Below are 56849 nucleotides of genomic sequence, written 5' to 3'. Positions count from 1 at the left end.
TGCGAGTTGGCGGAGCGGCCCTCCCCCTACTGATCGATTGGACCCCATGAACGACTTCCGCCCCACCGACGCCGCCCTGGCCGGCCTGCGCCTGGACCCGCACGCCCGTCATGTGCCCGCCTGGATGTACGTCCAGCGGGCCGGGGACGGGACGGTCTCCTTCGTCGGCTCCAGCCGCGTCAGCGAGCCGGGCGGCCATGCCAGAGACGCGGACCACCCGCTCCACTACGGCAGTGCCCGCACTCATCAGCTCATCGTGGGGGAGTTGGTGGTCCGGCCTCATTTCATCGTCGGCACCGACGTCCTGCGCGGTCAGGGCCTGGGCGGCATCGCGGCGCTGGGCGGCCACGACCTCGCCCGGTATCTCGGCTGCGGGGACGTGGTCCTCGACCCGTACGGCAAGCTACCGCTCTAGTTGCTTAATTGGATTTATCGCTGTAGGGTAAGGTTCATCGGGTCGGCCACTTCGGGCCCGCCCTACTTCTCCGGAGGTTCAGACATGCAGCAGCGCATCAGGCATCTCCTGTCCACGGCGACCGCCAGCTTCCACGTGTCTCATCGCGCGGGCGACCCGTTGCCCCGCGACCGGTTATGACCGCGCGGCACGCGCCGCCTCCGCCCCCGCCCCATTCCGCCCCGGGCGGGCTTCCCCCGCCCGGGCCCCAGTACCGGGCGCGGCCCGCGCCCCTTCGGCGCGGGCCGCGCCGTTTCCAAGGAAGCCGACATGCCGCTCGACCTGACCTTCCCCGGCAGCCTCAACCGCGAGCCCCACTACCGCCGATACCTCCGGCCGGAGGGGACGATTCACGTCGTGTGCGTGCAGGACTTCGACTACAGGGACTACGACGCCTCCCGGTTCGTCGACGAGGACACCTTCCCCACCAGCGTGGAAGCCGAGACCGCGCCGATCTCCACCTGGCGGCTGGTCCACGCCGTCGAGCGCGGTGAGGACCAGGAGACGCGGGCGCAGGCCGCACGGAACCTCGAAGCGGTCCGCTGCCACGTCACCACGCCCGGACACCGCCCGCAGTGCCGTCCGCACGACTGCCTGTGCGGCTGTCCTCGAACCCAGGACTGCCAGGACTGCCACCGTTGCGTGTGCTGGCGCTCCGCGTGCTGCGCCGAGCAGCCACAGAACCACTGACAGCCGAAGGACATGGGAGCGGGGCGGGAGGCAGTGCCTCCCGCCCCGCTCCCATGTCCTTCGGCCGGCCTGCACCTCGAGCGCGGGACCGCTCAGGCGCCGAGGCCCACATAGGAGACGTACGTGTAGGCACCCCAGTCGCTGTCCAGGTCGGCGATGACGTCGTCCCAGATCTCCTCGAGCTTCTCGCTGTCACCCTCCCGCATGGCGTCTACCGCGTCGTCCCAGATGTAGCGGACGTTCGGCAGGAATCGGTGCGCCTGTTCGCCCATGAGGTTCCGGCGCCGTGCGGGCTCGTCGACGAGATCCTGGTTGATGGGGTGGATCTCGATGGACGTGCCCCGGCCGCGGTTGTTCAGGTGCTGCTTGAAGGCCCCCAGGTTGTTCAGGAACCGCTCGGTGCGCAGGTTCCAGTACGCGGTGTCGATCTTCTCCTTGTTCGCGGGCAGTGGCTGTTGCGTGCCGTCGAACCACTTCTTCATCGTGCGCGGTGTCACGTCGATGCCGGCGTCGGCCATGGCCTGCCGGCCGGCGTCGCTGTCGAGGTAGTTCAGCCGCGCGTTCAACCCGCGGTTCGTGGTGACCGGGGAGCGGATGCCACCCTCGCGGATCTGCCGGGACAGGGCTTCCTCCATGGCCGCGCCGAGCGCTTGGCCGCCGCGGACGTTCTCCGGGGAGCGGTTCGCGCCGAGGCGGCCGAAATTCCTCCAGCCGCTGTCGTCGTACGGCATGGGTTAGTTCTCCCCGAGGGTGTAGAGGCGCTTCTTCTTCATCTCGCCGGGCATCCGGCCTTCTTTCCAAATCTTCTGCCAGTCGCCGACGAGGTGGATCTCGTCTACGCCGGCGACCTGCACCAGCGTAAGGCCTTCCTGATAGGCCCGGTGGGCTTTCAGCCAGAGGCTCGCGAAAGCCTGCGACCGGATGATGTGGACCCAGTCGGCTCGCCGGAGTTCCTGGTTCTTTCCTGATTCACCGATGGTTGAGGTAAATCGGGAGTACATCGCCTTGACGTACTCCTCGGTGGGCTTGTCGGATTCCTTGATTGCCTTGGTGCGTGCCTCGTTCAGGATTCGGCGGAACTTCTCCAGCAGGGCTTCCGTTCCGCCCGAGGTCCATGATTCCAGAATCCTCGGCGGGGCGGATAGGCCGAGTTCGTTGCAGCGGATCAGGAGCCGGACGGTGGCTTCGTCCAGCAGGTACGGGCCCGGCTCGACCCGTCCGCCCAGCGGGTTCGGGAGGTCCTCGTGAGGCCATTCGAAGTGGTCAACGCGGTGGATGCCGGACTCCTTGGGGAGGAACCCGCGGGTGTGGTGGCGCAGTGCGCCGATCGGCAGGTGAGTCTTGAAGGCTGACAGGTAGGCGCAGTTGGTGTCGAGGGCCGTCACGTCCAGCGGCTTTTGCATGCCCTTCTTCACCGCGGTTCGCAGGGCTTCATTGCGCCACTTGTGGCGCCCTTCCCAGATCTGGTCGGATTCCTTCTGTGACGGCTTGGAGAGGAATTCCAAGGGCTCCGGGTACACGGAATGCTCGTATGTGGCGCCGACCCTGGAGAGCTTGAACAGGGCCATAGCGTCCGGCACGGCCTTGCGCTTGAGTAGCTTGATCGCCTCGTCGACGTCGCCGTTGGTCTCCTGGAGCGCCTGGTCCACGGCGGCCGCGATCTTGTTGGTGAAGAAGGTGTAGGTGCGACCGCGCCGGACGTTGCCGGTGTCCTCCGGCGGCACCGTGGTGTCCTGGAACGTCGCCGATGTCTCCTCGTCCGGGTCGTACGGAGCATCGGCGGGGATCTGGTGCTCTTCGGTGTCCCGGGCCGGCTCCTGGACCGTCAGGGAGGCGGCGGGTGCAGGTACGACCGCCGGCGTGATGCCGGCGGCGGCCGCAGCGCGGGCGTAGGCCTCCAGTGCAGCCCGGAGCTCTTGTGTCTCCTCGGTGTGCGGAAGTCGCAGGCGCTGGCCGGCCAGGGACGCTGTCCGCGCCCTCGCCTCCTTGATGGCCTGGTCGTCGCCCGTGCGGAGCGCGTCTCGCAGCTGGGACAGAGCGGATCGGGCAGTGAGGGACAAGGGCCCGGCCTCGGTGAGCAGAGGAAGGGCCGCAGCGACCAGTTCGGCCTCCGCCGGCCCGAGCTCCTTGGTGGCCGCCGGTGTGTCCTGCGGGTCCGGCGCCAGGGTTGTGGGGCGTTCCGGGCGGGGCGCGGAAACGGCGGGCGGCATCGGCGGGCGGGCGGCGGCGTATGCGGTCAGTGCCGCTGCCAGGCGTCGGCCCTCGTTGGTGTCCGGGACTGTCGGGTGGCGGGCGGCAAGGTCGGCCACCGACGTCCGCAGGTCGCCCAGGTCGCCATGGTCCCCGGTGCGGGCCGCTTGCCCGAGCGCGGACAGCGTGCCACGCAGTCGCGCGCCGATACCTTCTGCTGCCCCGGAGATGAACGGGTGCGCCGCCTGAAGGAGTTCGTGCTCGATCTCGTCCGTGATGCTGGCGCTGGGCGTCGTGGTCGGGGTGGGCGGGTTGGGGTCGACGGCCTGCGGTGCCGTGGGCTCCGCGGTCTCGAGCGGATCGGTGAAGCGGGCACACGCCAGGTCCGCCCGCAGCTCGGTGCTCGCCAGGATTCCGAAGTCGCGTTCGGCGTAGGTGACTTCTGCCCGCTCGTCGGTCCGTGTCACTGTCAGGGTGACGTCGGCGTCCAGCGCCTCGACGAGGGGCGTCTCGTCTGTGTCGACCGCGGCCACGACGGGGATCTTCAGGCGACGCGCCACGTGGGTCAGCGCCTGTGCTGCGGCCGGCAGGGCCCGCCCGGACAGGGGCACCGATGGGTCGTGGACACGCTGCAGTCGGTCCACTACGACCAGGGCGAGCCCGTCGACGTCCTGCGCGGCCTCGGCAATGTCCGATGCGGTCAGCCCGGCCCCGTCGTCGATGTGCCAGACGTTTCCGCCCAGACGCGACAGCAGTTCACCCACGCCGTTCGCCTTGTCCTGCTCGTTTTCGGTGAGCTGGCCGGTGCGCAGGGCGCGGTAGTTCACCCCGGCCTCCGCCGCGATGACGCGCATCGCCACATCGGTGCGGGTCAGACCGGATGCCGCGTAGAGCACCGGGAGCTGTCGGCGCAGCGCCGTGTCCCGCGCTGCGGCTGCCACCAGCAGTGAGGGACCCGCGCCCGGGGCGCCCGCCACCAGCGTCAGCTTCCCGGGCTGCAGGCCGGCCACGACGCGGTCCAGGGCGGGGATTCCGAACCAGGCTGCCTCCGTCGGCGGCGTGTCGGATCCCTGAGGGGCCAGCACCTCCTGGAGGACGGCCTCCAGGGCCGCCACCGGCCGACGGCTCACCGCTCCGGTTCCGGCCTCGAAGTTGGCTGTCGGCTGGTCTGCAGGCGGTGCGTCGGCCCCGGGCGGAGGTTCGGCCGCGACAGCGACCGAAGCGACTGAAGACCCGGTGTCGGCAGGCGCGGCCGACAGCTCCTCCGGGGCCGCGGCATCGGTCCGGAGGTGATCGGCCGACGGTGTCACGCCGGGCTGGTGTGCGGTGGCTCTGGCCGCCTCGTTGCGAGCCATGAGGACCGCGAGCGGCTTCCCGTTCCGCGCCACCACCACGCCGCGCGCAGCGTCCTGTGCTGTCGGCTTGGCCACCTCCTCGACCAGGGCGTCGAGTTCGCCGAGGACGTCGTCCGCGTCGTGCACGGGCCACGTCTTGAGCAGGCCTGCATGTTCGGGGTTCAGCGCCACGACGGGGATCAGCACCGCGCGGGGCGCCGTCGTGGACCGCGACCGGTACACCTCCACCCACACCTCGCCTGCTTCGGCTTCGTCCAGCAGCGACGTCCAGTCCCGGGTCACCTCTCGTACCGACAGCGTGATCTGTCGGCGCCCGGGCGCGGGAATCCGGATCGGGCCGCCGTCGTCAGGGAGCAGCGCGGCATTCACCAGTACGGCAACCGGCGTCTTGTAGTCCAGCAGGACCTGCGGCGTCCCCGGGGTGCCTTGGCCCCCGCTCCCCGCGGCCGCGGCCACCAGGTCCCCCAGCTTGGGCCGGGCAGCCGTTTTGGACAGCGACGGCCATCCTCCGACCTGCGCCCGCGCCGCCGCATCGAGCGACTTCAGCGACACCAGGGCGGCCCGGACCTCCGTTCGCCCCGTCCCCTTGGTCACGACCGTCACGACACCGTCTCGTGCCTTGTCTACGAGGGGATACAGCTGCGTCCGCGCCACCGAGACGCGCAGCACCTTGGGCGCGCCGTCGGGGCCGGCGCCTGCCCACACGGGCCCTGGCTCCGCCTTCGTCGCGTCGGGCGGTACAGAACGATCAGACATAAAGCACTCCAGGAGACGAGGCATCCCGATGCGGCGTGGCCGCCGCAGCAACACAAGAACCCGTAACAGACTGTCGGGTCGACACCGTAACAATAGCCCCGCAGCCACCACGACACCCGCAGAATACGTAACAAATCCCGGAACGCGGGAGGGTGGCGCGCCGCAGAGTCCGTAACACCCGGATGGCTAAGTTGCTTAATTGGAAATATTGCCGTAGGGTTTCCCGTATGGATCGCACCGCACTCGCCCGCCGCTCAGCCACTGCGCTCGCCGCCCACGCCCCACACGTCACCGGAGCGGTAGCGCTCGCCGCCCTCGCGCTGCTCGTACTCCCCTTCGACGGCCCGATGGCCAAGTTCATCATCGGGTTCCTCAGCGGAATCGTCGGCGGCAGGCTCGGCCCCCGAGTCGCCGCGCACCTGTCCAGCAGCAAGAGCTGACCGCCCCCGCGCGCGGGGGCGTGTGCTCGGCCCCCGCCGTCTGATCACCCTCACCCGGGACCTGCGACCGCAGGTCCCGGCCGGAAGAGAGAAGCGACAAGCATGCAGATCACGATGCCGTGCGGACTGGGAATCGGCCCCGGCGGACAGTGCTCCGCCGCCATGTGCTTCAACGCCGCGACCCACGTCCTGGAGCACCACACCGACTCCGGCGTCTGGCGCGCGGGGGCGTATTGCACGCCCTGCCTGAACCGGAAGGTCCGGCCGGCCGCGCAGGTCGCGACGGCCGACGAGCTCGACATCATGTACGGGCGCACCGGGCGCATGAACGGCCTTCCCGATGACACGTGGAAGATCCGCGCCTTCGCGCCCGACGAGCTCGCCGAGCTGGAGGCGATCCGCAGCGGCGCCCTCCTCAGCCTGTACGTGGGACCCGGCAACTTCATCTGGGCGACCCAGGCCGACATCGAGGCCGATCGTGAACGGCGCACCGCGGAGGAGGAGGCCGCCAAGCAGGTCAGGCGGAGCCGCTCTCGCCTGTGACGCACCGGGCACACGGGTGCGCGCGGACACCGGACACGGCTGCCGGTCCACACCCGAGGCCCTCAGGCGGGGCCTGCGCACGAGGGCGCTGCGTGGACACCGCCCCGATGTATTGCATAACTGGATTTACTGCTGTAGTATTTGAGTTGTTGGCGCGGCAACCACTGCGAGCGCCAAGCGCCCACCCAACTCCCGGAGGTTTCCAGTGGCCAGCAAGCGCAGCATCCGACAGCTTCTCTCCTCCGCAACCGCTGCCACGTTCGGCGCCAGCCTGACGCGCCGCCCCGCCCCGGAAGTAGGCGCAGAGAACGAAGGCCGCCGCAGCGAAGCCGTCGAGATCGCGTCGCCCCTCGACCCTCGCACCTACGGCAACCACCGCTTCCACGGACAGGACGGCGTGGTCGAGTGCTGACGGGTCGTGGGGCGGGGGGTCATGCGAGACGCCTCGATTCCCCGCCCCACGACCGTCACCTTCACTGGATCACCCGCAGGCGCCTTTCCCGCCCGACACACCTCAGGAGGCTTCGATCATGCGCAAGTGCAGAGCGTGCGACACCGTCAACAACCCTACGGAAAGGGTCTGCATGGTCTGCGACACGCCCTTCCCCCTCTCCCGCGTGCGCATCAACCTGACCGGCCGCAGGCGGCCGCGCCGGGCGCTGAAGGCGGGTTGACCGCGCCCGGCGGGGGAGGTGATCTCGCCCCTCCAGCAGGTGAAGGCGAGATCACCTCCCCCGCCCCGTGCTGCTCAGGCATCCTGTCGGGGCGGTGAATCCACCGCCCCCGAAACCGAAACCCCGGAGGTTCACACCGTGAAGAAGTTCGGAACCATCCCCCGCGCCCCGTGGCCTCGCTGGGCCCTCCTGTGGGGCGCGCCGTGCGTCGCCGTCGCCTTGGGCTCGATCGGCACCGGCCTCATGGTCGGCGCGCGCTCCGCCACCGGCACCGCCCTCGTGATCGTCGGCGCCGTCGGCGCCCTGTTCGCCTTCGTGCTCACCATGCCCCGGCGCACCGACAGCCACGAACCGGGGTGATTTCACCCCGCACCGTCGCCCCCCCTGGCCGCTCACCCCGAGCGGCCATCAGTATTTCCAATTGCACAATCGCCGCTCGCGGGCCTCCGCCCGCACCCCGGCCGCCCCGGCCGCCCGCACCGCCCCCGGCCGCCGTGGCAAGCCCCGTGGGCCCGGCAGCCGTCAAGCCACCCGCCACAACCCAACGCACCGCCGCAGCCAGTCGCACCCCCTCCAGCCTCACCCTGTCCGATGCCGCACCTGTCGTCTCCACCGCTCGCTGGTCTCTGTGTCCGTCCTTCATTCGTCGTCCGTTCTCCGTGTGTGCTCTCCTCCGCTGCTCTGCTCTCCTCCGTTCTGCTCCTCTGCTCCTATTCCTCCTCAACCGCCGGCCTCTGGTACCCCTTCGCACGTGCTGATGCTTGGCCAACTAGCCCTGTAGGGAAGTAGTCGGCGTGCGTGGCGGCTCGGAATTCACGCCCTGAGCTGGAGTTTTGCACCTGTCGACTCATGTCTGCGGCGGAACCCAGGATGACACCTAGGGCGCGACCCGGGGCATGACCTAGGACGCGACCCAGGATGTGACTCAGGGCGCGACCCGGCGATACCGGCCAGAACGATGCGCCGCGCCTCCCGGGCAACGAGCCGCGAGGCGCGGCCCGATTGGGCTGCCGCCTCGGTGGAGCCCTCTCCCGATCACCACGGAAGCCGGGGCAGGGGCAGGGGCGGAAGGGTGCCTGCCGGCAGCCGCCGTTCGCGTCGCCCGGCCCGGGCCGCGGCTTCCACGCAGACCTGCGTACGGCGCCGGGAACGTCGCAGAGTCCAGCCAGGGCGAATTCTCCCCACCGGTCGGCGTGAGGCGGGAGGTGAGATCACCCCTCGTCAGAGGTGAGCCGGGGTGATCTCACCTCCCCGCCCGTACGTAGGGGTGTTCTCTCCCCCGTCAGAAGCCGAGGCGGAATCACCCCCCCAGGCGCGCCGGTGCCCTGGCCGTCCTCCGGCAGAAGGGGGAGACGGAGGGAGGTGATTCCGCCCCCGGGACTCGTGACCGTGCTCAGGCCGGCAGGTCCACGGGCGCCAGACACCCGCAGAGGTGGCGCTCCCCCCGGCTGTACGTGAAGCCATGGCCGTGGCAGTCGGAACAGTCCGGGTCGTGCGCCTGGGGTGCGCCCGCGGTGCAGTCGATGGGTTCGGCCCAGACAGGCACGAAGATGCCGTCGCCCTGGTCGTCCCAGGTAAGGGTGACCATGACAACTGCCGTCCCGCCGCAGCCGCCGGGGCAGTCCGGCTCGTGGGACTGTTCGATCTCGTCGGGGTGCTCGTCGAGGTAGGTCTCCAGCAGGTACTGGCGCGCCTTCTCGTCGCTCGTGCGTGGGCGGCCGTCGCTTTCGCGCACGAGGTGGCCGGCGCGCGCGGCGGCCTGCGCGGCGGCGCGGTCGGCAGGCGCAAGCGCCGCGGCACACCAAAGCAGCAGGCCCCGTGCGATGTGGTGCGCGCGCACCTGGGTGGCCGTCTGGAGGGAGTCGCCCCGCCGTCGGCACTCCCTGGCCACGGTGTCCGTCCAGAGCATGGTGCGGACGAGCCGCGACTCCGTCGGGCAGTACAAGGGCATGTCCGCCCGCTCGGGGGCCGGGTTGTGCACTGCCGTCAGTCCGGCCGCCGGCTGCGGCATGACGTCGGTGCGGCCGTGCAGGGCTGCGTAGTTGGTGCGCAGGTAGTCGATTCCGGACCGGGGAGTGGTGGGCAGGTGGAAGCCGTCGTGGGCGAGGAGGTTGGTCCCGAGCCCGCGTGCCGCCTCGTGAACGTCCAAGTCGTGGGCGCCGCGCAGTGCGAGGACGTCGTACAGTGCGCCGAGGTGGATGAGGTGGGCGCGCTGGATCCGGTGGACCTGGTCGTCGCGGAAGGTTCCCGGGTGCTCGAAGATGGTGTCGCGCTGTGCATGGGCCCAGCAGGCCTCGAGGATCATGCGTTGGACGGAGGCCTGCTCCTGGGCGTACGCAGCGACGGTGTGCTCAGGCAGTGGTGGCAGGGAGGCGGGCACGGGTGTTCTTCCTGGTCGGTGGGTGGGGGTGGTGTGCGGGGATGAGCGCGGTGCAGTCCGTGATCGTGACGCCGTCGAGGTGTCCGAGGTCGTCGTAGGTCAGCTCGACTTCGAGTTGCCCGTGTTCCGTGAGCGGCTTTCGGCACAGGCCGCAGGGCACGCGGGCGAATGCGCCGGCCGGGTGTGCGGCGAGCTGGCGGACGTGCCTGCGCTCCAGGACGAGTTGGGCGGGCCGGCCGTGCGGGGCGGAGCGATTCCCGTGCGCGAGGTGAAGAAGGGCCTCGGCGGGGTTGAACGTGGCTGGTCGTTGCGGGCGGGTCATCATGAGCTCCTGTGCCGTCGGAAACGCCCGGGGCCCGGCATTGCCGGGCCCCGGGCGGTCGAAGTTCAGAAGTGGTCGCCGATGTCGACGCTGTTGTACTCCTCGCGCGAGACGGTCTCCCAGTCGGTCTCCTTGCCGTCCTGCAGCTTCAGCTCCCACTTCGCGGGCTTCTTGTATCCCTTGAAGACGCGCACGGTGGTGGTGCCGCACGGTGCGGAGGGGACGCCCTTGTCGGGCGTGCGGACGCCCGGCGTCGAGCGCGGCGGGTTCTTCGAGGTGTCGGTGCGCGGCGGCTGCGGTGCGTCCGGCTGGTCATCGCTCGTGTCGGCGGGCGGCTTGGGCTTGGGCTTGGGACCCGGCTTGGCGAGCGTGGTCCGGAGCGTCTGGGTGCGGGTGGACCGGCAGGGGGCCGGCCGCTCGACCTGCTCGTAGACGGGGTCCTGGGCGGCCCGGCTGCGCTTGTCGATAACCTTGCCGTGGTCGAGGTCGGTGTCGGAATCCTCGCATCCGACGAGGGTGAGAGCTGCGGTGGTGACGATGGTCGCGGTCGCGATGACCGACCGCACAGCGGCGGAGCGCACGATGTGTCCTTGGGTGTGGTGGCGTTGGGTACGGGAGGGGCGAGCGGGCGGTCGAACGACGGTCGAGCGACCGCCCGTCGCGTGTCAGGCCCGGGGAAGGCCCGAGACCAGGCGGTTGTAGAGCTCGGCGTTCGACAGGGCCAGCGGGTCGGAGCCGACGGCGCTGACGCCGGTGTTGCCCGGGAGGCCGGAGAGGACGCCGAACGCTTCCGCTTCGCCGAACGGGACGAACTGCCAGCGCACGTTCTCGCCCTGCGTGGACCGGAGGAAGTCCCTGGTCGCGGGCGCGTCCTGCGGGGCGCCGTCGGTCTGGAACACGACGAAGGCCGGCGTGCCCCTCTTGTAGGCACGGGAGGAGCGGTAGTGGGCGAGCACGGCCTCCATGGCCGGGCGGTAGCGCGTTCCCCCCATGGTTCCCAGGGAGTTGTGCAGCTGCCCGATGCGGCCCTGGTGGGCGCCGAGCTTGACGTCGACGAGAGCCTGCGGACGCCGGAGCAGGCCGCCTCGCGCGATGGTGTGCATCTCGGTGGAGAAGAAGCCGACCGGGACCTTGCCGTCGTCGTCCAGGTGCGCGGACAGGCTGAGGATCTGGTCGCTCAGCCGCTGGACCGAGCCGTCGTTGAAGAAGTCCGTCATCGAGAGGGAGCGGTCGATCACGAGATAGACGGCGGCACGGCCGCCGAGGCGGTCGCTCTCGCGGAGACTGGTCTCGGCGTCCTTGTACATGTCGATGAGGTCGGGCGCGGTGCCGGCGACCTTGTCGAGGCTGATAGCCGAGGTCTTCTGAAGGGAGTGGGTGGCCACGAGTTTGCTCCTTGGCGGGGTGGTACCGGCGAGTGGGTCATGCATAGAGGTGTGCTGCGCGCGGGCCGTGTGACAGGAGGCGTGGGATTTCTTGCGCCGGGCCCGGGGCTGTGTGCCCCGGGCCGTGCTCGGCTTCCGCTGTCAGTGGGGCAGAAGTTCGTCGAGGAGGCGGTCGATGTCGACGGCCTTGGACTCCTGGCCTGCGGCGACAACCGCGTAGGTCTTGGCGAGCCACTCCTTGATGGGGGCTGCCATCCCTTCGAGGCGTGCGTATCCGTCGGGGGTTTCCAGTTCGATGCTGATGCTGCGGTCCTGAAGCGGGCCGACCGGGGTGATCTTCACATCGCCGAGCCCGGCGGGTGCCGTGATGCCCTGGGCGAGCAGCTCCCGGGCGAACGTCCATCGCACGACCTCGTCGGGCGTGACGTCGAAGGAGAACTGCACCGCGTAGGGGTCGGTGTCCTTGTAGTAGAGCCGCACGGGGACCGGCACACGTGTGTCCGGGTCAGCCACGAGCGTCATGTGAGTCTTCAGTTCCAGGCCGGGAAAGCCCATGGGTGATTCCTGTTCTTCGGCGGGAGGCGCACGGCGAGGCGGGCGGCGGAAGGCAACGCCCAACCGATACCCAAACAGTACAGCTATATTTCCAATTAAGCAACACTCTTAATGTGGGTCCGCTGATCGACGACCTCTGCCCCGGCAGTCGAGGAGCGCAGCAGGCCCGAGGGGCGGATCTTGATCGACTGAACGGTCTGCGCAGGTCGCCATCGGCTTCCGATCGCCACAGCGACCGATCGGATCGGCTGCCCTGAGCCGATCGCGACCGGTCGGGATCCGATGCCGGCCGATCAGCGGGCCATTCATGACAGGGCCTCGATCGCCTCCTTGAGGGCGGACAAGTAGAGGCCGCGGGGCGAGCCGTCCAGCTCCCGGATCCGCTCGGAGGACAGGTCGACCTGCGAGGCGTCCAGCTCGCGACGCAGGGCCTTGCCGAGTTCGCGGAGCCGGTCGATGTCGCTCTTGTCGTCCCAGCGCCCCCAGCGGTCGGCGTCGTGTCGCCGCAGATGGGAGTGCAACTGGTCGTAGGTGAGATAGGCCGGATCATGCTCCAGCGTGAACGCCTCCCGCAGGATGCGGACAATGCCGGGCAGGGGCTCGGCGCCGCCCTGCTCGGCGGCAGGGGTGCCGGAGTCCAGGAGTTCCAGGAGCTCGTGCCACGCGTCGAGCAGTCCTGCCTCGTCGAGGGTGAAGGTCAGGTCCGGCCGGCCCGCGGCCGCACGCTCGGCTCCGATCCTGGCCGCGTACTGCGCGGTGACTTCCCGCACCTGGTAGCGGACCGGGCGGTCGGGCATACCAGGCAGGCCCTGCGCGTACAGCTGGCCCGCATCGTTGACCTCGGTGTGGGTGGCTGCCCGCAGAAGATCTGCGCGGTACCCCTCGGCGATTGCTCCCCCGCCCAGCAGCTCCGTGACGTCCACGCGCCGGCAGGCCCCCAGCAGCTTGCCGGACAGCTTCGGGCCGATGGCCTCGCCGAGCCAGTCCCGGGTGCCGAACTGGCTCCCGCCGATCACCCAGATCGCTTCCTTGCGCCCGAGCAGGAGCAGTCGGATCAGCAAGGTCTTCGCCTGGGCCGACAACTGCGCCCACTCGTCGACGAACACGACGATGGCCGGGTGCTCGGGCGAGACGCGCCATTTGTTGCCCCAGCCGTAGCGGGCGCGCTGCCGGGCGCGGGCCGGGCACAAGGTGAGGAGGAGGAACTTCAGGGTTGCGACGATCTTCTCGTCGTCCATGCAGGCGTCGAGCGTGATCGCCTCGCCGAGGTCCCCGACGCCGGTGCCGACCGGGTCAAGGTTGAAGGCGACCGCGTCCTTGCAGGCCGTGACGACCTCGGCCATGGCCAGCATGACGCCTGACTTGCCGGCGCCGGAGTCGGCGACCATCAACAGCATCAGCCCTGCGAGGGCGAAGGCGAGCGGCTTGGCGTCCATGGAGACGCCGTAGTCAGCTGGATCGAGGATCGACATCGACAGCGGCGCCCGGTACGGGACGTCGCCGACCAGTTCCGGGCTGAACGGCGAGCGTTGCATCATGCGGACCGTGCAGGCCTCGCCGGCGTCTGGGTCACCCTCGATCAGCAGGCCGTTACGACGCAGCCTGAGCAGGGTGATCAGTCCCTTGTAGGTGTCGTCCTTGTTGAGGTCGTCAGGGGTGCCGGTCTTGAACGAGACGCGGGCGGACCAACCCCACGGCTCCTGGGTGACGTCGGTGACCTGGTCGACGTCCTGCCCTTCGTGCAGCAGGGCGCGGTGGAGGGCTTCGCCGGCCTCGCCAGGGGTGGTGGCCTGCGCGATCGGGAACGGGGTGAGGTCTTCCTCGGTCTCGTCGGCCGGTGCGCTGCCGGGGGTCTCGGGTGCCTTCAGGGCAGGGAGGTCCAGTTCGGGCAGCAGCAGGTCCTCGGGGACGGGTCGCTCGGCGAGTTCGAGCGGATGGTGGGTCAGCCACCACCCGGCGGCGGCAAGCACCGGGGCCGCGGCCAGCAGTGTGGAGGGGATGCTGGCCGCCACGAGCCCTGCGACGCCCAGAACGGGCAGCAGGGCGCTGAAGCGGCCGAGCGCCATCAGGGAGCGGGCCCGGCGGATCTGCTCCGGGGTGGGCTGCTCGGGAGTGAAGGGCACCGACTGCAGTGCGTCCAGGCCGTTTCGGCGGCGCCTGAGCTCGCGGCTCAGGTCACGGATCGCCTGCTTCTCGGCTGCCTCCAGACCGTACGCCGCGGCGTCCTCGAGCCTGCGCTGGAGCTTCTTCTCCAGCCGGTGGACTGCGGTGAGGGCCTCCTCGCGGCGGGCGCGGTCGGCTTCCAGGGGCCTGTTGACGATCCTGCGGCGGATCTCGTCGTCGGACATGTAGCCCACGCGCAGCCAGTGCCGTGCCGCGGACAGGGCGTTCCGCAGGCCTGGGAGGATCTGGCCGGCGATGGCGGCCGCGGCGGTGCGGGCGCAGTGGGCCACGCGCCGGGCGGCGGTCGACGATCGTGGGACGCGCTCATCGGCCGGCGGGTCCTGCGTCTCGCGCTGAGGGCCGGGCTCGTCCTCGTCGACGATCTCGGCGAATACGAGCTCGCCGTAGGGGGCCAGTTCGGTGCTGTCCGCAGGGTCGTGGGGGTGTTGCATGGGGTCAGGGCTCCTCGCCAAGAGCGGAGGCTGGCGCGGGCGGCCGCCACGCACGGGTGGCGTGCGGGCGGCCGTCGGCGGCGTCAGCCTCCGAAGATCCACAGGCCGATGTTGTTGCCGGTCAGGGTGGTGGCGCTGACGATCACGCCCATGAAGCCGAGAGAGGTGCCGTAGCAGATCGCCACGACCGCCCCGCCAGCCATCTCCTTCCAGTCGGCCGGCTTCCACTTGGCCGCGTACAGGACCACGAGGTAGTAGGTGATGCCGCACAGGCCGATCGCGGCGCCGCCCGCCGAGACCGGTGTGACGGCCGTGCGCGGCGCGTTGGTGTTCACCTTCGCGCCGGCGCCCTCTTCGGCGGCGGCCTGTCCCAGGTGGTTCATGGCGGCGCGCAGGGCTCCAGCTCCTTCGCCGAAGAGCCCGCGTGAGTTCACCGTCACCAGCAGGACGAAGAAGAAGACCAGCACGAACGTCTTCTTCTTTCGGAGGAGCTTCTTCTTGAATCCGGCGATGACGGCCGTCGTGGCCATCGCCCCGAAGAGGAGTGCACCGAAGCCGGCGTTGGCGGATTGATTGTCGAAGATGTCGATCGCAAGGTCCATGGTCAGGCTCCGGCAAGAAGGTGTACGACGGCGCGCCAGGTGACGATCACCAGGCCCGAGACTCCGGCCCAGATCACCGGGCGGGTGATGATCCAGCCGAGGCGGGAGCGCACAAGGCGCCAGGTCAGCCGCCCGATGGTGGTGGCCACCGACAAGGCCGCGCGGCACAGCAGGCCAAGGGGGTGATTGATGCCCGCGCCGATGACGACGGCACCGGCGGCACCCAGGACCGCGCCGGCGGAGACCAAGGGCGCCTCCAGGCCGTGCGCCGTGAAGGCATCGGCTGCCCACCGTGAGGCGGGGGCTCCGTGGAGGGGCACCAGGTTGACGACGGCCAGGCACAGGAGGTTGCGGCCGAGCTGCAGTCGGCTCCAGTCGACCTCGTTGCCGCTGGAGTCCGTGGCGTTGGTGCGCTCGATCACGGCAGCGAGCAGGTCGGTCCAGCCGAACCCGAATGCGGCGCCGACGGCCTTCTCCACACCGCGGCTGACCACCTCGGTGATGTCGAGTTCCGAGCCCGGGGCCGGGAAGGGGGCGTGCGACGGCAGCGCGGGCGGGGGCGCCGACCCGGTGACCGCGCACTCGGTCAGAGTGGGATCGGCCCTGACACAGGTGTCACGGATCGGGCAGCCAGTGCAGCTGGCCGCCGGAGTTGCCGCGCCTGGGTCGGCCTGCTTCTTGGAGAAGTTGGAGTGGGACGCGGACGGCATCAGCGGCTCCCGGTCTTGATGCCGGCCGCCGCGGTGCGCCGCTCGGGCATGGGACGGCGAGAAGGGGGCCGCGGGCCCAGGCCGTCGATGACGTACAGCACGGGCCTGCCCGATGCGAGGGCGTCCGGGCCGGCCAGGTCCGCGGTGACCTGTTCCGGCGCTCCGGACCTCGTCACCGAGCTCTCGTCCGCAGTGGCGGGTGCGAAGCCCGGGGGCAGCGCGGGCAGGTCGCCGTGTGGCCCGTGCTCAACGCTGAGCAGGGGGACCGCCTGGGTGGAGAGCACTGTGGCCGGGTCCCGCGGGCATGCGGCGGCGAGGGGGAGGCTGGCGTAGGCCTCGTCCTCCCACTGCTGGCCCTTGCGGGCGGCTGTTCGCACCTGGCGTGCCCGCTGGGTGCGGCGTGCCGTGCGCTCGCGGCGCTCGGCACGCTCGGAGGCCGACTCCCGGGTGCCGTAACGGGCCCGGGCAAGGCGGTGGTCGTCTCCGCCGATAAGCCACCGCAGGCGGCCGGGCAGGCGCCAGCGGCCGATCCGGTGCCGGCGGGTGCGGGCGTGGGTCATGATGTGCGAACTCCCGTTTCGTGGAGGAGGGAGACCCGGCCGGGCCCTGGAAAGCGGGCCGGGTCTCCCGGTCTTGGTGCTCCGAGCCGGAGCAGTTGTCAGACGCCTGCGAGGTCCTGGCTCAGCCGGCCCTTGGCCTTGGCGTTGAGGTAGTTGGCGATCGCCAGGGCGCGCCCGTCGGCGATCGTTTCGCCGCTGGAGCGGACCTCGTCCGAGATGCTCCGCTTGCTCAGCGGCTGCTTTCGTGTGAGGAGGCGCTCCACCGCGGCGCGTTCCTTTTCCTCGAGCACCACCTCCTCCTCGTCTCGTTCCGCACCACTGGTGCGCTCCTGTCCGTTCCGGGCGCCGGGATCGTTCCGGTCCGTGCGCCGGTCCGCCCCATCCGGTGCGTGCTGCTTCCGCGCCGGCGTTGCCGCGCCCCGTTCCGCGGTGCGCTCGGACACCTGTGCCCCTGGCGGCGGGTGTTCCGTTCCGATTCCGGGCGGGGCGGAACGCGGCAGTCCGGTGCGGGGCGGAACGCCGGGAAAGTCCTGCTCAGCCTCGGGGTGGCCGAGTGGAACGAGGCTGTCGTTCCACTCCATTCCGCGACCGTGCGCATGGGGCGTCACCCCTGCAGCCTGGATGGTTCCGGCCCAGTGCGCCCAGGTTCCGGCGGGCGTTCCGCCCGGAACGCTCCAGACCGTGCGGAACGACGGAACGGCGCCCGGACCGGCTCCGGAACGAAGTCCGTCGGTCGGCACGCGGGGAATCACGATGCGGTGCAGAGCCGTGCCGGAACGGAGCGCGTTCCGGTCCGCCAGCTCGATGCCGGCGGCGTTCCAGGCGCGTTCCAGCGTGGACAGTGCGGCGTTGTCGATCGTCAGCGACCAGGCCGTCCAGGACCGCACCGGGAACCGGACCCAGCGGATCAGGCCGATCTTCGGCCGTGCCCGGGAGACCAGTCCCTGCTCCCGTAGGTACTGGCGGTGGACCAGGGAGGCATACAGCTCCCACAGCACCATGCCGACGACGCTCATGGTCGCAAAGGCGACGGACGCCTGCGTCGGCCGGCCGCCAGGCCCGCAGTGATGGGCGTAGTTCATCGCGGCCGCGCCGGACGCGAACACCCACGTCATGATCCGGTAGATGGTGCCGGCATCGCCCTGCTGCCGCGCCTGGTGGTACATCCAGCCGGTGAACGCGGTCGTGAGCTCCCAGGCGGCGGCGAAGCCGAGGGCGAAGACGGTCCACCATCCGAACGCTTCCTTGGCGTAGTCGGTCTGGGACCACCAGGCCACGGCCATCGGGGCGAGGATCGGGCCGGCGACGAGGCCCCGGCGGGCCTGGTTGCGAACCATCTCCCGTATCCACAGGCGCCCCTGGGTGAGGCGGTGGGCGAAGGTCGGACGTCCTGCGGCCTCTTTGTGCTCGCGCCGCGCCGTTGCTCGCTGAATGCGGCCCTGCTGACGCAGACGCTTCCGCTCCTGCCTGCGGGCGGCGCGCGAGCGCGCCCGCTCCCAGGCCTCCTGGGCCTGGCGGAGCAGTTGCTCGGCGGCTTCCTCCTTCTCCATCGCTGCGGCTTCCCGGGCGGCAGCCTTCTCGGCAACCGTGGCGGCTCGCTCCTCGGCTGATGCGACCGTCGCCGCTGCGGTGGTGCGCAGTTCTTCGACGTCGCGGGTGGCCCGTTCCCGTTCGGCCCTGATGCCTGCGGCCGCCTGCCGGCGGAGCTCTTCGGCCGCGGACGTCGCCTCACTGCGGATACGTTTTGCCTCTGCCTCTGCGGCGCGCAGCCGGGCATCAGCTGCCTCGGCGTCGCGCCGGGCCGCGCGGGTCAGTTGCTCGGCCCGGAGCCCGGCGTCGTTCAGCTCCTTGTCGGCGGCCAGTTGCGCTTCTTCGCGCAGTCGGCAGGCGTGGGCGGTGGCCTCCTCGATGGCGGCCCGCCCTTCTGCCTCAGCAGTTGCCAGGGTGTCGGCGGCCTGGCGGTCGGCTGCTTCCTTCGCCGCCTCCGCCTGGGCGGCGGCGTCGGCCTTGAGGGCTGCCCCGGCCTCCCGGCCACGGTCCTGGAGCGCCTCGGCCCGGCGCTCTGCCTCCGCTCGGATGTGTGTGGCCTGCGCTTCGGCCGCCACCAGGAGGACAGCGGCCTTCTCCTGTGCGCCGGCCTCGCAGTTCCTGGACTTCTCCTCCGCCAGGTCGACGATGTCGGCCGCGCGGTCGCGCGCATCGGCGAGTACGGCCAGGGCCTCGCGCGCGTCGGCGGAGATGGCCGGGGAGTCGGCTTCCACGGGGCGCGGATTCGGGGCCGGTGGCCCGGGACTGGGGGGTTGGCGGCGTCGACGACGGGACGACTTGCTCACCGTCGTGCTCCTTTGCGGTGGGACGCGTGCGCTGCAGCCGTGTCGCTGAGCGCGGCGTCGGTGGGTGGTCGTGAGGGTGGCGCTGGCTCGCCGAGCTGACGGTGGTCTCCGGCTCCGTCGCGAAGCTGACCTTCCGTCCCGCGGGCTACTCCTCCGCTTCCTGCTCGTCCTCGGCCTCGTGGGGGCCGAACAGGGCACGGTCCAGTTCGGCCTCGTTGGCCAGGGGGCCGTCCAGCGGCGGCGTGACCGCGGGGCTCACGAGGCGGCCTTCCGGCGGCCCAAGGAGTAGAGCCGGGCGCACGTTCCGTCGTCGTGGGCGTCGGCCTGGCTGGTGTACCCGTATCGGGCCAGCAGGCTGGCGGCGATCGTCAACTGGCAGACGGCCGGGCGGCGGAGTCGGCCGCTGTGGAGTCCGCGCTTGCTCGAGGTCGTGGTGAGGGCCATGGCTACTCGCAGAAGTGCTGGACCGGGTAGTACCCGCCGCACGAGACGCAGTAGTACAGCGGCTGCTGCTCGTACCCGATGACGAGGTGCAAGGCGATCGGCAGTCTCATCGTGGATGTCCTTGTCGCTCGGCGGTCCGAGGTCGTGTCATCGCCGTCGGCAGGTGTTGTCCGGCGGCTCACCTCGGCCGTGCTGGATGACGTCCTGCCCTTGCGGTTCTCCGTCGGCCCGGTCGGCGGTGGTGGCGCTGTCGAGGTGTGCGCGCGCTGCCTCCGAGGCGCCGCGGGATACGGCGCCAGTGGTCGGCGGGGCCGGCGGCGGGGCCGGCTGGCTGACCCAGGCCCGGTAGGCGTCGGCTTCGACGCGGGCCTGGTGCCATAGGGCCAGGAGGATGCCGACCAGCGCGGTCGGCTGCGGACCGGCGCCGTCCTGCGCAACGACGGGCACGGGGATGACCGGTAGCGCGCACTTCGTGTGCAGGGCGTGCATCAGGCGGCGGTTGAGGATCCGGAGCTCGTCCTCGTCGGAGCCCTCGGGGGACGGTGCAGTGGTGTGGTCGGTCATGCGGCCCACCCCGTCGCGCGCCGGTGGTTCTTCCGCAGCTGCTCCAGTTTGGAGACTGCGGCGCTGAGCTCGGCGTGGTTCTTGTTGCGGTATTCGGGCTTGACGGACAGACCGATGTGAGACCGGGCCAGCCCCAGCACCTGGCGAGCAGCGTGCAGCCGCATGGTCCGCTGCTCATACGGGGCACGGTCCCGCTCCCGGGCCGCGGCCAGCCGTTCGGCTTCCATGTCGGCGAGGGCGAGCTGGTCCTCCTCGGTGATGCCGCCGCGCACCGCGAGGTCCTGGGGGGCTTCGGGGTAGCGCAGGGCGAGTTCGAGGCATGCCGCGGCGATCGGGCACCGCGCGCAGTACTTGGCGATGGTGTCCTCTCGGCGCGCGTGCCACTGCTCGTCCAGTTCCTCGTCGCGCCGGTAGAAGGCGTCGACATCGTTGGTGGTGCTGCAGCGGCCGAGCAGGAGCGCTTCGTCCAGCTGGTGCTCGCGCATCTGGCCGGCGACGGCGTGCCCGTCGGGACCGGTGAGGTAGCCGCTTTCGGCGAGGGCGGCCGGCGTGTGGGTACTGACGAGTTCGCGTGTGATGTCGTCGCTGGTGAGGGTGATTCGGCTGGCGGTGCCCTGCATGGGGCGACCGGCTGTCATGCTGGTCATTGCGTCGTCTGTCTTTCGTGACGGGAAGGGGTCGGCGTGCATCACCACGGCCTTCGAGGGCTCCAACCCCCTCGGAGGCCGTTTTGCGTGTGGCGCGCCACGGGATGCGGGACCATGCCCACATCTGGCTTATCTGGCTCACGCCAGGTAAGCCAGATGCGATGATGTTGCCCCGCCTTCCGGATCAAGTCAAGGGAGACCGACATGACGATCGCGGCCCTGCAGCCCGCACCGGGGTGGCTGTACGGCAGGATGTCCCGCATGGCCACGCCCCCGACCAGCAGACACGACCTCGCCGAGCGCCTGCGCAAGGAGATCCGCGACGGCGCCCCCGCACGCACCGCCGGCACCGTCGTCTCGGGGCGCCAGCTCGCCAAGGAACTCGGGTGCGCGCGCAACACGCTGATCGGCGCGATGGAGCTCCTCGAGCAGGAGGGCCTGGTGCGGTCGATCCCCAAGGTCGGCTACATGGTGCTGTCCCCCGCGGCCGCCTTCGAGGCGCGCCTCGACAAGCTCGGTCACGTCCACCCCGCCCCCGGGCAGGCCGACGACCGGACCGACATGGTCACTACCGCCGTACGCAAGGCCTCCGCCGACGTGGCAGCAGCCCTGGGCAGTCCACCGGAATCCGCTGTCGTCCTGCGACAGAGCGTCCTCAGCCGGGGCGGCACCCCTTGGGCCATCCGGGAGCTGTACGTCCCGAAGGGCATCGCCGACCTCGCCCGCCGGCTTCTGGACGTCGACCCCGTCGACGAGGACCAGATCCTGAACGGGGCCGGCCTGCCGGAGACCGGGCACTTGCACGCCATCTCGGCGCGGCCGGCATCCGACCAGGAGGCAGCCCTGCTCAAGTCGCGTGCGGTCACCGTGCTTACGGTCCGGCGCGTGAGCTACAGCGGTGAACAGACACGGAGTTGCGAGTTTCTACTCATCCATGCCGATAGAGTCAGTTTGACCGATTCATCAGGGAAGCTGCCCAACTAAGGGGAATTCGCTGTGAAGTGATCCCTGATCAGCGCGACGCGCCGCGTGTACCGGTCCGTCCACAGCCTGTGCACTTCCGGTGCTGTTGGGGATAGGGTGACCATCGATTGATCTATTGCTAGCCCTGACAACACGATGCCCCCAGACCTTGAGCAAGTCCGGGGGCGTATATCGGGTTCGAGAAACCGGATAGGCGGTGTCTCGTGGTGGAGCGTACCCGCACCCACGCACAAATGCACAGTCAGCCCGGCTTCCGCGCTGCGTTCACGACGCCGTCGAGCCGGGGCTTTTTGCTGTGCGGACACCGCACGTCGCTCATCGCCCTCACCGAGGAGGGCGGCATGTCGTAGAACTCTCGGGCGGGCGCTCCCTAGCAAGGAGCGCTCCTCGCCCTTCCCCGCCGGTTCGGAGTTAGCAGCTCCTCTGCCGGCCGTCACCGCTCTTACGGAGTACCAGCTCCGTCGAGCGAAGAGCCAGGCCTCTCGGCCTGGATGATCACTGCCTCCCAGCAGCTAGCCCCGAGGGGCTGACCCCGAAGGGCCTTTGTCATCCCTGGAGTGCACCAGGGTGATCGGAGTACATCTTGCAGTACCGCCATGGCTTTTGTCAGCTCAGCAGGCGCCCGGGACCGCCGTTCTCGGCCATTCACCCCCCAATGGTCACCTCGGTGTCACATTCCGTGACAACCGTTTGGTCCAGTTCGGGGCGTTCAGCGGCTTCTGTGTCGCCGTCGTCGACGAAGGGGCCGAGAGCAGGCTCTTCGCTCTGTCCAACGGTTTTCGCTGGCTGATCCGCTCTCTTGGCCGAGAAGGCGAAGGGACGCGCCGCGCCTCCCTCCCACCTTCGCCAAGGCTGCCCGCGCTCTGCTGCACGGCACACGCCGCCCGTCAGCAGGTGCGCTCGCGGCACAGCACGCTGTACCGCGAGCGCGCCGGGGTTGACATCCCCTCTGATCGCAGCGGGGCGCATGGTCCCATCTGCAAGGCCGTCTCTGCACCCATCCCGCAGAGGCGGCGGCTCGAGCGCACCGTCGACGGATCGTCACTCCGGCAACGGTGCGCGGGAGAAGTGTGTCCAGTTCCCTGCCCCTCACCACCACGTCCGTTGCAGGTCCGGCGCCTCGACCGCGGCCCGCGGATTCGTCCTGCCTGTCCAGCAGTCAGGCGCCCGTACGGCGTCAGCGTGTCAAGGTGCCGCTGCGGTTGGTCGAGTCCCCGTACTACGCGGACGTGGCTCTGGCCGTCTACATGAAGATCAAGGCGCTCGGGCAGCGCCCGGAAGGCTGTACCGCAGGCACCACGGTGCTCGCGTCGTACCTCGGGCTGTCGCGGTCCTCCGTCGAACGCGGCATTGCCCAACTGCGCAGGCCCGGGCCGGACGGGGTGATCGAGCTCCCCGTCAACCAGCGACGGTCGCTGCCTGGCGGGTGCGGCACCACGGCGCAGCGCCGTGTACGGCCGATACAGCGGGACGAACGGTTCATCTGGCTGCCCGTCGCCGCATGCGAGGACCTGACCCCGCGGCAGTTGCGTGCATACGCGGTGCTCTGCTTCGCCCAGGTACAGCGCATTCCTCTCACCGAAGGCGAGCTCGCCGGACACCTCTACCACCACTCCGGTGCGCGCGCGGGGACGACACTGTCCGCGGTGTCTGCGGGGAAGGTCGTGGATGCTCTGGAGGATGCCGGCTGGGTGACCGTGCTGCGCAGGTCGGGCGTGCAGGGGCGGCACCAGTTCATCGCCCATGACGTGCCCCCGGCCCCGGGCAGCACCCAACCCTCCTCGCCTGTGGAGAGCACCTCGCCGTCTTCGCGTCTTGATGAGGGATCGGGTCTGGAAGCCGGTGAGGGATCGCTCGCGACTAAGGAAGACCACAGGATTGACCGACCTGATGACGAGCGCCGCCCTGACTCACCCGCCGTAGGCGAAGTACAGGTAGACAAGGGCGCTCGGCCTGTGGATAACTCGGGCTCGAACCCTGCGCAGGACCAGGCCCAGGACGGTTTCGCGCTCCGCGCGGAGCAGGAACTACCCCGCTCTCAGGCATCCCCAGCCGCCCGCGGCCACTACGACGGCCCGCCGCTGACGCTGCACCCGCGCATTGTCGAGGTCCTCGAACCCGTGCAGGTGCTGTACGAGCGGGCGAACACGTTCATGCAGCGGCGGATCGCCCGCGAGGTCGGCCGCCAGCTCGATCACGGATGTGACTCCGAGCGGCTTCGGCAGCGCTTGCGTAGCCGCTTCGCCGGGGTGTTTCTGTCGGACATCAAGGACCCGGCCCGGTGGCTGATGGGGGTGGCTCTGCCGAGGTGGGGCTGCGGGCATCTGGCCTGCGAGAGCGGAGTGATGTGGCCGAGCGGGGAGCCCTGCGCGGCATGTGCGGACATCCGCGCCGCACGTCGACGGGAGCTCGAGCGGGAGCGCCGGATCGAGCTGGGGCAATGTCCCGACCACGGTCTGGGCGGGCCCGGCGTCACGTGTGCCGAATGCGTGCCACCGGCTCCGCGGCGCCCGGTGCTCGGCAACGCCGCCGCCCCGCCGGCGCCCGCGGACCTCTCCGTCTGCCGGGAGTGCGGCTGCCGGATCCGGTTGGTCGGTCCCGCACTCGCTGATCGGATGTGCAGGCTCTGCCGGGAAGCGAGCCGGCCGGCGCGGGCCGTCGCACGGCATCCCGGCCCGGCGCGGCGGTGCTCCGGCTGGCGCGGGGAAACGTGCGACCGGCCGGCGATTCCGACCCGCAGTGTGTGCGCGCGCCACCGGGCCAGGGAACTGCGCGCCGAGGCTGCCGGATGATGCGCGCGGCCGCGATCCCCCGCGCTTTGGCTGGCGCGCGGCGGGACGCGCGCCAGCGAGGTGCGCGTCCCGCCGCGCGGTCCAGCGCACCGTGGTGCGCGCGCCTCGGGCGCACGGTGCGCGCACGGTCCTCCCTCCGGCACGCACGCGCTGACTGTGCCGGCGCGCGGCGCGCGCACTGCCGCACGTCTCCCGGAGCCGACGCGCACTCAGTCAGCCGTGCCGCGCGCCGGTACTTGAGAGTGCCGGCAGCACTCCAGAAGCCTTCGGTACCGCCGTTCCCCCTCACGGGCGCCGGTGACCATGTGTCACCGCCGACAGGCGAAGCAGGTCCTGCGGATTCGGCCCCTATTCCGCGCATCGCCCCCTTGTCCACGTTCCTGGCGCCTTCCGTGGCACCCCCTTGTCCAGCTCGCGGAATCCCCCCTTCCGCCCCTTGTCCACCTCTGCAACCTCCGGCGTGACCCCCTTGTCCACGTCCGCTACCGCAGGCCGGCGTCCTTGGCCAGGTAGCGGCCGACCCGGGCGGACGGCAGTTCGTCTCACGAAACCCGGCGCTGCTCTTCCCCGCCTCGCCAGTCACCCTGCGTCATATTCTCTGGCCTGAGGGCAGACGAAGCGGGCGCAGCGGGTCTGGGCCCCACGCACTGGGCGCCGCACGGGCGTTTGCCCGGGACGCCAGACCGTGCGGCGCCCGGTCTCTCGCGCGCGGGTACGGCGCGCATCGCGCACGGGTACGGCGCGCATCGCGCACCGGCGGCGCGCGCACCCCGCGGGGAACCGCACGGGCGCGCCGATGCGGTGCGGCGTCGGACCGCACCGGCGCGCCCCCTTCCGCCCTCTCGGTGCGCACCGACGCGCACCGGTGCGCACCCCCTTGTCCAGGTGCGCGCACCGGCACGCGCACCTCGTGCGCACCCCTTGTCCAGGTGTGCAGCCCACGTCGCCGCAGAGCGCGATTCGACGTGTTTCTCCTTGACAGTCCTCGCCGCCCCACGTGGTCAGACCGCGGACAAGGGGGGTCAAAAGATCGTCAGCGGCATCCCCACCGGATGACGAAGGACGGTCACGGATGTCGCACATCACCAACACCCTCAGCTCTCTGTCCGCCTCGGCCACTGACGAGGGCTCCAGCACCCTGCGGAGCCTGAACCGCGACTGGGCGGTCCTGTGCGAAAGCACCCGCGCCGGCGACGCCGTCGCGCACTGGTCGCACGAACACCTCCACTTCGAGGGCGCTCGCACCCCGCAGGACGTGGTGGACCGGATCACCGGTCTCTTCCGTCGTGGCGCCTGGGAACAGCACGACCAGGCGATGCTCTTCCTGCTGCGGCGGGTCCAGGAATCGGGGTCCGACCGCGACCTCGCCTGGTGCACCGCTGCGCGCGTGATGCTGCCCAAGGCCGTGTCGATGGCCAAGTCGCAGCAGCGTGACGGGATCCGATGGGACGACATCGTCTCGTCGATGTTCAGCGCGCTGTTCGAGGTCGTGGGCACCTACCCGCTCGAGCGGCGACCGCGGGGCGTCTTCGCGAACATCGCGATGGACACGCTCGTCCTGGCGCAGAAGACCCTGGCCGCCGACTACGACAACCGCTCGGTGCTGCAGGAGATAGGGGACACGCTGCTGCCGCTCGCCGGCGACCGGGCCGCGGCACTGCTGCCGTCCGTCGGTCCCGACCCGGCGACGCAGGCGCAGCTGGCCGACTGCCTGGTGCGCGCGGTCGAGCTGGAGATCGTCAGCCGCGACGAGCCGGAGCTCAGCTCCGACGACCCCCGCGCCGAACTGCTCTCCCTGGTGATGTGGGCGGTCGACATCCAGGCGCTGAAGATCTCCGACGCGCAGCGGATCGCGAGCTACTACCTCGATTCCTCCGCCACCCCCGAGCGCACCCCCCGTACCCGGCGGTCGATGGGCAGTGAAGGCGCGCGCCTGCGTCAGCGGGCCAGCCGTGCCGTCCGCCCGCTGCGCGAGGCGGCGCTTCAGACGCGGCGGTCGGCCGCCTGAAGTTTTCCGCCCTCCTCTGTCACACGGCGGGCCGAAACCACACCTCTACGGGTGATCCGCGTACGGCCCTCTTCCCCACTCTGACCACCGATTTCACGGGAGTACTCCATGGCTGCCGCCCCCTTCACCGGTCCCGCCCGCTCCGGTCCTCTGGCCGATGAGGACGAGACCCGCGTGGCCTCCGCTCGCATCACCGCGACCCGCCTGGGGACCGCGTTGGTGCGGGACCCCCTCGACCGGACGGTGCACGAGCAGATGCGCCAGTTCCTCGACAACGACTCGGAACCCGCGCTCCAGTCCTGGGAGGCGCTCAAGGCGCGCACCCCCGAGCAGCTGAAGTCCCGCATCGCCGAGCTCCTGACGGCCCAGGCCCAGCGGAGCGTGTCGTGAAGCGGGCACGCCGCAAGGCTCGCCGCGAGCAGCAGGACTGGCCCGAGGACTCGGTCGCCGAGACCAGCGAGCCGGCCCAGACCGAGCAGGACGACGTCGACGAGCAGCAGTCCATCGGGTGGAAGACCAGTACGGCCGGGCTCGCCGGTCTGACGCGGCTGGCCCGGGCAGGCACCTGGGCGCTGATCGCCTCCGGCCCGCTGATCGGGGTCATGGCCCTGTTCGGCTCGTCGGCACCTGCCCAGAGCGCGGCCAAGGCGACGCCCGCGGTCAAGTCGAGCGCCTCCACCGGCCCAGCCGGGTTCGCGCAGTTGTTCGTGGGCGCCTACCTGGAGGCGGGAGAGGGGACGGAGCAGAACCTGGCCCCGTACTACTCGGGCAGCGTGGCCCTCACACACCCGGCCGGGACTCGAAGTGCCCTGCGGACCCAGGCGATGGACGCCCGCGAGGTCTCCCCCGGCTATTGGAGCGTCACCGTGGCGGTCAACGTCGCGGCGAAGTCCAAGAAGGGCGGCTACACGGACGCCGGCGTGCAGTACTTCCGGGTCGGCGTGCAGTCGACCGGCTCCGACGACACCAGCGCGTACACCGCGGTGTCCTTGCCGGCGCAGGTCGCGGCGCCCGCCGCGCTCAAGCCCGGTGACCTCGGATACCCCACCTCGCGCGGGAGCGGGAGCTCCGACCCCGCGTCCGACACCGCGGCCTCCTTCCTGAAGGCGTACGTCGCCGGCCAGGGCGAGCTCGACCGCTACACGTCCCCCGGCGTCCACCTCTCCCCCGTGGTGCCGACCCCCTACACCTCGATCAAGCTCACCAGCGTCCAGGACAACTCTGAGGACAACGCCGGCACGAAGGTGCCCGGCGACGGCGTCCGCAGGCGCCTGCTGGTCTCCATCGACGCCACCGACGCGGACGGCAACACCTTCCCCCTCACCTACGCGCTCGGCCTGACCGCGCGCGCCGGGCGCTGGGAGGTCTCCTCCCTCGACGACGCACCGGCCACCGCCGCGACGAGCAAGCCGTCCAGCGCACCGAACTCGGCGGCGCCCTCCGCCCCTTCGGCTCCTTCCACGCCCGGCGGTTCCGCGCCGCCGTCCGGCAGCTGACCACGTCGCCACGACCGAAAGAGGAATCGTTCATGCACACGCTGACTGCTGACCCCAACACCGTCGTCCTCGCCGGCGACCTGCTCGACTGGGCCACCCTCAAGACCAACCAGATCGGCACGCTCATCAAGCTGGTCGTGGGTGTGATGGTGCTCGCCGCCGTCGCGATGGCGTACTGGAGGACCAAGTCCTGGGTGGCCACGCTCGTCGCGTTCCTCCTGGGCGCCCTCGTGATGTGGGGCATCGCCAACCTGCCGTCGCTGCAGACCAAGGTCGGCTCGGAGATCGAGGACACTGCCAGCGCCTCCGTGCAGGTGCCCGGTCCCGGGACCGGTGACGTCAGGGCGCTGCTGTGAGTGCGTCCGAGGAAGACCTCATCGGGCATTCCTACACCCGCGCCCGCAAGCACCCGCTCGTCATCGGCAAACTCCCGGGCGCCGGACGGATCCCGGGCGGCCCATACACGATCACCCAGATCGTCACCATGGTCGTCGTCTTCGGCTCCCTGGCCCTGACGCAGGCCCTGTGGGCCCACTTCGGTCTCGCGAACATCCTGATCATGATCGCGCTCCCGTGGGGGCTGGCCTGGGTGCTGCGCTACGCGCGCATCGACGGCCGGGACCCGGCGCGCGCGCTGCGGTCCCTGCTCGTCTACGCCTCGGCGCCGGCGGGCGGGCGGCTCGCCGGCCGCCCGCAGCGGCAGTCCCGCCCCCATCTGACCCGCACGACCTGCACCGTCCGCGTCACCAGCCGGCCCACCGACGAACCCGTTGCCGTCGCGCCGGCGCGGGCCCCGCGCGCCGCGGAACCGACACGGCCTGCGCGTCGGACGGCCGGCCCCGCGCCGATCGCCACGCCCACCGCGCCAGCCACCTCCGCGCGCACGGTGGCGCCGCGCACCGGCGGGCGCAGCCAGCTGCAGAGCCTCCTCGCCTCGATCGAGGACCAGAACTCCCGTCCCTAGCGCCGCTGCCCCGCGCGCGCCCTGTTCACGAAGGACTTCCCCATGCGTCTCCCCGTCCGGCACATCAGCGGCCATCTCATCTGGACGACCAACGCCGCCACGTGGGGCGTGTGGAAGGTCGACAGCGAGAACTACACCCACGGTTCGAAAGCCACCAAGCGGGAGCGCCTCGACGCGCTCGAGGCGCTCTTCAAGGCGTTGCGCGGCGAGGCCCTGCTTCTGAGCCTGTGCCCGCAGGTCGACGCGGCCTCCGTCGTCAAGCGCATGACCGCCGGCGTCGACTGGGACAAGAGCCCGGAGTACGTCGACCTCTCCCTGAAGGTGCTCGACCAGTTGGACGGGCTCGAGCTCACCGGGCGCGTCGACTTCCTGGCGATACCTCTGCCGCACCTGGACCTCAAGCAGACCGCCAAGGCTGTTGCTTCCTCCGCCCAGGTCGAGCTCATGGCCGCGCTCGGCCTGCCGAGCCCGCCCATCTCCGCGGCCGAGGAAGCCAAGCGCCTGCTCCAGGCCAACCGCCTCGCCGCCTCGTGGCCAGCCGGTATCAAGCTCAAGGCCGCCACCGAGGCCGAGATCCTGTGGATCTACGGACATGCGGCACGGCGCGGCCTGGACGAGCCGCTGTTCCCCGAAGAGGGAGCGCCCCGCGGCCTGCGCGGCCGGGGGCACACCGTCGCCGCCCACACCCAGGTCGTTCTCGACGAGGGCGGCCGCGGCGGCCAGCGCCGTAAGGGCCCCTCGAACCCCTTCGCCCGCCGGTACGCCAAGGTGACCACCGAACACGGCAGCAGCTACCAGGCCTTCAGCGTCCTGGCCGAGATGCCAGAGAGCTTCCGGTTCCCCGGCTCGGAGTACCTGGCCGCCCTGGACGATTTCGGCTTCCCGGTCGACTGGGCGGTCCGCCTGAACATCGAGGCCGGCTCGAAGGCCGAGCCGAAGTCCCGCAGGCAGCAGCGCGAACTGGCCCACCAGCGCGGCGAGTACGACGGCGAGACCGCCGGCGTTCCCGCGAGTCTGGACAAGGCCGCCTTCGCTCTGGACGAGTACCGCGACCGGCTGACCTCCTCGGCCACCGAGGTCGAGATCCGTGCTTCCGTCGTCACCTGTGTGTGGGGCGCCACCCCGGAAGAGGCCAACGAACGCGCGGCCTCCCTGCAGCACCACTTCGGCGGCAACGACTACACCCTCACCCGGCCCGTCGGCGACCAGGTGCCGCTCTTCCACGCGATGCTGCCCGGCACCAAGACGCCCCGGCCACTCCTCGACTTCACCCAGTACCTGCTGGCCAGGGACTTCGCCATGGCGATGCCGTTCAGCGGCGCCAACCTCGGCGACGACACCGGCTCCCTGTTCGGCCTGCAGCTGTCCGGCGGCGGCGTGCGCCCTGTCCTCATCGACTTCAGCCACGGCCCGCGCGTCAACGCCAGCGCGAGCGCCGCGTTCGTCGGCGAGCTCGGCTCCGGCAAGAGTGTCGCCCTCAAGACCGCGATGTACTCGATCCTGTCCACCGGGCACCGCGCGGGCCAGGCCCGAAGCCGCGGCCGCGCCCTGGTGATCGACCGCACCCCGCAGCAGGAATGGAGCCGCTTCGCCCTGGCCTGCCCGGGCGAGACCCAGATCATCCGCGTCGACGAGACCGCCGGCGTCTCCCTCGACCCGCTGCGGGTCTTCCGCGGCCCGCGCGCGGCCCGCTACTGCGAGTCCTTCCTCACCCCCCTGCTCGACATCGCCAGCATGTCGGTCGAAGGCGTCACGCTCGCCGAGGCCATCGAGACCACGCGCCTGGGCCCCAACCCGTCGATGACCTCGCTCATCACCAACCTCGGCCTGCGTGCCAAGACTCCGGACCCGGACGAGCCGAACGACATAGCCGTGCGCGCCGCGGCCTCCGAGCTCGTCCGCAAGATGCGGGCCCTGGCCAAGAAGGACTTGGGCCGCACGATCTTCGATCCGAATCTGCCGGTCGTCAGGATCAGCAACGCCGACTCGATCGTGTTCGCCGTCGACCGCCTCGCCCTGCCACGCAAGGAGGAACTCGACGAGCACCGCCTGCGCAGCCTGGAGGTGGAGACACGTTTCGGCTGGCGACTGATGTACCTGATCACCGCGCTGTGCCGCGAGGTCGCCTTCTCCAACCCGGCCGAGTTCACCGGGGTGTTCCTTGACGAATGCTGGTGGCTCACCGCATCCGCCGAGGGCTCCAACCTTCTGCTCGAGATCATCGCCGACGGCCGCAAACACAACGCCGGGGTTTACGCGGGCTCGCACGACCCGTACGACATCGGGCCGAAGAACGAGATCGGCGACAAGATCCGCGCCCTGCTCAGCCACATCTTCGTCTTCCGCCACCGCAGCAAGACCCTCGCCGCCCGCTGCCTCGAGTTCATCGACCTCGACCCCGCCGACGACGAGATGATCAAGCTGATCACGGAGAACCTGAGCCCTCTCAACGTGTCCGACGCCGAGCGCAGCCTGCGCGCCGGCGAGGGCCTCTACCGCGACCTGCGCCGGCGCATCGGCGGCATCAAGGTGCTCATCCCGGCCGACGACGAAGCCGCCGACGCCATCCACACCACTCCGGGGCAGATGGATGAGGACGAGCCGGCCGTCGATGTGCCCATCGAAGGGGCACTGGCATGAAGTCCGCCTCCCGTGCCGCGCCGCGCGGCCGCGCCCTGCGGATCTGGCTCATAGCCGTGCCCCTGGCACTGCTGCTGGGCCTGTCCGCCGCGGTCGCGTTCGCCGACACGGTCCCCAATCCGAAGCCGGGACCGGCGCCCACCGCGCCGGACGCCAAACCGACCCCGAAGCCGGACAAGCCCAAGCCCGAGCCCGGCAAGGACAAGCCGGATCCGTGCGACCAACTGCCCAAAGGCAGCGCCCAGTACAAGTACTGCAAGGGGGGCGACGACAGCGGCAACGACGACAAGCCGGAAGCCAAGCCGAAGCCCGAGCCGGAGGACTCCTACAACCCCATGGAGCCCCGGCCCGGCGTGACGCCGCCTGCGCCGCAGCCGGGCGATGAGAACCGGCCGGTCGAGGACCTGAGCAAGTCGCCCAAGGACGCCTCCGACGGGCTGCTGCAGCCGTTCAACGTCAAGGACAGGGACGGCGTCCCGATCAGCGCGTACAGCGTGGATTCGGACACAGGCGACTGGAACGACATCGACCTGAAGATCTGGAACCTGCTCTCGCAGTTCTTCATGGGCATCGCCAAATGGTTCATCGGCTTCTCGTGCTGGCTGATCGACTGGGCGCTCGACTTCGGTCTCGCCAAGATCCTCGTCAAGCCCGCCGACGACATCGCCACGAGCCTGCGTGACCAGGTCATCAACCGCCTCGGCCTGCCGGGACTCTTCCTGCTCTTCTCCGGCCTGTACGCGGCGTGGCACATCCTGTTCAAGAACCGCAGCCGCGGCTTCGCCGAGGCCGGCATGTCACTGGTCGTGGCCGCCGTGGCCACCACGGTGCTGCTCTCCCCGGCCCAGGTACTGCTGGGTACGCACGACCAGCCGTCCCCCGGCGGCTCCACGATGCTGCTGAGCGACGAGGGGATGGTCGGCAAGGCCAAGGACCTGTCGCTCGAGGTGAGCGCGGTCGTGCTGTCGCAGAACCCCGAAGGAGACTCCAAGCCCGAGGACGTCTCCAAACCGATCACCGACGCCCTCGTCGACGCGTTCATCGTCAAGCCGACCCAGCTCATGCTCTACGGCAAGACGTTCAAGGACCCTGCCTGCTCGAAGGCGTTCGCGGAGGCCTCGCTGGTCAAGTACAACTTCGAGCAGATGGGCATCGACTTCTTCGAGGCCAACCGGATCAACCCCACGGGTGAAGCAACCTACGCAGCCCAGCTCACCAACGCCGGCGAGCACTTCACCAAGGTCTGCAAGGTCAAGAAGGGGGACGCGAAGAAGGCGTCGGCCGACATGACCTTCTCGGCCGCGTTCGTCGCGCTCGCCGCGATCATCGTGTCCGTCCTCATGGTGCTGGTCACCGGGACCTTCCTGGTCTCGCAGGGCTGGTTGGCGTTCGAGGCGATGAAGGGCCACTGGGCCCTGGCCGCCGGCATCCTGCCGGGCGGCGGACGCGGAGTGCTGTGGCGCTGGGTGTCCGCGATCGTGAAGGCGATCCTCGGCGTCATCCTCGCGATCTTGTTCCTCGCCATCTTCGTCGTCGTGATCATCGCGCTGATCGACGCGGAGACCGGGGAGATCCTCGCGGTCAAGTTCATTTGCCTCGACCTGGCCGCGGTCGCCGGGCTCGTCGGCCAGAAGAAGATCAAGGAGACGGCGAGGCAGGTCAGCGTCAACCTCAACCGCCGCCTGGCCAACGCCCGCGTCGGCGGCAGCCGCCAGAGCGTCTTCAACCAGTTCGGCCGCTACGCCGAGACGGCCCCCGGCGTCAAGCAGCTGTTCGGCGAGGCACGCGGCGAGGCACGCAAGGTCACCCAGCCGCTCGCCCGAGCCGGACGCAGCGCCAAGCAGATGTGGATGGGACCGCCGCAGCGAGGCAAGCGCGGAGGCCGCCTGCGCTCTGCCGCCCGTCTGGCGGCCAACGCCGCAGCCGCCGTGGGCACCGGCGGCGCCGCCACCGCCGCGAAGGTCGCAGCCCAGGGCGCCGCCAAGCAGGCACTGCGCCGCCGGCTCGCTGCAGCAGCCACAAACAAGCTGTCGCAGTCCCGCGGCGGACGCGCCACCCTCATGGCCGGCAAGGGCGCAGCAGCGAGCGCCCGCTTCGGCTGGAAGGCGACCAAGGTCGCCGCCCTGGCCACCGTGGGCGCCCCGGTCGGGATTCCCCGCGGAATCGCCGCCGCCAAGCGGGGAGGCACGGCCGCAGCCGCGCGGGCCAACGCGGTCAAGGGGCAGCTCACCGCGGCGAAGAACCGGGCTGGTGCCCGGGTCACCGCCAAGGTCGACGGAGCCCGCGCCTTCGGCAACGAGTACCGCCGGAATGTGCAGACCGCCGCGCGGTTCGTCGGCCGTCATGCCGCCAACGCCCAGCTCGGGATGGCTCAGCCGATGGCAGGTGCGACCCGGCCATCCAGCCCTCCCGGCACACGCGCGGCCGCCACCGCTCCCCCGGTCCCCGGCACAGCCCCGGCATCGACACGGTCCGGTTCCTCACCGACGGTTCCCGCGGTGGATCCGGCGTCCGTCTCCACGCCCGTGCTGAACCTCCCGCCTGTCCCCAGGAAGGGCGATGACCCGCCGGCACCGCCGCCGCCCACCGCCCCGCGCGCCATTCGCAGGGCCACGCGGCCTGCCGGTCCGCCCCGACGCCGCAGCTGATCGATCCACGCGGGGGTGAGCGCACCGCGCTGACCCCCGCGCCCGACTCCCCTCACCCTGCCTCGCCTACAGGAGGTGTCCGATGCCCGCACCCCAGCCCGAGAAGTCGAGCCCCTGGAAGATCTTCGTGCTCTTCGCCGCGGCCGCCCTCCTGGCGATCACCGGGATCCTGCTCCTGGTCGTCGACCCCGGCCGAGCCGCCCCGTCTGCCGAGCCGGGCACGGCCACGGCCTCTCCAGGCCCCCTTTCCTCCACTCCGAGCACATCGTCCGAACCGACGCCGACGGCTCAGGACACCGCAGCAGAGGAACAGGAGCCGTCCGCACCGGAATCAGTGCCGCCGAAGGCGGCCGACACGGCACGCCGGTTCGTCCTGGCGTGGGCCTCGCATGACGCACGCCCGGGACACGACGTCTCCTTCAGCGATGCCGGCCGACGTGCAGCCACGTACGCCACCGACGAGTTGGCCGCCCAACTGCGCGAACCGGGCGACCGGTCCACGCGGCTGTGGCAGCAGTGGCTCGCAGACGAGACCCGCGTGAACTGCGCGGTCGATCGCGTCGCCACCCCCGACGGAGCACCCGCCGCGACATCCGAACGGGCGTACGTGCGGCTCCTCTACACCTGCACGACCCGCGCTGCTGGACAGCCGGCCACCCGCTCCCACGACCAGCTCGCAGTCGAGATGCACCACGTGCCCGCAGGCGCGTGGCGGGTCGCCGCGATCGTGAACGCCTGAGGAGACTACGTTGAAGAAGATCCTCACGGGCCTCGGGATCGCCTGGCTGTGCTGGTGCGCCCTCATCATCGCCGCCGTGATGGCCGTCGTGACCAAGCTCGGCAGCGACAACACCGGCAATGACATCCAGAACGCCGGCTTCGGAGGCGGCATCTCCAAGAGCGCCGATGTCCCGGACTGGCTGCGGACCCTGATCGACAAGGCCATCAACGAGTACGGATGCCCTGAAGTGACTCCGGCCCTGCTCGCCGCGCAGCTGTACCAGGAGAGCGGCTTCGACCCCAAGGCCGAGTCCTACAAGATCATCAAGAAGAAGGACGGGACCGAGGTCAAAGTCCCGCTCGCTCAGGGAATCGCACAGTTCATCCCCGGCACGTGGAAAACACACGGCAAGGACGGCGACGGCGACGGCGACAAGGACGTCTGGGACCCGATCGACGCGGTGCCGGCGGCCGTCGACTACGACTGCGACATCGCCGAAGAGGTCCGCAACATCCCCGGCGACAAGTCGGACAACATGCTGGCCGCGTACAACGCCGGACCGTACAAGGTGAAGAAGTATCAGGGGATCCCCCCGTATACGGAGACTCAGAACTACGTCAGGATCATCCGTGCTCTCGCCGAGAAGTGGACCGATGCCATGCAGCCGAGCAGCCCGGTCCCCGCCGGCAGCGGACGCACCGGTCAGGTGGTGGCCGCAGCCCAGACGGCACTGGGCACCGACTACCAGTGGGGCGGCAACTGCCGCAGGCCGTTCAGCCTGCGGGAGAACAACGGATGCGACTGCTCGAGCCTCATGAAGATGGCCTGGGCCAGCGTCGGCGTGAACCTCCCCCGCACCACCTACGACCAGGTCAAACGAGGCACTGAGATACGGTCGACCGCCGATCTGCAACCCGGTGATCTGCTCTTCAGCCGCGGCAGCGCCGCCCGGCCCGAGCACGTCGCCATGTACATCGGCAGCGGCCAGGTCATCGACGCGCCCAAGACGGGGCTCAAGGTACGGATCAAGCCGCTCTCGTACTGGAAGTCCCAGATCCTCGTCATGAAGCGGGTTGGCTGATCCGACCGTCGACCGGTGTACGGCAGTTCACTGCGACTCGTCGCGCCCTGACAGCCGACGGGTCTGCTCCAGCAGCTGTTCCATCTGCGTCGCCAAATCCTGCGGCACCGCGGGGAGCAGGAACGGGAGCAGGCCCTGGTCCCGTTGCGCCCGCATGGCGTCGACGGTCCGCTCCTTATTCCGAAGGTTCCGGTGCGCCTCGATCGCCCGGTACATCTCGACCACCTGGCCGACCGGAAGCGTGGTCACGGTCTTGTCCGCGCCTCCGCGGACCAGCCCGTGCACGACCACTGGAGGTGTGCCGGAGGACGAGCCGCTCACCACGCCCAGCGGGGCGGGTGCGGGCTGGGGGCGGTTCTCGGCGAGCATCCGCACAGCTTCTTCGCGGCCGGCCTGGTCGAGTTTGGCGGGCAGCTGGCCCGCGTCGGCTGCGGCCTTTACGCGCTGCAGTGCCTTCTGGTAGCCGCAACCGGTTGAGCGGTTCAGCTCGCGGGCAATCCGCTGGTGGTTGGTGGTGTTGCGGGAGGACGGGGCCATCGTTTCTCCATCGTCGCGTCCTGACGCTGCGGTTCGTCCCACCACGAGCATGGCCAGGGTGCGCGGTTCGGAAGAGGGCACCGGTCATCACTCGCCCCCGCGCGGCAGCACGGTTCACCGGTAGCTCCGGGGGTGGGCCCGGGCTGGCGCGCACAAGCGAGGTGCGCTGCGTTGAGCATAGCGGTCGATGCTGACAACGTCCGAGGACAGCCGCAGCCGGGCCCACGCAGGGCTGCGGACAGGCGTGGTAGCCCAGGCCAGGCAGGCGACGATCGCCAGGAGACGGGGCGCACCGCCAAGGTCCGCTTCGGTTAAGCAATCCGGCAGCTTCCCGGCTGATGTCGAGGACACCTGACCTCCCACCGCGGCCGGACTCCTTGGCCGGCGGCCTCGGCCGGAGATCAAAAAAGTTCAGGCGCTCATGTCACACGGGCGTCCGAAACCGCACCTCTATAGGCATCCGCACTCCCCGTCTCCCCGGAGTTCCGACATGCCTGCTGCCTCTCTCCTTCCGGCCTTCTCGCGCCCAGGAGCCGCCCGATGACCACGAACGACGTCATCGACCGGCTGATCCAAGTCGGACAAGACCTCCCGGCGTACGGGCAGACCGCCATCACGTGGCTGACCGGCAACATGTGGTGGCTGATTCCCGTGCCGGTGGTCGTCGCTGTCTCCGTATCCGTCGCGCGTCGACGCTTCGGCCGGAAGCCGCTCAAGGACCGGCAGGCGTTCGAGCTCCTCCCGACCACCGGCTTCGATCCGGTGCTCGAGGACGTCCTCCGCTTCGCCAAGCAGCTGGCCCAGGCGCAGCGGAGCGTCTCGCGCTGGGCCTTCACTCCGGTGCGCGGCACGGCGGTGCGCGTGCGGCTGCTGTCCCAGGGCGGCCTGCTGACCATGCGCATTGAAGGGCCGGCCCGGGCCGCGGCGGTCCTTCGCCACCAGAGCTACAGCCAGTGCGAGATGCGGGCGGTCGGTCCCGCCGTAGCCAGCTCCGAGCGGCCGGAGATCCGTCTCGGCGTGGACCTCGACACCAGCTCTCAGACCGCTCTTGCGGCGTGACCTTCCGAAGGAGTCTGTGGTGAGCAAGAAGAAGGCGACATCCCCCCGCGGTCACGGACGCGGGCCGCGCAGGCCCAAGCCGCGCAAGGACACGCCCAAGCAGCAGCACGTAGCGCGCGCCGAGCTGGCGTTGGCGCTGCCGGACCACCTCGCCCTGCGCGAGGTGCCGATCAAGCCCGATCCGCTGGAGGCGCTCGCGGCCGCCGTCGCGGATGTGCGTGAGGACCTGGGTGAACGAGCGGACATCGTCTTGGACTTGGTGCCGATATCGCCCTCCCGGGTCGGCCGTCGGCGCAGCCGCCTGCTGGCGCGAGCGCGTCGCAACCCCAGCGGGATGCCGGCGATACCCGGCCTTCCGCAGCAGGGTTCGGGGGGCGGCTTCGGCTTGGACCGCCTGGCGTCCCTGGGAAGCGAGATCGCGGCGGAGATGCGCGGGCAGCAGGGCCGCGGCGGCCAGCGCCCCGCTCAGCGCCAGCGCATGCCGACTGTGTCCGACGTCAAGGCGGCCATGGGCAAGTTCGGTCCGGGCGCGGATCCGGTGTTCGCCCTGCAGATGCTGATCCGTACCTGCTCCTCCGACCCGGCGCGGCCGCGGATACTGCTGGAGCAGATCATGGCAACGCTCGAGGGCTGGGCCGGCGACAACCACCTGCGCCCGGTGGGTGCGAACCTGCTCGTGACGCGGCTGCGCGCGGACTCGCGGCTCTACCGGCGCAGCTTCGACCGCCGATTCGTCACCGGAGAGTTCGCGCCGCGGCGTTCCAGCTGGGTAACCGGCGCGGAGCTCGCCGGCCTTCTCAAGCCCGCCACGAAGCACAACATGGCGGCCAACGTGGCCCGTTCGGGCGGTGTGGTGCCCCCGCCGCCGCCGAGCCTGCCCACGTGGACCGGCCAGGCGGATCTCCTTCCCCTGGGGTGGGTGGCCAAGCCCGGCGGCGGTGAGCGGCTGGCCGGCCTGCCCCTGGCCTACCTGCTGTTCGGGCTCTTCCTCGGGAAGGCGGGATACGGCAAGACGGAAATGTCGCTGGTGCAGGCCATCGCGCTCGCTCACAACGGGCACGGGACCCTCTTCCTGGATCCGCACGGCGACGGCTGGCAGCGTGCGCGGCCCTACCTCGCTCACCCGCACATCGCGCCGCGGCTGTGGGAGATCGACCTGACCTCGCCGGACCTGGACGCGATGGTGGGCTCCTGGAACCCGCTGTCCATGGAGAACCGTGGCGAGGAGGAAATCCCGGACATCGTCAACGCGATCGTCACCGGCTTCGCGAGCGCTCTGAACTGGTCGGACAGCGCGGGGCGAGCCAAGACCATCCTGACGCGATCGGTGCAGACCCTCGCCCATCTGTCCTGGATGTTGTCGCGGGCCGGCCGGCCCGAGTTGGCGCCGACGATCTTCCAGATCCGCACCCTGCTCAACGACGAGGTGTGGCGAGACGCGGTCGTGCCGTTTCTACCGAAGACGCTGCGGGACTTCTGGGTGCAGACCTACCCGAAGTACTCCAACGAGGCAACTCCCGTTGTCACGAACATCATCGAGCGTCTCGACAGCTCGAACGCCTTGAAGGGGTTCCTCGGGTCCTCGCTGAGCACGTACGACATCCGGCACGCCATGGACAACGGGAAGGTCGTCTTCGTGTGCCCGTCCGGCACCGGCGACACCGACCGCATCGTCTCCTGCCTGCTGATCTACGACCTGTTTCGCGCCGGGCTGTCGCGGCGCACCATGCCCGTCGCCGACCGCAAGGACTTCTACGCCTTCATCGACGAGCTGACCGCGGTGGACGGCGCGAGCAAGGGAACGCTCGCCGCGATCGCCGAGCAGCTGCGCAAGTACAAGGTGAAGCTCCTGGCGATGACGCAGATGGCGCAGCGGCTGTCGGCGACCACGAGGCAGGGCCTGCTGCAGAACCTGTCGATCCTGTCCACCACGGCCAGCGACATCGACGAGGCGCAGATGGTGGTGCGGCGCTGGGGCAAGAAGGTCGCTCCCGACACGATCTCGCAGCTGCAGCGCTACCACTACGTCATGTCCGTCACCCTCGACGGCGGCCAGAGCGACCCCTTCCGGGTCCGGGGTGCGAGCGTCGAGGACGTCTACAGCGACTACCACCGCCCCGATGACGTCCACCACCTGGACGCCGCGGTCAACGAGAACCTGCGCCGGCGCCGGGTGCGGGACATCCTCGACGACCTCGCCAGGCTCGACACCCGCATCCGTCTGTTCATGGCCACGCTGCCGCCGCCCCCGCCGGACGACGACGATCCCGGTCCCGAGGAGCCGCCGGTCGACGATCCGGGCCCCGAGCCGCCGGATGACGGCCCGGACCCGGCCGAGCAGGAGCCGGCCCCCAGCAACGTCACCTACCTCACCAAGACCAAGGGGTCACACGTCGGATGAACACTCAGCCCGAACCCGAACTGCTGCACAGCCCGCAGCGGACCCTCAGCTTCCACGCCGTCGCCAAGTCGGCCCTCGACCTGCTGTACCAGCACCGCCTCATGACCACAGATCAGCTCGCCAGGCTGCTGACGCCGACTGCTCACAGCGCGTCCTACCTGCGGCGGCAGCTGGTGGCGCTCGAAGAGGGCGGCCTTGTCCAGCGCCTGCGCGCCCAGGGGAAGGCCAGCCCGGGCCACGGGTTCAACCGGCCCTACGTGTGGTTCCTGACCGAGACGGGCGCCGACGCCGTGGAACAGGCGGCGGAGATCTTCTCCCGCCGCTACCGGGTGACACCCGAGTCGGCGGCCAGCACGCGCCAGGCCCACACCTTGGCCGTCAACGAGGTCGGCATCGCGTTCGTCGAGCACGCCCGCCGACTCGGGCACGACTGCACGCCCCTTTCGTGGACCCCTGAGGTCGCCCACCGCATCCGCGACGGGCAGCGCCGCTTCGAGGACGATCACGTGATCTCCGACGCCGTCCTGCACTACGTCCACGTCCACCGCGGCGCTCGCACCATGCTGAACGTGTTCATCGAGCTCGATCGGGCCACCATGACCGCGGCCGAGCTCGCCAAGAAGGTCTCCGCGTACGGGCGGCTGTACGAGTTCGTGCCGCAGCACCCCGACCGGGCTCGGCGCTCCGCGGCGTCGACCCGGCCGGCGTGGCAGCACACGTACCCGGCCTTCCCGCGCCTGCTGATCGTCCTCGACGGTGCGCCCGGCCCCACCCTGGCCAAGCGGCTCGCCGACCGCACCGAAGACCTGTACACGCTCACCCGGGTCGACCCGCGCCTGTCCCGGCTCGCCAGCAACCTCTCCGTCGGGGTCACCACCCTTGCGCAGCTCAAGGAGCACGGCCCGTTCGGGCGGATCTTCACGCCGCTGCTGCGCGGAACACCCGAGCAGCGGCATCCCCTCACCGACATGCTGCTGCGCCGACCGGCCGCGGCGGCGCCGGCTCGCCACCCGCCCGCCCCGCTCCCCGCTGACCTGCACGCATAACCCCTTCGGGGCCGGGCGCCTGCGCGCCTGACGACTACCTGTGAAAGGAGGCTCTGCCGATGACCGTCGCCGTTGAGGAATCCCCGGCCCCTGCGCCTGCCGTACTGGGACTGGCCGAGGCTCTGGAGAGTTCGGAGCAACTGCGCCAGCGTCGTTTCGAGATGCTCCCGATGCGCGGTTCGGTCTACACCGACGTGCAGGGCCGCGGGCCAGGCCCGAGCACCAGCCCTGAAGGCCTCGCCGATCTGATCACCTCGATCTCGACCGTCGGCGTGCTCCATCCCGTCCTGGTGGAGGAACTGCCCGGTCCGGACAACCACATCCAGCGGCGCCTGGTGATCGGCGAACGCCGCTACCGGGCCTGCCGCTGGGGCGCGGTCAACCAGCCCGATAACCCGCGGTTCGACAAGCTGCCCGCCGTCATCTGCCCCGGACCGCTGAGTGACGAGGACCGCCGGACCTGGCAGCTGGTGGAGAACCTGGCTCGCGAGGACCTCCAGCCCGGCGAGCTCGCCAAGGCTCTGCTCCTGGAGCGCAGCGCGATCCTGCGTGCCCAGCTCGACAACGCCGGCATCGAGGTGAGCGAGGACGTCCAGCGGCTGGAAGACCCCGTCGCCCGCTTCGAGGCCCTGGAGAAGTTGCGCGGCAGCGACGCCAACCTCGCCGCGCCGTGGAACCTGGTGCTGCGCCGGCTGGGCCTGCAGATTACCCCGCGCCGAGCTCGCGAGGTCGTTGCCGCGTTCCGGACCCTGCCGCGCGAACTGTCCGCGGACATGGACCAGCACCAGGTCGCGCTCGCCGCACGGACGAATCTCGCCCGCCTCAGCCGCGGACGTCGCGAGGCCGCCGCCGAACTGTGGCAGGCCGTCAAGCGTCTCGGCCGCACGGACCTGCTGTCGGCCGCTACCCGGGCACAGGCCACCAACCCGGACATGCCGGCCGACACCGCCGCCAGTGCCGCGGTCACCGCATACGAGCGAGCCAACGCCGAACGAGCCGCAGCACTTGCCCGGCCGCCGGCGCCGGCCGGCGGGCACGACGACGAGGACGATGCCGCAGCTCCGGACGAGACCACAGCGGCCCCCCTGGCTGACAGCGCGGATGCTGAACAGCCGCGACAGGGCGGCGAAACGACGGCCTTCGACGACATCTCCGAGGAACCGGTAACCGCAGGGTCGGGGGGCGAGCAACATCCGCGCGCTGACGAGCCGCTCGAGCCTGCCGAGCCCGTCGATCCGCCCGTCGTGACCGCCGCCCTTGAGGCGCTGCGCGCGCTCAACACCCAACTCGCAGAAGGCCGCGCCCTCCACCGATTCGACGCGGGCTCACTCCGCATGCTCCTGACCGACCTCCAGCGCCACACCAGCGCTGGCGCCGAAAGGACCGCTGCCGCATGACTGTCCCCCTGCCCATGCCCGGAGTCGGCAAGCCCGTTCCGGCACCCGCCTCCGGCTGCGACTGCAACAACTGCCCCTTCTTCATGGACAACCCCAGGGCCGTCGAACCCGTGTGCTCCGGCTGCACCTCCAGCTGCGAGTACTGCGGCTGCGCCCGCGCCGAGGACCCGCTCCCCGGCAGCGAGCCGGGACTGGCCTGCACTCGCTGCCCGATCCGCTGCGGCACCCGGCCCGACCGCGAGGCCTGGATGAAGGACATCGGCGGCACGATGCATTTCACCGGCCTGCGGGCGCCCGGCACCCTCCCCGACCTGCCCCTGTTCACTCCCCAGGTCGACGGACACGACGTGCCGACCCTCGACGCCCAGCTCCGCTGGCCCGCGTACGCCCTCGGGCTGCGCCGCGTCATCAGCCCCAAGACGCACAAGCTGTTCCCCCGCTGGGAGGGCCAGACCGCGCATCAGTTCCTGAACCTGCGGCCCGAGCAGAAGGCCATCCTCAGCGGCTACGCGGAAGACCCTCTCGTCGAGGCGTACTGGACGCGCCGCAAGGCCGACGGCTTCGCCGAGATGCTCGCCGCCCAAAAGTGGGACCTCGTACTCACCCCGAACGCGTCGATGTACTTCAACCAGCCCCGCGCCGAGAACCTGATCAACATGCGGCGCAACCTGATGCTCGCCGCCGAACTCTCCGCCGCCGGCGTCACTGCAGTCCCCAACATCTACTGGCTCCGCCTCGAAGACCTCGACCGCTACCTCGACTGGCTCGACGAGACCCCCGCTCTGCCGCCCGCCCTGGCCATGAACCTGCAGACGTTCCGCACGCAGGCCGACTGGGAGGAGATGGCGGTCCCAGGTCTTACCTACCTGGCCGCCACCCTCCCGCCGGACCTGCCCATGGTCCTGACCGGAGCCAGCCGCGCCGACCGGATCGCCACCCTCAAGGCCCTCTTCCCCGGCCGGCTCTACCTCATCAGCCAGAACCCGCTGCAGTACGCCCGCCACGGCGCCGTCATGACCGAGGAAGGACGCGTCGACACCCACGCGCGCACCGAGGACCTGTTCACCGCCAACGTCCGCTTCTACGCCGGCCTCGCCGACGGCACGATCACCCCACGGAACGAGGCCTGATTATGGGCTCGGGCAGCCGGATCGACCACCAGCACCACCTCGTCGCCACCACCGCGGCGGGGCTGACCATCGAGGCCCCGGCCGAGCGGGTCGACCTCATGCCCGAGGGCCAGCGTGAACTCATCGACCAAGCTCTGGCGATCCAGGCCCGGTGGGAGGCGAACAACGGACGGGCCTCGCTCGAGGAAGCGATGGAGTACTGGGGCCTGCGCGACCGGCTCCGGTTGGAGCACGACCTGTGGAACGGACACGGCCTCATTGAGGACGCCGAGCGCGAAGACGTCCAGGACCAAGACAGCCCCGGTTTCCCGCCCCGGGCCACCGAGCCACCGGCCGACATCCCCGTCCAGCGCGCTGCCGCTCAGCAGGTCCTGGACGAGGTCGCCGCCGAGCACAGCGCTGCCGCGGCGCTCCAGGTGCAGGCCCGTGACCGGTGGCCCGACGAGCGGGAAGTCAGCTTCGTTGAGGACTTCGAGGCCTTCCGCCAGGTCCACGACGCCGCGTGGGACCGGGAGCTCCGCGGCGAAGAAGCAGTGCCCTACCTGCTCGAAGACGCCACCGGCGGCCTCGGCGCCCGCGAAGGCGGGCGCGGCTTCGGCGTAGAGATCGAGTTCGTCACCGACGGCGACTACGACGACCAGGCGGAGGCACTGCGCGCCATCGGCAGGGACCTGCACGAAGCCGGTCTGGCGCGGGACAGCCGGCAACACGGTTATCACTCACAGGCGGCGGCCGGCTACACCGACGCCCCCAACGCCTGGCGGCTGGAGGACGACTGCACCGTGGCCGGCGAGATCGTCTCGCCGATCCTGTACGACGAGCCGCAGACCTGGCAGAACCTCGCCACCGTCTGCGAGATCGTCCGCCGGCACGGTGGCGGCGCCAGCGAACGTACCGGCGGCCACGTGCACGTCGGCCTGCACGACTACGACCACGACGTCGCCAACCACACCCGCCTCATGCAGATGTACGACCACTACGAGGACGTCCTGTTCCGGCTCGCCGCCAATCGCATCGCCCCCGACTCCGCACACCGCGGGACCGAATGGTGCGAGCCCAACTTCGTGCCCACAGGCGGATACCGCTCACTGAGCGAGGTGCAGCGCAACGGCCACGGCCTCGCGGTCAACCTCTCAGCAGCACACGGCCGGCGCAGCGACCACGGCGAGTTCCGGCTGTGGGACGGCTCGGTGGACCCCGCCGTCATCCAGACGCAGATCAACCTCTCCCTGGGCATGGTGAACGCGGCCGTGCGCGGCAGTGCTGCGCAAACCCGGCGCGGGGAGCGGATGCCGCTCGGCCGCCACCGGCAGGACTGGGGGCCCGATCACCGCCTCAGCGTCGGGGAGCTGGAGACCAACAGCCTCCACTTCCGCCAGTTCGCCGACGAGATCTTCCACCGGCGCGCACAGATGCAGCAGGCGGCTTCGCTCTACGCGGTCACCCGCTGGCAACAACCCGAGTACCAGGGCTGGTAGCGCCCGCCGTCACGTCCGCACATCACGCCGCCGACCTGCACCGCCTCGGTCGGCCAGATCACTGAAAGGGGGCCGTACCCATGGGATCCGGCAGCAGAATCGATCATCAGCACCACCTCGTCGCCACCACCGCGGCAGGCACCACCATCAGCGCTCCCAGCCAGGGAGTCAGCCTGTCCCCCGAGGACGAACACCAGCAGTTGGTCAGCCGCGTGCTGCAGCTCGGCACGGCCGTAGCCGAGCGCCGCGAGAACCCGGAGGAGCTCGCCGAGTTCTACGAGCTCCGCCAGCGTCTACAGGATGAGTTCGGGCATGCCGAGGACTCGCTCGACGAGCAGATCGTGCAGGCCGCCGGCACAGGCGTGTCCGTACCCCAGCAGCGGGACCTCCCGCCGGAATGGGGCAGTGCGGAGGAGCGGGCTGTCCAGCGGGCCGCGGCGCAGCAGGTCCTGGACGAGGTCGCCGCCGAGCACCAGGCCGCCACCTCGCTCCAGGAGCAGGCCCGCGAACAGTGGCCGCCCGACGAGGTCAGCTACACGGAGGACTTCGACGCCTTCCAGCGCGACTACGACGCCGCCCGCGACCGCGCCGAACGCGGTGAGCAGGTCGTCCCCTACATGACGGAGAACGCCACTGGCGGTCTCGGCGCCCGCGAGGGCGGCCGCGGCTTCGGAGTGGAGATCGAGTTCGACATCGAGCCCGGCGTCGACAGGCAGCAGGCGATCCAGAACATCGCCCGTGAACTACGCGACGCCGGCCTGTCCCGCACGGCCCGGCAGTACGGCTACCACTCGCAGCAGAGCGCGGGATACACCGACGAGCCGAACGCATGGCGGCTTGAGTCGGACTGCACCGTGGCCGGCGAGCTGGTCTCGCCGATCCTGTACGACGAGCCGCAGACCTGGCAGAACCTCGCCACGGCCTGCGAGATCATCGAGCGTAACGGCGGCCGCGCGTCGTTCGGAACCGGCGGTCACGTGCACGTGGGCATGCACGACTTCGACCACGACGTCGCCAACCACACGCGCCTCATGCAGATGTACAAGGCCCATGAGGATGTGCTGTACCGGCTCGCGCAGAACCCCGCCTCCGAGGGGAACCAGCACCGGGGCACGCGCTGGTGCAGCCCTAACCCCGTGCCGTCCGAGGGATATTCGGCGATCTCGGAGATCAGTTCGTTCCATGGGCAGGCGGTGAATCTCAGCGGGGCTCGGCGCGGCGGGCAGAGCGCCCACGGCGAGTTCCGGCTGTGGGACGGCTCCCTCAACCCGTCCGTGATCCAGACGCAGGTGAAGCTCTCCCTGGGCATGGCCGCCGCGGCCGTGCGGCAGGACACCGCCGTCTCTGGTCCGCGTATGGAGTTGGGTAGCCACCGTGAGCAGCGACGTCAGGCCGGACTCGGGCAGCGGCGGCGGCTGTCCGGTGACGATTGGCGTACGACTACCGCTAACTTCCGGCAACTGGTCGACTCGCTGTTCCAGCGCCCTGAGGATAAGGCTCAGGCCACCGCTCTATTCCACGAAACCCGCTGGCAGCGCCGCTAACCCCTTGGAGATGTCATGACGTTCATCCGCACCCGCAATGCCTCCTCGGCTGCCACGCCTCTCGACCCTCCGACCAAGGACGACGGCAGCAACTACGTCTTCGAGATGATCTACGACGGCGGGAGCTGGCGCGGTTACGCCGATACCCCGACCGAGCTCATGGAAGGCCTGATCCCGGAGTACCCCGAGCTGGTGAGCCCGAAGGAGAAGGCGGCTGCCCGAATCCGGCTCGCCTTGCGTCTTCAGGTCCAGCTGCAGGCTGTGCTCGCGGCATCGGAGGAGTTCGGGCAGTGCTCCCCCGAGCAGCAGCAGGCAATCCTCGCCCCGCGGGACACGCCGCCGGTTGTCAGCCGCTGGGACGCTCCCGTCCCGCTGGTGCTGGTGACCACGTTCTACAAGCCGGCCGGCCGTCTGCCGCGGCCTGAGGGACCCGAGGGCGCGCTGATCTGGATCGAGCCGGACGACGAGTGGAGCCTGCTGGTCTCGCTGCACCAGGCCGGCGTGATCCACGTGGCCGCCGAGCAGGGCGCGCTGCCGCCCAATGTCCGAGGGGAATGATCGTGGGGTCGGGAAGCCGAATAGACCACCAGCACCACAGCGTCGCGCCCACACGAGGCACGGACACGCTCGTCGCCGAGGCCGCGCCGCTCACCATTGAGGAGCGGCCGGAGCGCACAGCGGTCCGCATCGTCGACACCACCTCGGCCGATGCTCCGATCCTGCAGACCTACGTGGTCAGCGGCGACGACCACCTGCTGTTCCTGCCGCGCAACCCTGACATCATCCGGGGCCAAGTGACCGACGACCAGGACGCCCTGGTTCAGGTGGGGGCCAGCGTCTCCGACGAGGACGGACGCCACTTCATCGAGGGCGACGTCCGGGTCAGCCGCGGCCCGGACGGCCAACTCCAGGTCAGCCCGGAAAACTTGAGGTGCACCGGCGGCGACATGCACGCCGGCGACGAGGACGGCACCTGCGTTCACCAGGGCGCCATAGCCAACCTGGTTCAGGATCAGCTCGGCTCGAGCGGCCGCTCCGCGGTCGACCGGGCCGCGGCCCAGGAAGTCCTCGACGAAGTTGCGGCCGAGCACGCCGCCTCGATCGCCGCACAGGACCAGGCGCGCGCCGAGCGGGCGGCCCAGCCCGCGGTGCGCTCCTACCTGGAGGACATGGACGCCTTCCAGGAGGCGTACGACCAGGCCCGAGAGCGCCAGCGGGCGGGCGAGCCTCTGGTGCCCTACATGACGGAGAACGCCACGGGCGGCCTCGGCGCCCGTGAGGGCGGCCGCGCGTTCGGTGTCGAGATCGAATTCGACTACCCGGCCTCCATGACGCACTCCGAGCGGCAGGCCGCCAGCCGGCGCATCGCGCGCGAACTCCACGAAGCGGGGATCGCACCGGACGCCAACGTGAACGGTTGGCATGCCTCGGCGCGCGCGGGCTACACCGACGCACCGAACGCGTGGCGGCTGGAGTACGACAGCACTGTCGCCGGTGAGATCGTCTCGCCCATTCTCTATGACGAGCCGCAGACCTGGAACAACCTGGCGCAGGTGTGCGAGATCGTCCGGCGCAACGGGGGCATCGCCAGTCCGCGAACGGGCGGCCACGTCCACGTCGCGGTCCCCGACTACGACCACACGGTCGAGAACCACAACCAGCTGATCAACACGGTGGCCGGGTACGAGGACGTCATCTACCGGCTCGCCCAGAACCCCGCTGCCGACCGTCATCGAGGGCTGGAGTGGTGCACCCCGAACACCCAGCCGTCGCGCCCGTACACCTCAGTGTCAGCCGTCCAGAGCTACAACAACAGCCATCACATCGGACTGAACTTCCAGTCCGTGCACGGACGGCAGAGTGACCACGCCGAGTTCCGCATGTGGGACGGTTCCTTGGACCCGGGGACCATCCAGGCCCAGGTCAACGTGTCGCTGGGCCTGACGAATGCGGCTTTGCGGGAGGCCGGCAGCACTCCGCCGCCGCCTCCGCAGCGGGTCGGGCACCACCGTCGTGCGAGGGCTCAGGCCGGGCAGCGTGGACCTCTGACCGGCGAGGCATGGACCAATGCCACGCGTTCGTTCCGCGACATGGCCGACAGGATTTTCGGCCGGGAGGAGAACCGGGCGCAGGTGGCCGCGCTGTTCGCCGGCACCCGCTGGCACGACGGCCGGTACTGAGGCCGGTCAAGAGCGAAAAGGGGCCGGGGCACCGCAGTTTGCGGTGCCCCGGCCCCTTTCTTCTTCCGGGTCGATGACCTACTTGCCGCTGGGAGACAGCCACAGCGGCGCCGAAACGGACCGCGAGCGCTGGGGCTCACGCAGCGTTCGGTGACTGCACACCTCCTCGTCGGCCACCTGGTCCTCGATGCTGAAGCCCCGGTAGGCGACGATGTGCGCCAGCCGGTCGTCCTTCGCCCGCGCCGTCGCGGTGAAGCGGCGGTCGCCCACCAGCGCCGGACTGCCCGAGGAGTAGTCGATCATCATCAGCGTGCCCTCTGGCACCATCAGAATCTCGGCGATGGTCACGTCCGCCGCGCGAGCGGCCTTGCGGAACCATCCGGGGTTGGACGCCCAGTAGAGGTTCCCCTCGGTGTCGACAGCGACGGAGAGCGGGCTCACCGCCGTGCGTGCCAGCATGACCAGCTGCGGCCAGCGCCGGTCGGTCCACACCAGAGCAGCCCGGCCCACGACGGACTCCAGGACGTCGAGGGTGGGCAGGATGACCCCGCCCGCCTGATCGAGAGCCTGGTACAGGACCTCGGTGTCGGTGCCCCCGGTCGGACGCGGGAGACCGAATTCCGACCGGAGCGGCCAGGTGTCCACGTCTCCGTTGTGCGTGCCGATGAGCTGCCCCACCTGTAGCGGGCTGGAGTTGACCAGCGTCGTCCCGCCCTGGGTCGCCCAGCGGGTGTGACCGAGAGCGACCGGAGCCGCGTCGAGCGCGCTGTTGTAGGCGGGCTTCCACACATCGCGGAACCGGCCCGGTCCCTTGATGATCCGCCAGCCGCCCGCCGTCACGTCGCGACGGTTGGTGACCGGACGCCGGTCGAGCTTCTTCGTCGCGGAGATGGCGAATGCCAGCCCCGCCGAGTCCTTACCCCGCTCCTCGGCCAGCTGGCCCAGGGCAACGCACATGATGGTGGCGCGGGTGGGGTCACAGGTCTGGTTTCGGACAACTCCGAACAGACCGCACATAGTTGTTCCTTTTCTGCCTCGATTCTCCGCGAGGAGACCGAGGTGTACTGCTCAAGCCGTCAGGCCGCGCCGCGCGCGGCCTGACGGGTACTGCATGGTGGGGTGTTCATCCGCCCACCCCAGAGGGCGGTGTGGATTTACCGGGACTCCGCCTTGACGAAGTCACCGTCGGGGATCTCCTCGGCGTCGGTGAACCAGCGGCGGGACGACTCGCCCGCGAGGTACACGTACGCCTCGATCTCGCTGCCGTCGGCAAGAGTCACGGTGCGGACCTTGCGGTCGTACATGTTGTTGCGACCCTCGCCCCGGTAGCCTTCGAGCCGGTCGAGCCGACGGAGCACGTCGGGCCACTGCTCGGGGTCCACGTCCATGACCTCGCCGACGACCTTCCGGCCGTCCCGCTGGATCGCGAAGGGGACACCGGAACCGAAGATCGCGTAGTCGTTCAGGATCGCGGGGCGCTCCTGAATCGTGGTGCCCTCCAGGATGCCGAAGTAGTTGCCCTGCCCGGCACGGAGCGTGCCATAGACGAAAACGGGCCTCTGCTCAGTGGTGAACACGGGTTCGCCACCTTTCTGGTACTGCTCGCCGGTCACCTTCTCCGGCGTTGATGACTCAACTCTACAGCACTATTTCCAATTATGCAACTCCCCTGATCGACCACACCTTCCACTCCTCGTGTTGCGTAATTGGATTTACTGCCGTACCTTGAGTGTGTCGTCGGGCGTGAACACTCGCCGCCCGGCGGCCCTGTGAAGGAGCCGCCCATGCCGCCCATGTGTGGCTCAACCTCCGCTGCCCCCTCCCAGCACAGCGGAGGCACAGGCCCCGGGCGCGGCGCCCACTGCGCCGCGCCCGGACCGAACTCCCATGCAACCGGCCCTTCAATCAATGGAGTTGCCCATGCCGTTCATGATGAGCACCCGCGCTCTGGCCCGGCTCGACCACGCGGCACTCCGCGCGGCTGGCCAAAGGTCAGCAGAAGGCCGGCCGAGCCGGGCCGGCGGCACGACAGCTCCATACGCCGTCTTCGCCACCGCCGGCTATGCGCGCACCATGCTGCGCCACGTGCTCCGCCTGAGGCAGTGGGTCACCGTCATCAGCCAGGCCGACGACCTCCATCCCCTCATCGAAGGGGCAGTGAGCCCGGCCATCCGGCTGCAGATCCCGGCCGGAACCGTGTCCCGCGAATTCCTAGCCGCCTACGACAGCACCCGGCATTTCGCCCTGAGCCCCATCGCCCCGTGCCCGCAGTGCGGAGCGCGCGTTCCGACGGTGTGCATCAACAACCTGGCCGACTACGGCGACTGGCTGCGTGGCGCCCAGGACCTCGCCGAGTCCCCGTTCTACCGCACCTCGCCCGCCCATCACGATGACTGCCCGCTCCCGGGTCAGCCACTGACGACGTAGTCGGGTCCGCAGCACCCCGCGTCGCGGCGCCCGAACGCGTCGCAGCGCCCGAATAGATCGAAGCAGTACCGATGACTCGCTCCCATCCCCCGCACCCGCTGCGGAAGCAGGCCGAACCGACCATCACCGTGGTGTCGGTGCCGGCCCCTGCACGACGCACCGAGAAGGAACAGATCTTCCACGACGGCCTCACCGAACACCTCTTGTTCGCGCTGCCGATCGCGATGCTCGAGATCAGCCGCATGCCACCGCACGCACTGGACCCGCTCCGGGCCACGGCGGCCGCGGCCATCGGCGGCCGCGGCGACGTTCTCCAGTTCCCGAGCAAAAAGCACACCGCCGAGGCGGGCCAGCAGTTGGACCTCGGTCTCGCCTACCTGGCGCTGATGACCGCAGGCGGCATCACCAAGTTCGGTGTGCACGCCTGCGCCGCGCCCCATGACGACTGCCCTGCTGACACATCGAGCTCCAACCAGACGGAAAGCACGACATGAACACCAGCTCGACCACCGACACGCCGCACACGAAGCCCAAGGCGCGCCGGTGGCTCCTCACCCAGAACCGGCAACTGCGGGCCGAAGGGATTTTCAACTGGCCACTTCCCGCTTGGGCCGGCCGCTTTTCCGACGGATCGACATACAACGCCTGCCCGGAGGCCGGGGCCTGCGCGAAGCTCTGCTACGCGAGGGTGGGGACCTACCGGTGGCCGGTCGTCCTGGCCGCGCACGAGCGCAACATGTGGATGACGATGCATGCCCTGGACGAGTGGGAAGCCCAGATGGCCGAGGAACTCCGCCACCGGCGGTATCGGGGCAAATGGATTCGCTTGCACGATTCCGGCGACTTCCATTCCGACGAATACTTGCAGGCGTGGCTGCGCATCATGCGGAACGCCCCCGCGGACACCTGGTTCTACTGCTACACGAAATCCGTTTCGCGTTTCCGCCGGCTCGTTGAGCCGAATCCGCCCGAGAATTTCCTGTGGTGCTACAGCCTGGGCGGGAAGGAGGACTTTCTGCTGGACCTGGAGAGCGACCGCCATGCCGACGTGTTCCCCGGCGTCGAGGAACTGGAGGAGGCGGGCTACACCGACCAGACGGAATCCGACCTCCTGTCTGTCCTGAGCGAGTCCCCGAAGGTCGGCATCCCAGCGAACTACATCCCGGCGCTGCTCAAACGGCAGGGTGACGAGACCTTCAGCAGCTTGCAGCGCGCCCTGGACAAGAAGCTCGCCGAGAAGAAGCAGCGCCGCACGGCCGCAGGCAGCCTCGGCCTCGCTTCCTGACCGCCGGCCACCGGCTCGCCGGCCGAGGCCGGGAAATCACCGCACAGCGAACCTCCAGGCGTGCCGGGGAGCACAGGCTCCCCGGCACGCCCGCGTCGGTTCCGGCGGCGATCCACACCGACACACCCACGACGAATTGCTTAATCGCTTGAATCGCTGTACGTTGCGAGCCGGGTCTCTCCCTGCGCCCTTCCAGCCCCGTCCGGGCATCAGCAAAGGCACAGGAAGGGGCCGCTGGCCACGCACAACAGCATCCCCCCGCCGGCGCATCCGCGGCCCGGCAGGAAACGATCAGGCCACGCAGGCCCTGGAGCAGACGATGATCCCCGCAAACTCGAAGATCAAGCAGACCACGGTCGAAAAGATCGCAAAGCGCTACCACGTGAGCGGCTCGACCGCCGCCTCCTGGACGCTCGAGGAGACCTTCCCGCCGTGCCTCGACAAGGGCTGGGGCAAGACCCAGCTGTACGACGAGGCAGCTGTCGATGAGTGGGTCCTGGAGCACAAGCCGGAGGCCTGGGTGGTGGCTCACCCCAAGCAGAAGGAGAAGGCCACCGCGCTGCCTGCCGGCGGGCCCAAGGACCTTCTCCCTCTGCGCCACATCGGAGTGCTCGAGGGCCGGTTCCTCTCACGCGAGCCCACGCCGGTCGCGACCCTGCGCACGTACATCTCCCGAGGCGTGCTCGCCCGGCCCGACCGTCGCGCCGGCGACGGAGGCCAGCCCGAGGTCACGGAGGACATGTGGTTCCGCGAGACGGCCTACAACTACATCACCCGTCCGCGCCGGGTCCGGCGCAAGACCGGCAAGAGCGACGGTGAGCGGAGGGAACCGAGCGAGTTCCTGCAGCGGTACTTCGAGGAGAACCCGGGCCTGCTCACCCTCGAGAAGATCGCCGAGCTCGACGGCCGGGAACACGATCGCGAGCCGACGGCGCTGTCCACGCTCGACAACTACATCTCTCAGGGCAAGCTGGCGCGGCCGGACCGCAAGCCGGGCGACGGCGAGACGCCCGACGTCGACGAGCGGATGTGGATGCCCGAGAGCGTTCTGCCCTACCTGTGCCGGCCGGACAGCCGGCACGGTGCGCCGAAGCCTGCGCAGGAGGAGGCTGCCGCGGTGGAGGCGAGCGAGTTCCTGCAGCGGTACTTCGAGGAGAACCCGGGCCTGCTCACCCTCGAGAAGATCGCCGAGCTCGACGGCCGGGAACAGGGCCGCCCCAAGGCGACCGCCCTGTCGACCCTGAAGGTCTACATCTCTCAGGGCAAGCTGGCGCGGCCGGACCGGAAGCCGGGCGACGGCAAGACGCCGGCGGTGGATGAGCCGATGTGGACGCCCGAGGCTGCCCTGCCCTTCCTCGCCACCCCGCGACAGGCGAGGAAGGAGGCCCCCGCTGCTCCTGCGGAAGGTGAGCTGCGTGAGCCGAGTGCGGCCCTGAAGCGGTACTTCGAGAAGAATCCGGGCCTGCTGACCCTCGAGAAGATCGCTGAGCTCGACGGCAAGGAACAGGGCCGCAGCAAGCCGACCGCCCTGTCCACGATGCGGGCGTACCGCTCTCGCGGCCTGCTGGCGCCCCCGGACCGTCTGCCGAACGACGGCAAGACGCCTGAGGTCGACGAGCCGATGTGGACGCCCGAGTCCGCCCGCCCGTACCTGCTCCGCCCCCTCGGCCGGCGCGGCGCCGCCGCTACGAAGTCCGACCAGTAGTCCGACGCACTCCCGCCCCGACCCTCAAGGACGTCCATGACCAACCGCCGCATCGACGAAGCGGGGATCAGCGCCCGGTACGGGGTCAAGCCGAAGGACACCGCCGTGTGGACCACGCTGGTCAACTTTCCGGCGAGGGGCGAGGACGGTCTGTGGGACGTCGCGCTGGTCGACGCGTGGGTGCAGGCCATGCGGCCGCAGTACTGGCCGCCCCGGCCGGAAACGCCTGCGGCCGGCGCGGTCACCAGCCCCCAGAAGGGGAAGCAGAAGAAGGCTGCGGTCGCGCCCGTCACCGAGACCCGGTCCGAGATGGCCAAGCGGTTCGGCATGACCTTCAACGCCGTGGACGCCTGGACCAAGGCCACGGAACGACGTGACTCCAGCGGCAAGGTCGTGGCGGCCGCGTTCCCCCCGCCAGCGTCGGAGGGGCGGTGGGACGCGAAGACGGTGGATGCGTGGGTGCGCGTCCACCGGCCCCGCGTGTGGGCGGCCTACGCCGGCGGCGAGCCTCAGTTCGCGAAGCCTCTTCCCGCAGGGGACCCCAGGGACTTGCTCAACATCACCGAGTACGGCGTCATCCGTGGGAACGCGATCAGTGGGAAGCCCGCATCGCGGCGCACCATGCAGTCGTATCTCCTTCGGGGACAGATCGAAGCTCCTGACCGGCGGCCGGGCGACCGCAAGCGCCCGGAGGTATTCGAGCCGATGTGGTATCGGGAGACGATTTACCAGGAGATCCGTAGACGCCTTACACGGGGAAAGTTGCAGACGGGCGAAAAAGGCGCAGAGGATTAGCAGATTCTCTCTCCCCATCGTTTCTCGCCAAATTGCACCGGTGAAGGCGAGTCCGTTGTCTTTCAAATTCACCCGCGCCGACCTGGTGGGCTCTGCAGTGATGCGCCGAGCAGCATCCACCCAAACCCGCAAAGTTGCATAATTGGATATACTGCGGTAGCTTGAGGCGGGTCGGCGGGTGAAGCCTCTCCCCGCCCGGCACGAACGAACCACTGCGGTTGCACCGGTCCATGATCTGCGACGGTGCCCCCCACCGAGGAGGTCTGCGATGCAGACAGAACCTCGTCTGCCCGCCACCGACGAGTCCGAAGCTCAGGAGTTTCTGGAGCTTCTCGAAGGCGCCCCGTTCACGGCGCCGTACACGGGGCAGGTCGTCGACTGGCTCATCAGAGACAGCACGGTGCACGCCCCAGACGCCTCCCCGGCAGCCCGGGCAGTCGACGCACTGTGGCGCTACGCCGACGGACACGACCTGGGTGCGGGCGAGATCGCCGAGCGCGTGCGGGATGTCGCGCACGCCATGTCCCTGGTAGCGGACGAGCACTACGCGGCAGACCCGAGCCCACGCCGCCCCCGCCCCGTACACGGGCGCAGCGTGCGCAAGCTGTGCGTGGCTGCCGGCCGCCGAAGGAGCCTGGCAGGCCCCGGGCGGACCGTCGTGATCGCGCAGGGCACTCACGGACACACCGTCTACCGCCCTGTAGCACCCTCCGTGCCCCCCGACCGGGCCGGTGAGACACTTCGGCACGAGGTGCTGACGGTGCTCGCCGCCCATGTCCACCTCGCCGACCGCCGCACCTTCCAGGGCAGCGGGGTGGTCGTCGAATGCCGGCACGAGAGCGTCGAGGTCACCTGGTGGTACCCGGACCTGGAGGCGGAGCCCGATCACTACCATCCCGCCTGGAGCACTGGCGGGGTGCGCCTTCTGTGCTCGGCCCTTCTTCGAGGCGAAGGCATGAAGGTGACCGTCCAGCCCAACGGCGCACTGCTCGTTACACGGTGAGCAGCCCCTCCCACCCTCCTACGCGGACGCCCCGGCCCGCTCACTGTTCAAGGAATCACTATGCGCACTTCGCACCGCTTTCTTCTCGGTCTTGTCCTCGGCACGACCATCACCGTCATCGTCTGGTCCGGCACCGGAAACGCCGAGGCCGCGATCACCCTGGGTGTGGCAGTCCTGGTCCTCGTGTGGCTCGGGCAGTTCATCCTCGACTAGCTCTTCTGAACGATCTTGATGTCACTTCGCTCCCAGTCCTGGACCACAACCCTGTGAACAGCACCCCTCCCTCCGCCCGCGCCTATGAGCGTCTCGTCCAGCGCCTCGCCGACGACGTCGGCACCGCGACTGCGGTCTCCTGGGCCCACGCGACCGCAGTCACCCACCACTGCGTCCGGCACGGCCTGGTCTCCACAACCGAGCCGCCGACCTCACCCGATGCCGTACGCCGGATCCTTGACGAGCTGGCTGGCGCCCACCCCGGGCTCGCCGGTTTCCTCGACCCGCAGGTCGTGCCGCTCTGGACCTCACCGCTCAATACGGCTTCCTGGACAGCCCTCGCCGAGTTCTGGGGAGCAGGGGCTGCCATCGACGACGGGCCGCACCGGGTCGACGGATACCGGCTCGGGGACGCCTACCAGGCGCTGTCGCACGACGCGCGCAGGTCGAGAGCCCTGTGCCAGACTCCGCCGTGGATCGCCGAACTCCTCCTGGAGCTCTCGCTGGAGCCGGCGACCGACGAGGTGGGCCCCCAGAACGTCCGCATGATCGACCCGGCCTGCGGCACGGGGCACATCCTGCTCAGCGCCTTCCACGCCGCCCGCGTCTACCGCCGCCGCGGCCGCGGGCACGGGGTACCGATCGACGCCCGGGCATCGATCGAGCGCGCTCTGCGGACCGTCCACGGCGTCGACCTGGACCCCTATGCGGTGCTCCTCGCCCGGTACCGGCTGCTCGCCACCAGCGCCTCGATTCTCCGTGGCCGCCTCGACCAGCTGCCGCACTCGTGGCCCGTCCAAGTGGCCTGTGCGAACTCCCTGCTGGACCGCGGCGAGCCGCTGCTCGAGCGCGGCCAGTATCACTGCGTCGTCGGGAACCCGCCCTACATCACGGTGGCCGACGCCCAGCAGCGCGATCTGATCCGCAAGGCGTATCCGCGTGTGGCCGCAGGGAAGTTCCCGCTGGCGCTGCCGTTCTGTGAACTCATGTTCTCCCTCGCGGTCCCCGGCGGGCATGTCGCGCAGCTGACCTCGAACGCGTTCATGAAGCGGGAGTTCGGTCGCAAGTTCGTCACCGAGTATTTGCCCCAGTTCGA

General features: G+C 70.1%; 53 protein-coding genes. 35 read left to right on the top strand and 18 right to left on the bottom strand.

The features are described from left to right. The first annotated feature begins 46 nt into the window (after positions 1-46). Both SZN_RS11500 and SZN_RS11495 read left to right on the top strand, forming a co-directional pair. Positions 47-415 (top strand): hypothetical protein, encoded by a 369-nt coding sequence (locus SZN_RS11500; RefSeq protein WP_007494475.1) that lies wholly within the window; start codon positions 47-49, stop codon positions 413-415. 309 nt (positions 416-724) lie between these two features. Then, positions 725-1144 (top strand): hypothetical protein, encoded by a 420-nt coding sequence (locus SZN_RS11495; RefSeq protein WP_007494470.1) that lies wholly within the window; start codon positions 725-727, stop codon positions 1142-1144. A gap of 92 nt (positions 1145-1236) precedes the next feature. Here SZN_RS11495 and SZN_RS11490 read toward each other — a convergent pair whose 3' ends face one another. Then, entirely contained in the window at positions 1237-1875 is a 639-nt protein-coding gene (locus SZN_RS11490; RefSeq protein WP_007494468.1) for a hypothetical protein, read from the bottom strand. Between the two features lie 3 nt (positions 1876-1878). Further along, positions 1879-5283, bottom strand: a complete 3405-nt coding sequence (locus tag SZN_RS38480; protein ID WP_208865785.1) for a DnaB-like helicase C-terminal domain-containing protein — start codon at positions 5281-5283, stop codon at positions 1879-1881. 389 nt (positions 5284-5672) lie between these two features. Here SZN_RS38480 and SZN_RS11480 point away from each other — a divergent pair, with 389 nt between their 5' ends. The 5 genes from SZN_RS11480 to SZN_RS11465 all read left to right on the top strand — a co-directional run bounded on the left by SZN_RS11480 (position 5673) and on the right by SZN_RS11465 (position 7462). Next, the gene (locus tag SZN_RS11480; protein WP_007494464.1) at positions 5673-5885 is read left to right on the top strand and encodes a hypothetical protein; all 213 of its coding nucleotides are present in this window, start codon (positions 5673-5675) and stop codon (positions 5883-5885) included. A gap of 102 nt (positions 5886-5987) precedes the next feature. Then, a complete protein-coding gene (locus SZN_RS11475; protein WP_007494462.1) occupies positions 5988-6428 on the top strand; it encodes a hypothetical protein in 441 nt (146 codons plus the stop codon). 205 nt (positions 6429-6633) lie between these two features. Continuing rightward, on the top strand, positions 6634-6840 hold the full coding sequence (locus SZN_RS11470; protein ID WP_007494460.1) for a hypothetical protein: 207 nt from the start codon (positions 6634-6636) through the stop codon (positions 6838-6840). 118 nt (positions 6841-6958) lie between these two features. Then, complete coding sequence (locus SZN_RS41340) at positions 6959-7102, top strand: hypothetical protein (protein WP_157846352.1); 144 nt, start codon at positions 6959-6961, stop codon at positions 7100-7102. 138 nt (positions 7103-7240) lie between these two features. Then, positions 7241-7462, top strand: a complete 222-nt coding sequence (locus SZN_RS11465; protein WP_007494456.1) for a hypothetical protein — start codon at positions 7241-7243, stop codon at positions 7460-7462. Between the two features lie 1033 nt (positions 7463-8495). Here SZN_RS11465 and SZN_RS11460 read toward each other — a convergent pair. The 13 genes from SZN_RS11460 to SZN_RS11405 all read right to left on the bottom strand — a co-directional run bounded on the left by SZN_RS11460 (position 8496) and on the right by SZN_RS11405 (position 20210). Beyond that, positions 8496-9407: a hypothetical protein gene (locus SZN_RS11460; protein ID WP_139063545.1), complete on the bottom strand. Its 912-nt coding sequence runs from the start codon at positions 9405-9407 to the stop codon at positions 8496-8498. A gap of 46 nt (positions 9408-9453) precedes the next feature. Continuing rightward, positions 9454-9804: a hypothetical protein gene (locus SZN_RS11455; protein WP_033895347.1), complete on the bottom strand. Its 351-nt coding sequence runs from the start codon at positions 9802-9804 to the stop codon at positions 9454-9456. A gap of 65 nt (positions 9805-9869) precedes the next feature. Then, positions 9870-10385: a hypothetical protein gene (locus tag SZN_RS37645; protein ID WP_007494451.1), complete on the bottom strand. Its 516-nt coding sequence runs from the start codon at positions 10383-10385 to the stop codon at positions 9870-9872. Positions 10386-10469: 84 nt separating this feature from the next. Next, complete coding sequence (locus tag SZN_RS11450) at positions 10470-11189, bottom strand: VWA domain-containing protein (protein WP_007494449.1); 720 nt, start codon at positions 11187-11189, stop codon at positions 10470-10472. 141 nt (positions 11190-11330) lie between these two features. Further along, positions 11331-11711 (bottom strand): SsgA family sporulation/cell division regulator, encoded by a 381-nt coding sequence (locus SZN_RS11445; protein WP_244313335.1) that lies wholly within the window; start codon positions 11709-11711, stop codon positions 11331-11333. 338 nt (positions 11712-12049) lie between these two features. Further along, positions 12050-14359 (bottom strand): hypothetical protein, encoded by a 2310-nt coding sequence (locus SZN_RS11440; RefSeq protein ID WP_007494446.1) that lies wholly within the window; start codon positions 14357-14359, stop codon positions 12050-12052. A gap of 83 nt (positions 14360-14442) precedes the next feature. Beyond that, a complete protein-coding gene (locus SZN_RS11435; protein ID WP_007494444.1) occupies positions 14443-14961 on the bottom strand; it encodes a hypothetical protein in 519 nt (172 codons plus the stop codon). A gap of 2 nt (positions 14962-14963) precedes the next feature. After that, positions 14964-15671 (bottom strand): hypothetical protein, encoded by a 708-nt coding sequence (locus SZN_RS11430; protein WP_007494442.1) that lies wholly within the window; start codon positions 15669-15671, stop codon positions 14964-14966. Continuing rightward, positions 15671-16231 (bottom strand): hypothetical protein, encoded by a 561-nt coding sequence (locus SZN_RS41910; RefSeq protein ID WP_007494440.1) that lies wholly within the window; start codon positions 16229-16231, stop codon positions 15671-15673. The genes SZN_RS11430 and SZN_RS41910 overlap by 1 nt, the downstream gene beginning before the upstream one ends. A 98-nt stretch (positions 16232-16329) precedes the next feature. Further along, positions 16330-18492: a DUF2637 domain-containing protein gene (locus tag SZN_RS11420; RefSeq protein WP_007494438.1), complete on the bottom strand. Its 2163-nt coding sequence runs from the start codon at positions 18490-18492 to the stop codon at positions 16330-16332. 327 nt (positions 18493-18819) lie between these two features. Beyond that, positions 18820-19008, bottom strand: a complete 189-nt coding sequence (locus SZN_RS11415) for a hypothetical protein (protein ID WP_007494434.1) — start codon at positions 19006-19008, stop codon at positions 18820-18822. A gap of 147 nt (positions 19009-19155) precedes the next feature. Then, positions 19156-19572: a hypothetical protein gene (locus SZN_RS11410; RefSeq protein ID WP_139063544.1), complete on the bottom strand. Its 417-nt coding sequence runs from the start codon at positions 19570-19572 to the stop codon at positions 19156-19158. Further along, positions 19569-20210 carry a WhiB family transcriptional regulator gene (locus SZN_RS11405; RefSeq protein ID WP_208865784.1) on the bottom strand — a complete coding sequence of 214 codons (642 nt, stop codon included), beginning with the start codon at positions 20208-20210 and terminating at the stop codon, positions 19569-19571. The genes SZN_RS11410 and SZN_RS11405 overlap by 4 nt, the downstream gene beginning before the upstream one ends. Positions 20211-20423: 213 nt before the next feature. Between SZN_RS11405 and SZN_RS11400 the strand changes: the two genes are divergently transcribed. The 11 genes from SZN_RS11400 (at position 20424) to SZN_RS11350 (ending at position 35553) form a co-directional block, all read left to right on the top strand. After that, the gene (locus SZN_RS11400) at positions 20424-21203 is read left to right on the top strand and encodes a GntR family transcriptional regulator (RefSeq protein ID WP_007494425.1); all 780 of its coding nucleotides are present in this window, start codon (positions 20424-20426) and stop codon (positions 21201-21203) included. 1229 nt (positions 21204-22432) lie between these two features. Further along, complete coding sequence (locus SZN_RS11395) at positions 22433-23995, top strand: helix-turn-helix domain-containing protein (protein ID WP_244313334.1); 1563 nt, start codon at positions 22433-22435, stop codon at positions 23993-23995. A gap of 1072 nt (positions 23996-25067) precedes the next feature. Next, positions 25068-26003 (top strand): hypothetical protein, encoded by a 936-nt coding sequence (locus SZN_RS11390; protein WP_007494420.1) that lies wholly within the window; start codon positions 25068-25070, stop codon positions 26001-26003. Between the two features lie 108 nt (positions 26004-26111). Further along, on the top strand, positions 26112-26393 hold the full coding sequence (locus tag SZN_RS11385; protein WP_007494418.1) for a hypothetical protein: 282 nt from the start codon (positions 26112-26114) through the stop codon (positions 26391-26393). After that, positions 26390-27499, top strand: coding sequence for a conjugal transfer protein (locus SZN_RS11380; RefSeq protein ID WP_007494416.1), 1110 nt, complete (start codon positions 26390-26392; stop codon positions 27497-27499). Before SZN_RS11385 ends, SZN_RS11380 begins: the two co-directional genes overlap by 4 nt. Before the next feature lie 32 nt (positions 27500-27531). Further along, positions 27532-27855 (top strand): hypothetical protein, encoded by a 324-nt coding sequence (locus SZN_RS11375; RefSeq protein ID WP_007494414.1) that lies wholly within the window; start codon positions 27532-27534, stop codon positions 27853-27855. After that, complete coding sequence (locus SZN_RS42455) at positions 27852-28463, top strand: hypothetical protein (protein ID WP_007494412.1); 612 nt, start codon at positions 27852-27854, stop codon at positions 28461-28463. Before SZN_RS11375 ends, SZN_RS42455 begins: the two co-directional genes overlap by 4 nt. Before the next feature lie 42 nt (positions 28464-28505). Then, positions 28506-31103 carry an ATP-binding protein gene (locus SZN_RS11365; RefSeq protein WP_007494409.1) on the top strand — a complete coding sequence of 866 codons (2598 nt, stop codon included), beginning with the start codon at positions 28506-28508 and terminating at the stop codon, positions 31101-31103. Beyond that, positions 31100-33751, top strand: a complete 2652-nt coding sequence (locus SZN_RS11360; protein ID WP_007494407.1) for a TrbL/VirB6 family protein — start codon at positions 31100-31102, stop codon at positions 33749-33751. The genes SZN_RS11365 and SZN_RS11360 overlap by 4 nt, the downstream gene beginning before the upstream one ends. Before the next feature lie 82 nt (positions 33752-33833). Further along, on the top strand, positions 33834-34490 hold the full coding sequence (locus tag SZN_RS11355; protein ID WP_007494405.1) for a hypothetical protein: 657 nt from the start codon (positions 33834-33836) through the stop codon (positions 34488-34490). A gap of 10 nt (positions 34491-34500) precedes the next feature. Further along, positions 34501-35553 carry a bifunctional lytic transglycosylase/C40 family peptidase gene (locus SZN_RS11350; protein ID WP_007494403.1) on the top strand — a complete coding sequence of 351 codons (1053 nt, stop codon included), beginning with the start codon at positions 34501-34503 and terminating at the stop codon, positions 35551-35553. A 27-nt stretch (positions 35554-35580) separates the two neighbouring features. Here the strand turns inward: SZN_RS11350 and SZN_RS11345 are convergent, their stop codons facing one another. Beyond that, positions 35581-36090, bottom strand: coding sequence for a hypothetical protein (locus SZN_RS11345; protein WP_007494402.1), 510 nt, complete (start codon positions 36088-36090; stop codon positions 35581-35583). Between the two features lie 540 nt (positions 36091-36630). Between SZN_RS11345 and SZN_RS11340 the strand changes: the two genes are divergently transcribed. From SZN_RS11340 to SZN_RS11300, 9 genes are all read left to right on the top strand, one after another. Next, on the top strand, positions 36631-37149 hold the full coding sequence (locus SZN_RS11340; RefSeq protein WP_007494400.1) for a hypothetical protein: 519 nt from the start codon (positions 36631-36633) through the stop codon (positions 37147-37149). Between the two features lie 19 nt (positions 37150-37168). Further along, on the top strand, positions 37169-39550 hold the full coding sequence (locus tag SZN_RS11335) for a type IV secretory system conjugative DNA transfer family protein (RefSeq protein ID WP_208865783.1): 2382 nt from the start codon (positions 37169-37171) through the stop codon (positions 39548-39550). Then, positions 39547-40596 carry a replication-relaxation family protein gene (locus tag SZN_RS11330; RefSeq protein WP_007494396.1) on the top strand — a complete coding sequence of 350 codons (1050 nt, stop codon included), beginning with the start codon at positions 39547-39549 and terminating at the stop codon, positions 40594-40596. The genes SZN_RS11335 and SZN_RS11330 overlap by 4 nt, the downstream gene beginning before the upstream one ends. Before the next feature lie 59 nt (positions 40597-40655). Next, a complete protein-coding gene (locus SZN_RS11325) occupies positions 40656-41993 on the top strand; it encodes a ParB/RepB/Spo0J family partition protein (protein WP_007494395.1) in 1338 nt (445 codons plus the stop codon). Continuing rightward, positions 41990-43123 carry a DUF4417 domain-containing protein gene (locus SZN_RS11320; RefSeq protein ID WP_007494394.1) on the top strand — a complete coding sequence of 378 codons (1134 nt, stop codon included), beginning with the start codon at positions 41990-41992 and terminating at the stop codon, positions 43121-43123. Before SZN_RS11325 ends, SZN_RS11320 begins: the two co-directional genes overlap by 4 nt. Before the next feature lie 2 nt (positions 43124-43125). After that, positions 43126-44601, top strand: a complete 1476-nt coding sequence (locus SZN_RS11315) for an amidoligase family protein (RefSeq protein ID WP_007494393.1) — start codon at positions 43126-43128, stop codon at positions 44599-44601. A gap of 80 nt (positions 44602-44681) precedes the next feature. Beyond that, positions 44682-46145, top strand: coding sequence for an amidoligase family protein (locus SZN_RS11310; RefSeq protein WP_007494392.1), 1464 nt, complete (start codon positions 44682-44684; stop codon positions 46143-46145). Positions 46146-46160: 15 nt separating this feature from the next. Beyond that, positions 46161-46703: a hypothetical protein gene (locus tag SZN_RS11305; protein WP_007494391.1), complete on the top strand. Its 543-nt coding sequence runs from the start codon at positions 46161-46163 to the stop codon at positions 46701-46703. Next, on the top strand, positions 46700-48325 hold the full coding sequence (locus SZN_RS11300) for an amidoligase family protein (protein ID WP_007494390.1): 1626 nt from the start codon (positions 46700-46702) through the stop codon (positions 48323-48325). The genes SZN_RS11305 and SZN_RS11300 overlap by 4 nt, the downstream gene beginning before the upstream one ends. Positions 48326-48403: 78 nt before the next feature. Here the strand turns inward: SZN_RS11300 and SZN_RS11295 are convergent, their stop codons facing one another. Both SZN_RS11295 and SZN_RS11290 read right to left on the bottom strand, forming a co-directional pair. Continuing rightward, positions 48404-49342, bottom strand: a complete 939-nt coding sequence (locus SZN_RS11295; RefSeq protein ID WP_007494389.1) for a class II glutamine amidotransferase — start codon at positions 49340-49342, stop codon at positions 48404-48406. A gap of 137 nt (positions 49343-49479) precedes the next feature. Continuing rightward, positions 49480-49902 (bottom strand): gamma-glutamylcyclotransferase family protein, encoded by a 423-nt coding sequence (locus tag SZN_RS11290; protein ID WP_030590023.1) that lies wholly within the window; start codon positions 49900-49902, stop codon positions 49480-49482. A gap of 343 nt (positions 49903-50245) precedes the next feature. On the opposite strand from SZN_RS11290, the gene SZN_RS11285 reads away from it, so the two are divergent. From SZN_RS11285 to SZN_RS11255, 8 genes are all read left to right on the top strand, one after another. After that, positions 50246-50752: a hypothetical protein gene (locus tag SZN_RS11285; RefSeq protein WP_007494385.1), complete on the top strand. Its 507-nt coding sequence runs from the start codon at positions 50246-50248 to the stop codon at positions 50750-50752. Between the two features lie 71 nt (positions 50753-50823). Then, a complete protein-coding gene (locus SZN_RS11280) occupies positions 50824-51246 on the top strand; it encodes a hypothetical protein (RefSeq protein ID WP_007494383.1) in 423 nt (140 codons plus the stop codon). Further along, entirely contained in the window at positions 51243-52037 is a 795-nt protein-coding gene (locus tag SZN_RS11275) for a GP88 family protein (protein ID WP_007494381.1), read from the top strand. Before SZN_RS11280 ends, SZN_RS11275 begins: the two co-directional genes overlap by 4 nt. Positions 52038-52356: 319 nt before the next feature. After that, a complete protein-coding gene (locus SZN_RS11270; protein WP_007494380.1) occupies positions 52357-53742 on the top strand; it encodes a hypothetical protein in 1386 nt (461 codons plus the stop codon). A gap of 36 nt (positions 53743-53778) precedes the next feature. After that, positions 53779-54537 carry a hypothetical protein gene (locus tag SZN_RS11265; RefSeq protein ID WP_007494379.1) on the top strand — a complete coding sequence of 253 codons (759 nt, stop codon included), beginning with the start codon at positions 53779-53781 and terminating at the stop codon, positions 54535-54537. Between the two features lie 268 nt (positions 54538-54805). Next, on the top strand, positions 54806-55540 hold the full coding sequence (locus SZN_RS11260) for a hypothetical protein (RefSeq protein WP_007494378.1): 735 nt from the start codon (positions 54806-54808) through the stop codon (positions 55538-55540). A gap of 60 nt (positions 55541-55600) precedes the next feature. Continuing rightward, positions 55601-55753 (top strand): hypothetical protein, encoded by a 153-nt coding sequence (locus SZN_RS41335; RefSeq protein ID WP_007494377.1) that lies wholly within the window; start codon positions 55601-55603, stop codon positions 55751-55753. A 53-nt stretch (positions 55754-55806) separates the two neighbouring features. Continuing rightward, the coding region (locus SZN_RS11255; protein WP_007494376.1) for an Eco57I restriction-modification methylase domain-containing protein at positions 55807-56849 on the top strand (1043 nt) is incomplete at its 3' end.

It is taken from the genome of Streptomyces zinciresistens K42 (genome assembly GCF_000225525.1).
Lineage (GTDB): Bacteria > Actinomycetota > Actinomycetes > Streptomycetales > Streptomycetaceae > Streptomyces > Streptomyces zinciresistens.
Note: the sequence above shows the minus strand (reverse complement) of the source record. Positions and strands in the feature narration are given on the sequence as shown.

What these genes read in the sequence shown, in the direction of transcription:
- SZN_RS11500 (WP_007494475.1), top strand. Translation starts at nt 47, where the DNA reads ATGAACGACTTCCGCCCCACCGACGCCGCCCTGGCCGGCCTGCGCCTG.
- SZN_RS11495 (WP_007494470.1), top strand. Translation starts at nt 725, where the DNA reads ATGCCGCTCGACCTGACCTTCCCCGGCAGCCTCAACCGCGAGCCCCAC.
- SZN_RS11490 (WP_007494468.1), bottom strand. Translation starts at nt 1,875, where the DNA reads ATGCCGTACGACGACAGCGGCTGGAGGAATTTCGGCCGCCTCGGCGCG.
- SZN_RS11480 (WP_007494464.1), top strand. Translation starts at nt 5,673, where the DNA reads ATGGATCGCACCGCACTCGCCCGCCGCTCAGCCACTGCGCTCGCCGCC.
- SZN_RS11475 (WP_007494462.1), top strand. Translation starts at nt 5,988, where the DNA reads ATGCAGATCACGATGCCGTGCGGACTGGGAATCGGCCCCGGCGGACAG.
- SZN_RS41340 (WP_157846352.1), top strand. Translation starts at nt 6,959, where the DNA reads ATGCGCAAGTGCAGAGCGTGCGACACCGTCAACAACCCTACGGAAAGG.
- SZN_RS11460 (WP_139063545.1), bottom strand. Translation starts at nt 9,407, where the DNA reads ATGATCCTCGAGGCCTGCTGGGCCCATGCACAGCGCGACACCATCTTC.
- SZN_RS11455 (WP_033895347.1), bottom strand. Translation starts at nt 9,804, where the DNA reads ATGACCCGCCCGCAACGACCAGCCACGTTCAACCCCGCCGAGGCCCTT.
- SZN_RS11445 (WP_244313335.1), bottom strand. Translation starts at nt 11,711, where the DNA reads ATGACGCTCGTGGCTGACCCGGACACACGTGTGCCGGTCCCCGTGCGG.
- SZN_RS11440 (WP_007494446.1), bottom strand. Translation starts at nt 14,359, where the DNA reads ATGCAACACCCCCACGACCCTGCGGACAGCACCGAACTGGCCCCCTAC.
- SZN_RS11435 (WP_007494444.1), bottom strand. Translation starts at nt 14,961, where the DNA reads ATGGACCTTGCGATCGACATCTTCGACAATCAATCCGCCAACGCCGGC.
- SZN_RS11430 (WP_007494442.1), bottom strand. Translation starts at nt 15,671, where the DNA reads ATGCCGTCCGCGTCCCACTCCAACTTCTCCAAGAAGCAGGCCGACCCA.
- SZN_RS41910 (WP_007494440.1), bottom strand. Translation starts at nt 16,231, where the DNA reads ATGACCCACGCCCGCACCCGCCGGCACCGGATCGGCCGCTGGCGCCTG.
- SZN_RS11415 (WP_007494434.1), bottom strand. Translation starts at nt 19,008, where the DNA reads ATGGCCCTCACCACGACCTCGAGCAAGCGCGGACTCCACAGCGGCCGA.
- SZN_RS11410 (WP_139063544.1), bottom strand. Translation starts at nt 19,572, where the DNA reads ATGACCGACCACACCACTGCACCGTCCCCCGAGGGCTCCGACGAGGAC.
- SZN_RS11405 (WP_208865784.1), bottom strand. Translation starts at nt 20,210, where the DNA reads ATGACAGCCGGTCGCCCCATGCAGGGCACCGCCAGCCGAATCACCCTC.
- SZN_RS11400 (WP_007494425.1), top strand. Translation starts at nt 20,424, where the DNA reads ATGACGATCGCGGCCCTGCAGCCCGCACCGGGGTGGCTGTACGGCAGG.
- SZN_RS11390 (WP_007494420.1), top strand. Translation starts at nt 25,068, where the DNA reads ATGTCGCACATCACCAACACCCTCAGCTCTCTGTCCGCCTCGGCCACT.
- SZN_RS11385 (WP_007494418.1), top strand. Translation starts at nt 26,112, where the DNA reads ATGGCTGCCGCCCCCTTCACCGGTCCCGCCCGCTCCGGTCCTCTGGCC.
- SZN_RS11375 (WP_007494414.1), top strand. Translation starts at nt 27,532, where the DNA reads ATGCACACGCTGACTGCTGACCCCAACACCGTCGTCCTCGCCGGCGAC.
- SZN_RS11365 (WP_007494409.1), top strand. Translation starts at nt 28,506, where the DNA reads ATGCGTCTCCCCGTCCGGCACATCAGCGGCCATCTCATCTGGACGACC.
- SZN_RS11360 (WP_007494407.1), top strand. Translation starts at nt 31,100, where the DNA reads ATGAAGTCCGCCTCCCGTGCCGCGCCGCGCGGCCGCGCCCTGCGGATC.
- SZN_RS11355 (WP_007494405.1), top strand. Translation starts at nt 33,834, where the DNA reads ATGCCCGCACCCCAGCCCGAGAAGTCGAGCCCCTGGAAGATCTTCGTG.
- SZN_RS11345 (WP_007494402.1), bottom strand. Translation starts at nt 36,090, where the DNA reads ATGGCCCCGTCCTCCCGCAACACCACCAACCACCAGCGGATTGCCCGC.
- SZN_RS11340 (WP_007494400.1), top strand. Translation starts at nt 36,631, where the DNA reads ATGACCACGAACGACGTCATCGACCGGCTGATCCAAGTCGGACAAGAC.
- SZN_RS11330 (WP_007494396.1), top strand. Translation starts at nt 39,547, where the DNA reads ATGAACACTCAGCCCGAACCCGAACTGCTGCACAGCCCGCAGCGGACC.
- SZN_RS11325 (WP_007494395.1), top strand. Translation starts at nt 40,656, where the DNA reads ATGACCGTCGCCGTTGAGGAATCCCCGGCCCCTGCGCCTGCCGTACTG.
- SZN_RS11320 (WP_007494394.1), top strand. Translation starts at nt 41,990, where the DNA reads ATGACTGTCCCCCTGCCCATGCCCGGAGTCGGCAAGCCCGTTCCGGCA.
- SZN_RS11315 (WP_007494393.1), top strand. Translation starts at nt 43,126, where the DNA reads ATGGGCTCGGGCAGCCGGATCGACCACCAGCACCACCTCGTCGCCACC.
- SZN_RS11310 (WP_007494392.1), top strand. Translation starts at nt 44,682, where the DNA reads ATGGGATCCGGCAGCAGAATCGATCATCAGCACCACCTCGTCGCCACC.
- SZN_RS11305 (WP_007494391.1), top strand. Translation starts at nt 46,161, where the DNA reads ATGACGTTCATCCGCACCCGCAATGCCTCCTCGGCTGCCACGCCTCTC.
- SZN_RS11300 (WP_007494390.1), top strand. Translation starts at nt 46,700, where the DNA reads ATGATCGTGGGGTCGGGAAGCCGAATAGACCACCAGCACCACAGCGTC.
- SZN_RS11295 (WP_007494389.1), bottom strand. Translation starts at nt 49,342, where the DNA reads ATGTGCGGTCTGTTCGGAGTTGTCCGAAACCAGACCTGTGACCCCACC.
- SZN_RS11285 (WP_007494385.1), top strand. Translation starts at nt 50,246, where the DNA reads ATGCCGTTCATGATGAGCACCCGCGCTCTGGCCCGGCTCGACCACGCG.
- SZN_RS11280 (WP_007494383.1), top strand. Translation starts at nt 50,824, where the DNA reads ATGACTCGCTCCCATCCCCCGCACCCGCTGCGGAAGCAGGCCGAACCG.
- SZN_RS11275 (WP_007494381.1), top strand. Translation starts at nt 51,243, where the DNA reads ATGAACACCAGCTCGACCACCGACACGCCGCACACGAAGCCCAAGGCG.
- SZN_RS11270 (WP_007494380.1), top strand. Translation starts at nt 52,357, where the DNA reads ATGATCCCCGCAAACTCGAAGATCAAGCAGACCACGGTCGAAAAGATC.
- SZN_RS11265 (WP_007494379.1), top strand. Translation starts at nt 53,779, where the DNA reads ATGACCAACCGCCGCATCGACGAAGCGGGGATCAGCGCCCGGTACGGG.
- SZN_RS11260 (WP_007494378.1), top strand. Translation starts at nt 54,806, where the DNA reads ATGCAGACAGAACCTCGTCTGCCCGCCACCGACGAGTCCGAAGCTCAG.
- SZN_RS41335 (WP_007494377.1), top strand. Translation starts at nt 55,601, where the DNA reads ATGCGCACTTCGCACCGCTTTCTTCTCGGTCTTGTCCTCGGCACGACC.